The organism is Nonomuraea sp. MTCD27, assembly GCF_041950495.1.
In the GTDB taxonomy this organism is placed as follows: Bacteria; Actinomycetota; Actinomycetes; order Streptosporangiales; family Streptosporangiaceae; genus Nonomuraea.
Genome location: NZ_JBGNUW010000016.1, coordinates 169767 through 225819, shown reverse-complemented (window position 1 = coordinate 225819; position 56053 = coordinate 169767). Strand labels below are relative to the sequence as shown.

The following is a 56053-nucleotide window of genomic DNA, read 5'->3' as shown; positions in this document are numbered from 1 at the left end:
CCACCGGTGGTGCCACCGGTGGTGCCACCGGTGGGGCTCTCGGTGGTGACCTCGGCCACCCAGCGCGACGGCTCCTCCAGCAGCGCGCTCGTCTGCGCGGCGGCCTTGGTGAGCGTGACCGGGTGCTCGCGGGCGTTCATGACGGCCCAGATCAGGCCGGCCGCCAGCAGGCCCACGCCGACGATCAGCCCGAGCCTGGCCACGGCCCTGATCGGCGTGCCCGGCTCGGGATCGTCGTCGTCGGGCTGGTTCCGCCAGTACTCCTGCCACTGAGCGCCGTCCCCGCCGGCCGTCTGCTGCAGGTTCGACAGCGTGATGCCGCCGTAGCGGATGACGGCGCCGTTGCTGTGCACGCCGTTGCTCTCGCCCTTGGTGGCGGCGGTGAAGACCAGCTTGTCGCCGTACGCGCCGCCGCGGAAGGGCCGCGTCCGGCTCGGCGGCGTGAACGGGTGCCGCCCGCGCACGGCGGGCGCGGGCGGGTGCTCCTGGTCGGCGGCAGCCGCGCCCGCCGCCGACCAGGGCTTTCCCGAGGTCGCCGTCGTGGGGCCGGCGACCGGGGCGGGCGGCGTGGCGTCAGCGACCGGCGGAGGCGGCGACGAGGAGCCGCTCTCCACCAGTGTGCGTGCCTGCACAGGAAAGCCGTCAGCCCGCCAGAGTGGCCCCTCGCCGGGCAACGGCTGCGCTGATGCCAGCCGGTTGGGCAGTGTGCCGGGCAGTGCCGCGATCGGCAGGCGGCGCAGCAGCGCCCCCGCCGTCATGGTCCTCGGCGCGGCCCGGCAGGTCGCGCAGGTCTGGATGTGGCGGCCGATCCGGGCCCTGGCCCGCCGGCCGGGGGCCGCGACCCACTCCGCCATCCGCGCGGTCAAGTCGGTGCAGCCGTCGGGGGAGCGGGCGGCGATGATCGCGGCGAACCACTCCTCCAGACCGGCGGCGGCCCGGGAGACGATGGCCCGGACCTCGTCCTCGGGCAGCTCGAAGAGCACGCTGAGCTCGGGGTCCGCCAGGCCGTGCCGGACGGACAGGTCGAGCAGCTCCCGCTGCGGGCGCTCCAGGGACAGCAGCGCCTCGGGCAGCAGCTCCGACATGCGGCCGGGGCGCGACCACGAGCCGATGCTGGCGGGCTTGGCCACGACCGCCCGGTGGGCCCGGGCCACCGCGTACAACCAGGGCCGCCGCAGGGCGGGATCCACCACGCGGTCCGCGTACAGGTGCGCCGTCATCGCGGCGCCGGCCACCGCCTGCTCGGCGTCGCCGGCGGCGAGCTCGGTGCGGCAGTAGTCGTAGAGGCGGGCTCCGTGCTTGTCGCACAGGTCACGAATGGCCTGGCGCGCGTCGTCGGACAGGGTTCGCCACATCCGGTGTCACCTCCTCCATTCGGTACGCGGACGCGTCTATGTCGGTCAGGCCCTCCCCGCGGAGTCGGACACGGCGGACTTGGGCAGGGTGTCGAGCAGGGACGCCTGCGCGAGGTAGGCACGGGTGGCGTCGGGGTCGCCGGCGATGGCCCGCAGGCCCGCCATGGCCGCCGCGAGCCGGGCGCTGTCGCGCTCGCGCACGCCGGCCAGCCGCGTCTCGCGGCGCGGGATGACCCGCTGCAGCACCACCGAGCGCCGCCGCCAGGCCCACGCCTCCAGCGCGGTGGGCGGGGCGAAGCCGCCGATCACGGCCGCGATCACCTGGCCGGCCTCGGCCGCGTCGTGGATGCCGGCGTTCATGTTGAGCCCGCCGACCGTGGACGTCAGGTGCGCCGCGTCGCCCACGAACAGCACCCGCCCGCACCGGTACGAGGTCAGCACCCCCCGCGACAGCCCGAACCGGTCGGCGCCCGTTACGTGGATCGGCCCGCCCGCGCCCGGCAGGGCCCGGCGGACCAGCAGGGACAGGTTCGACGGGGACAGCGGCTCGTGCGCGTCGCACGGGATCTTGAAGATGATCCGCCAGTGGTCGGGCAGGCCGAGCAGGGTGCACGACTGCTGCACGTCCCGTACGTACGTCAGCGGCGCCAGGCTCGGCAGCAGCCGGTCGAGCGGCGAGTCGGTGAACACCCGCAGCGCCTGGGTCGGATAGCCGGACCTGGGGAACGGCAGCCCCAGCGAGCCGCGTACGGTGCTGTGCGCGCCGTCGGCGGCGATCATGTACCGGGCCCGCGTCCAGGTGTGGCCGACGCGGACCCGGATTCCCGTGCCACCCTCCGCCACGCCGTCCACGTGGGTGCCGAACCGCACGTCCACGTCCGGGTAGACGTCGAGGGCGGCGAGCAGCAGCCGGGTCAGCGAAGCCTGGTCGGCGTGGATCCGGAACGGGTGCTTGGTCAGGCCGTCCAGCCGGTTCATGCCCATCTCGGCCAGCACGATCCCCGACCGGTCGCGCCACTGCACCCGGTCCACCACGCGGCCCCCGGCCACCAGCCGGGAGGCCACGCCGAGGTCGTCCAGCAGGTCCAGCGTGGCCGGGTGGAACGTGCACGCCCGCGGTTGCCGGGGCAGCTCGCTCTCCCGCTCCAGCACGGTGACCGGGATCCCGGCCCGGGCCAGCGAGAGCGCGGCGGTCAGGCCGGCCGGCCCGGCTCCCACCACGATGACGCCGTTCATGCCGTGCGCCTCCCGTGAGCCGCCATGTGACGGCGGTAGGGCACGCGGCTGAGCGTCACGTGCCGGCCGACGGCTCTGGACAGGGCCCACCAGGCCGTGCAGAGGTTCGAGGTGAGCAACATCCGGTCGTTGCCGCTGGCCAGCGGCCCGAGCACGGGCAGGGTCGGCAGCCCGGTGCCGGTGAACAGCAGCACGGCGTCCCCGGGCAGCTCCGCCAGCTCGACCTGGCTGATCAGCTCGGGCGGGGTGACCGCGTAGGAGGAGTAGCCGTCCTGGGCGCGTACCTGGACCACCTGGGTGACGTTCAGCCCGGCCGTCTTCCAGAACCGCTCGGCCAGCTCCGTGACCCAGGGCTGGTACGGGGACACCAGCACGATGTCGCTCACCCTGACGTGCTCCATCGCCTCGCGCGTGGCCAGCGTCGCCGTGGCGAACGGCACCCCGGTCACCGCCGTGAGCTCGGCGCACTGCTCGCGGTCCTCGTCGGGGCCGAGCAGGTAGCGGGGCTCGCTGCAGGCCAGGACCATCGCGTCCAGCCGCAGGCCGTCGAACGCGCCCGCCATGGCGGGCAGGGCCTCGTTGTAACTCTCCAGCCGGTCGGCCAGGGACGCCCCCGGCATCACGGGGAGGCGGGCGACGTGCATGTCGGCCCGCGAGCCGAGCAGGCGGGTCAGCTCGGGTTCCGCCGACGGGTTCGCGGGTGCCACGATCACGCCGACCCTGCCGCGGCTCACTGGGTGCCCCGGACGGTGCGCATGGGTTTCCTCCTGTGCGGGAAGGCGAAGAGGTCAGATGGCGCGGTGCCGCGGTGTCCGATGGGTCAGGGCCTGGTCGATCTCGGTGATGGCCTCGACGGACACCTGGCGGATGCGGCGCAGCCGGTGCACCGTGCGCGCCGATCCCGCCGCCGGCGGGGTGCCGCCCGGATCCTCGTCCTGGGGCGGCTGCGGCGCGCCGGGCCGTACGCCCCGCGCGTGGACTTCGTGTGGTTGGGACCTGCGCAGCTCGTCGGTGAGCATGATCGCTCCTGTTTATCGCGGGTTGCCGGATCGGATGGGGGATGGATCACGAACGTCGAAGCGGGCCGGCTCCTTCGCGGCCTCGCTCCGTACCTGGTCGAAGCCGATGCGCGGCCCGGCGAGGAGCCGGCGTGGTATTGCCGGCCCCTCTTCCGCCGCGCGTTGAGATCGAGGTCCGGTCTCACGTCCCGACGCCCCGGCGACCCGCACCAGCGCCGTGGCGGCGAGCAGAACGGCGGCCGGCGGAACGGCCACCAGCACGGAGGCGTGCCCGGGCGCCGGCCCGTCAAGGAAGGGCCGGCCGATCAGCACCGTGGCGCCCGTCACGCCGATCGCCCCCCGAGCACCGCTCCCGTGCCGATGGCGCCCAGAGCCGAACCCCCGCCGGGGCCGCGCACGGCGAACGAGGCCGCGCAGACCCGCAGGCGGGAAGAAAGCCGACCCCAGGCGCTACCCCTTGAGTTGGCCAGCACGCCAGCCGCTACCGCGCTGGCCAACAGCACCGAACCGACTAAGTCGGGCACGTGCCGCTCGGTGCCGGGGGGGTGGGGAAGCGCCGGGGCCGGCGCCAAGAGCGCTGCCATCAGTCCCGCACAGACGGCGAACGGGCCGGGCCGGCCGTACTCGGCCGACAACCACCCTCCGCCGGATGGCAGCGCCAGCATTCCTGCGCCAGCGCACACGAGCGCCAGCATTCCTGCGCCGGCGCACACGCACGCCGGCGCGATGCCCCGGGCCCTTCGGCCTGCCGGCAGCGCGCCGAGGAGCAGCGCGAGCGCGACGGGGCACATCATCGCGGTACCGATGCCCTGAGCCGGCCGCCCTCCCGGCAGCACCTGCCAGGGCGCGGCCGTGATGACCGCCGTCGCGCCCAGGCAGAGCAGGGCCAGGCCGAGCGAGAGCACGCTCCGCCGGCCGAGGAGGTCGGTCGGCCGCCCCGAGATCGCGGTCGCCGGGACCGGTACGGCCCGGTGCTCGCGTAGGGGTGTCAGCGTCATCGCGCCGTCACCGCGCTCTCGACCTCGTTGGGCACGCTGACGCAGACCATTCGCTCCGTCAGCCCCGCTCGGGGGCCCGCCGCGCGCGGCCGGGCCGGTCCCGCACCACCGGCCACCGTACGCGCGACTTTCGAGGCGAGGGCGAGATGCTCGCCGCAGCGACGGCTCACCTTGGCCTCCAGCCCGGCCACCTGCGCCAGCCTGAGCCGCATCGGCTCCAGCGACGACCAGCGTTCGAGGCCGTCGAGATCGGCCAGCCGGGCGGGCCAGCGCAGCGCGTCGGCGCAGCGAGCCTCCACCTCGTCGGGCAGGTCCTCGGCCGGGAACGCCTCATGACGCAGCCGGGTGGCGACCATGACGGCCATGAACGCCGTCTTGTCGAAGTCGGCCAGCCGACCCGTCAGGGCGGCGGCCAGCATCCTGGCGCGGTGGCTCAGGCAGACCGCACTCCACCCGAGCAACAGCAGCCGATCAGGGCCCGTCTCCGTGTGCCAACCGGCCAGCCGCAACTCGCGGGCCATCCGGTGATAGAAGCGCCAACGGTGACGGGGGCTGTCCAGCCAGACCTGGAGTCCGCCCAGCGGCAGCCCGGCGACGTGCACACCCGCGCCCGCCACCGGCCCGGCCACGCGGGCGCAGATGCGTTGTACCACCCGCTCCTGCCCCATGGGGGCCGGATCTTCCGCGAACCAGGAACCATTTCCGGGATCCATGGTCATGTCCGGCCACCTCCTTGTCCGGGGAATCTCTCCAGAATCCTTAGGCTGTTAAGCCTCAGTTACCACGCGCTCCGATAGTCCGCTTACGAGCGGGGCTATGTCAACTGACAGTTTGCGCATAAGTTGATACCTGACCGCGTGGCAGAGCTTGCCCGCATGGCAGGGGACACTGGAGCCCACGTCCCTTACGCTGGAAAAGTTCACGGGCGGTAGGAGGTGTGCCGTGGCGAACTTCGCCGAGCGGCTCGATCTCGCGCTGACCAAGCGCGGCTTCACCGGCGCGCAGGTCGCCTCCGCCCTGACGGAGGCGGGCATCCCCATCACCCGCGCCTACGTCAGCCAGTTGCGCACCGGCAAGCAGACCAACCCGACCCTCCAGGTGCTCAGGGCGCTGGCGTCCTGCCTCCAGGTGAGCGTCGGCTGGCTGGTCGGTGACGACTACCTCGAGTCCGGCTCCGTCGAGGACCTGCAGCTGCGGGCGGCCACGATCGGCCTGTCCGCCTCCGGCCTGTCGGAGGGCTCGCTGGCCGTGCTGCGCGGCGTGATGGAGCTGGCCCGCAGGGCCGAGGGGCTGCCCGAGGAGCCGGAGCCCACCTCCGACATCCCGGAGGCGGTCGCGCCGCTGAGCGGGCCGCAGCGCCGGGCGCTCGGCAAGCGGCTGCACGGCCTGCGCCTGTCCGCCCAGCTCTCCGTCGAGCAGGTGGAGACCGCGATCGGCAAGGGAGCCGCCGCGATCCCCGCCATCGAGGAGGGCCGCATCGCCCCCGCGCCCATCACCGTCGAGCGCCTGCTGACCGTCTACGGCGTCTCGGCCCCGCCCATCCGCGAATACGTGCTGGCGCTGGCGCGGGGAGAGCGCGAGGCCGCCTGGTACGACGCGCAGTCGGTGCCCGTCTGGCTGGCCACCGCCTACGCCTTGGAGCAGCGGGCCACGGTGATCCGCACCTTCCACACCCAGTTCGTCCCGCCGCTGCTGCAGACCGAGGAATACGCCAGGGCCGCCATCACCGTGGCCGGCCCCGCGACGCTCGGGCAGCAGACGGTGGAGGAGGCGCTCGCCCTCGTGCTGGCCCGCCAGGAGGCCGTGGCCCGCGACAGCGGCGTCGTGCTGTGGGCCGTGATCGACGAGAGCGTCCTGACGCGCTCGATCGTCGGCCTGCACGTCCAGCTCCGCCAGCTCGACGTGCTCATCGAGCACGCCAAGCGGCCCAACGTCTCGCTGCACGTGGTGCCGATGGAGGACCCGGCGTACGTGCCGCGCACCGGCCCGTTCACGCTGTGGCGCTTCGCCGAGGCGTTCGAGCCCGACATCGCGTGCGCCCACGGCATCGAGTCCGACGCGCTGATCACCGAGACGGCCGCGGTGGAGGCGTACCACCAGGCCTTCACCAAGTTGTCGGTGACGACGACGACGCGCGAGGAGACCTTCGAGATGTTGAATCTCCATCGCGAAAGGCTTTCGCGCTCGCTGGGTAAATGATCGGCGTTCCCGCCTGAGAGATCATTTATGCGGGCGAATGGTTACGCACATATACCCAAATCCAATAGCTTTTCCGGTTGTCTTTCGCCGTGGGGCGAGGATCATATGTTCTGGGTCATCGAGTGTGGGGTCCGAAAGGATCAGCTTTTCCCGAGATAGTGGGCGAGGGGAAAGGGGCAACACTCAATGCGTCAGCGTGCCATCCGAAACCTGGCGAAGCTGGAGATGACCCAAGCAAGAGTCACCCGGATTCTCGACGCCGCCGCGGGTGGGAAGAACAACTTCGTGGCGGACCGAGACGTCATGCGCCGCTACGACCAGGCCGCCCCCATCACGACGACCGCCGCACGGGCCGTGCTCCGATATTTGTGCCGTGTGGTCCGTCACCTGGCGACCGAGGGCGTGGACCAGTTCGTGATCGTCGGGAGTGGCGTCCCGAGCGGCCTGCCACCGGGCAGGCAGTTGCACGACGTGGCCCGTGACGCCCTGGGCGCCTCGGTGCCGCGGGTGGTCTACGTGGAGAACGACCCTATGGTGCTGGCCGGCGCGAGGGCGACCATCGAGCCCGTCACCGACCTCGTACGCGTTGTGGAGGGCGACGTGCGCGAGATCGACGACCTCCTCGACGACCGGGTCCTGCAGACGTTCCTCGACTGGGACCGGCCCATGGCCGTGTTGCTGCTGTCGGCCCACAGCCTGAACGACGACGAGTACTTCCATTACGTGATCAAGCGCATTCGGCAGGTGGTCCCGGAAAGGAGCTACCTGTCGTTACTGCAGACCACGTTCGACGCCATTCCGCCGGAGCTGCTGCCCGCCATTCACGACCTTTTGGCGATGACGCTGCCCGGTCAGGCGATTCGCACCCGGGAGGAGGTCAAGGCGTTGCTCGAAGGTCTGGTGCTGGTAGAGCCGGGGCTGGTGTGGGTTCCGGAATGGCGGCCCGACGGCCACGACATCGCCTGTGCGGAAGAGCCCGGCGCGTCGGGCAATTACGGGGCAGTGGCCCGGATTCCCTGACGGCGCGTCGACGGTTGCCGCGGGGGGTCCATCGGGACCCTCCGCAGGGATCGCAGCAGCGATCGGCTGGGACCTCAGTCCCACCAGAAGGACCAGGCGTGGCCGCCGATGAGCTGCTCGGCGTACGCCTGGAGGTCGCCCGGCCCCTGCACGACGTTGTCCGGGCAGAACGTCCAGTGTTCGGCCGCCACGTGTAACGCGTGCTCGGGATCGGCCGGCGGCGCCGCCACGCTCAGCTCCAGAGTGTTGAACCCGACGCTCACCACCCGCGCCCCGAACCGGTCCTCCCAGCTGCGCACCACCGCCGCCATCGGCACCATCCACTCGTTGTGGTGCAGCGCCCCCTGCCAGCCCATGACCGCCAGCGCGTCCGCGCTCCGGTCGGCGGCGACCAGGGCGAGCGGCATGCCCCTGGCGGCCAGCTCGCCCGCCAGCCAGTCGGCGACCGCCCCCGCGTCGGCCCGCGGCACGCCCGGGGCGGCCAGTCCGGGGCAGATCGCGCCGTACGGCTCCAGCTCGTCCAGGGCGTCCTGCGGCATCTGCGCCACCCACTCCTGCCACACCTCGGTCATGAACCCCTCGGCGGTGAAGTGGTCGATCTGGCGGGGGTCGTCCGGCACGATCTGCCCGATGCCCCAGGGCTGGGCCGACTCGTCCAGCAGGAGCGGCCACAGGCCGCTGTGCGGGTGCCACTCGCGCATCAGTTTCCAGTCCGCGCCGGAGACCGGCTCATCACTCATCCAGAACGCCGGCCGCGACGCCTCACCCTGCCTGGTGTAGCCGGGATCCGGCCAGACCACCTCACCAGGGGGGAGCTCCACGGGCAGCCTGCGCCCCCTGCCGCCGTCGGCGAACAGCCGGCACAGCTCGCGTGGCAGACGGAGATCGCTCATGCCCTACCGTTCCGATACCGAATCCTGTCTCGGAGATGGTAGTGCCGCCGGTCCCCTCAGCACCTGTGGGCTATGGACCGCTGTCGCGCGCGAGGCAGAATGGTGGGCTGTGATCCCCTTTGACGCTGTTCTGACGGACCTCGACGGCGTGCTGCGCCACTTCGACCACGCCGCGCAGGCCGACATCGAGGCCCGGTACGGCCTGCCCCTGATGAAGACGGCCTTCGACCCCGAGCTGATCACGCCTCCCACGCTCGGCCAGGTCAGCGAGGCGCAGTGGGCCGAGTCGATCGCCGTGGCGCTCGGCGGGGACGAGCGGGCCCGCCAGGCGGTGGACGAGTTCATCCGGATCCGCTTCTGGGTGGACGAGGAGGTCAGGGCGCTGCTGGCCCGGGTGCAGGAGCACGTACCGGTGATCATCGTGACCAACGCCATGGACACGCTGGAGGAGCACCTCGACCTGCTGGGGCTCACGTACTTCGCCGACGACGTGGTCAGCAGCGCCAGGGTCGGCGTGGCCAAGCCCGACCCGCGCATCTACCGGATCGCCGCGGAGCGCGCCGGGGCCGCGCCCGAGCGCTGCCTGTTCGTCGACGACCGGCTGCCGAACGTGGAGGCCGCCAGGGTGCTCGGCATGACCGGCGTGCACTACCGCACGCTCGCCGACCTGACGGCCGTCCTGGGCTGACCGGCCGGCCCGCCCGGAGATGTTGTTTCCGGCGCGGCTCGCGCCGGCCGCGCCGGAAACGCTGAGTGACCGCCGCCCCCCGCCGTTGTGGGCGAGCTGCGCTTCTCGCCAGGACAGGGGGCGGCGGCGACCGAGCGCCGGTCAGTACCCGCCGTAGGGATTCTGGGAGGGGGGCTGGGTATTGGGGGCGCTCGTCTGGTGGCCCGACGGATGGTTCGACGGGCTGCTGGACGGCGTGCCCGCGGCACCGTTCGAGCTCACCTTCGTGCCCTGCGGGGCGATGACGCCGATGAGGCCGTGCTTGGTCCCGTCGATGCCGGCGGAGAACCACAGGGAGCTCTCGCCGCCGGTGGCCGCGGTGCCGGGCTCGAGGTCCCAGAGGCCGGGCAGCACGATCGGCCTGCCGTCGGAGTTGCGCAGCGAACCGAGGTGACGGCCGCGCTTGTAGGCGTGTACGGTGCCGTCGCCGAAGTTGCCGACCAGCAGCGCGCCGGCGTACTGGCCCCAGCCCTTGGGCGCGGCGGTCAGGCCCCAGGGGGCGTTGAGCCCGACCCTGGAGATGCGGCCGGTGAGCCGCCCGTCGGCACTGAAACGGCTCACGAAGCCCTTGCCGGCGCCGAAGACGGGCTTGCCGGTGGACTGGTCGCGCAGGGCGTAGGCGACCCAGATGTTGCCGTTGGCGACCGCGACGTTGTAGGCCTTGTAGGTCGAGGGGACGGCCGGGTCCCTGAACTGCCAGCGGCGCAGGGGGATCCGCCGGAAGTCCTCGTCGAAGGCGTGGACGCGCCCGCCGGCGAAGTCGGCGGCCAGCAGGAAGGCGCCGTCCTCGGTCTCAACGAGCTCCAGCCCCTTGTAGTCGGCGCCGCGGGTGAAGGCCGCGATGATCGCGTTGGCCGGGTCGACCTCCGCGTTCCAGCCGGTGATGGCGCCGCTCGGGCTGGAGAAGATGAACGTGGCGGGCTTGCCCTTCACGGTGAAGCCGTCGCCGGGGTTGAACACCTGACCCGTCGGGGCTCCGCCCGGGATGGCCACCTCGGTCTGCTCCTTCTTGCCCGTGCCGGAGTAGACGGTGGCACTGCCGGTGCCGGTGTTCGAGACCCACAGAGTCTTGCCCATGGCCAGGCCCCACGGGTTGACGACCTTGGGGTCGGTGACCGGGGCTTTGCCCTTGACATCCGACACAAGGTTGATGACGTCGAATCGAGTCCTGGTGGTGGCGTGTGCGGGAGTGGTGAGAGTCGCTCCCAGAACGACCGCAACAGCGCAGAGTGTGATGATGCGTGGCCGCATCCGTTGCCTCCTAGTTAGCGCTTGTGACGCGAGATACGTGGAGGGTGGGAGGCGGGTTCAGTCGGGCCCGCAAATATCGGGTCGGGAGTTTTCCGCGCCTGGCGGGGGAGAGGGAGAACCATGAACGTCTTGGGCATCGACATCGGCGGCTCCGGCATCAAGGGTGCGCCGGTCGACACGAAGGCCGGTGAGCTGCTGGAAGAGCGGCTGCGCGTCCCCACGCCGCACCCGTCGGGGCCCGACGAGGTGGCCGGGGTGGTGGCCTCGATCGTCGAGCATTTCAGCTGGAACGGTCCGGTCGGGGTCACGTTCCCCGGTGTCGTGGTGAACGGCGTGGTCAGGTCGGCCGCCAACGTGGACCGCTCGTGGGTCGGCGTGGACGCCTCCCGGCTGTTCGGCGGTGCGACGGTGCTGAACGACGCCGACGCGGCGGGCCTGGCCGAGGTGCGGTTCGGACGGGGGCGCGGGCTCAAGGGGTCCGTGCTGCTGCTGACGTTCGGTACGGGCATCGGCAGCGCGCTGTTCACCGACGGGGTGCTGGTGCCCAACACCGAGCTTGGGCACCTGCAGCTGCACGGCAAGGACGCCGAGCATCGCGCCTCGGCGCGGGTCAGGGACGAGCACGGGCTCAGCTGGGAGAAGTGGGCCGAGCGGGTGGAGGAGTACCTGCGGCACGTCGAGATGCTGTTCTCGCCGTCGCTGATCCTGATCGGCGGGGGTGCGAGCAAGAAGGCCGAGAAGTTCCTGCCGTACGTCCATCTCGACACGCCCGTGGAGCCCGCCGCCCTGCAGAACGAGGCGGGCATCATCGGCGCCGCCCACGCGGCCGCCGCCGCCCGCGCGTAGCCGGCCTGGGTCATGGGTGTGCGGCCGGGTCAGCCCCGGCCGTCGGCCGACAGCGCGTCGGCCATGCTCTCCAGCTGGTCCAGGAGCACCCTGGCCTGGGCCGGGCCCAGCACGGCCGTCATGCGGCGCTCGATCGCCAGCACGTCGGCCGTGGCCGCCTCCAGGAGCCGTTCCCCGGCGGGCGTCAGCCGGGTCGGCAGCGCGCGCCCCGACGGAGCCGTCGCGGGCCGCTCCACCAGCCCGGCGTCCTCCAGGTTCCGCAGCAGCACGTTCATCGACTGCCGCGTCACGAACGCCCCGCGCGCCAGCTCCGCGTTCGACAGCCCGGGTCGCCGGCCGAGCAGGTCCAGGCACGCGAACTGCGGTGTCGTGATCCCGTGCGCGCGCAACGCGCCGTCCATGGCCGCGCGCAGGGCGGCCTGCACCCGCTTGAGCTGGTAGCCGACGGTACGGCCGAGGTCTTCTTGCTTCATGTCAGTATTCTGACATATGGTCCTCAAGTCAGATTCCTGACATATGACAAGGAGCAGCCATGACCGTCACCGGAGTCGACTTCATCGCCCTGCAGGTTCGCGACCTCGCCGGGGCCGCCGAGTTCTACGAGACGCGCCTCGGGCTCAAGCGCGCCCCTGTCGCCCCGCCGCACGCGGTCGTGTTCGCCACAGAGCCCATCCCCTTCGCCGTCCGCGAGCCGCTCCCCGGCGTGGAGCTGCCGCAGCGGCCCGGCACGGGCGTGGCGCTCTGGCTCAAGGCCGGCGACGCGCAGCAGCTGCACGACGAGCTGCGGGAGGCGGGCGTGCCGATCGTGACCCCGCCCGTCGACGGCCCCTTCGGGCGTACGTTCTCCTTCGCCGACCCCGAGGGTTACGTGATCACCATTCACGATCGCTAGACACGGCGTTATTGGGATGCGAGGAGTGGGCGTTGTCGGGCAGCATGGGCGGTTGGCTCCGGGGATGCGGGGCTCAAATATCCTGATAGCAGTATGGGAACGCCTTCGTTGTCCTCTCCACTCGCCGAGCTCCAGTCTCGCCTGCCCGACCTCATGCCGCGCGACCAGCGGCGGCTGCGGCGCAGGCTCGACGGCATGCGCCGGGTGCGCTCCCGCGACGCGCGGGACAAGATCGTCGCTGAGATCCTCGCCGACCTGGAGCGGGCCGAGCAACGACTGGCGCGGCGCCGCGAAGCCGTGCCGGTGGTGAAATATCCGGAAAACCTGCCTGTCTCCCAGCGTAAAGACGACATCCTCGAAGCCATCCGCGACCACCAGGTCGTGATCATCGCGGGCGAGACGGGCTCCGGTAAGACCACCCAGATCCCCAAGATCTGCCTGGAGCTGGGCCGGGGCGTACGCGGGCTGATCGGTCACACCCAGCCCCGCCGCATCGCCGCCCGCACGGTCGCCGAGCGCATCGCCGAGGAGCTCGGCACCGGCCTCGGCGAGGTGGTCGGCTACAAGGTCCGCTTCACCGACCAGGCGAGCGAGCGCACCCTGGTCAAGCTGATGACCGACGGCATCCTGCTGGCCGAGCTGCAGAACGACCGCATGCTCGACCAGTACGACACGCTGATCATCGACGAGGCCCACGAGCGCAGCCTCAACATCGACTTCATCCTCGGCTACCTGAAACAGCTCCTCCCCAAGCGCCCCGACCTCAAGGTGATCATCACCAGCGCCACGATCGACCCCGAGCGGTTCTCCCGCCACTTCGACGACGCGCCGATCGTCGAGGTGTCGGGGCGCACCTACCCGGTCGAGGTGCGCTACCGGCCGCTGGACGAGGACGACGACCAGACGCAGGGCATCGTGGACGCCTGCCGCGAGCTGACGGGGGAGGGCCCCGGCGACATCCTGGTGTTCCTGTCGGGCGAGCGGGAGATCCGCGACGCCGCCGACGCCCTGGCCAAGGCCGAGTTCCGCAACACCGAGATCCTCCCGCTCTACGCCCGCCTGAGCGCCGCCGAGCAGCACCGCGTCTTCCAGCGCCACACCGGCCGCCGCATCGTGCTGGCCACCAACGTCGCGGAGACCTCGCTCACGGTCCCCGGCATCAAATACGTGGTCGACCCCGGGTTCGCCCGCATCTCCCGCTACAGCCACCGCACCAAGGTGCAGCGCCTGCCGATCGAGGCCATCTCGCAGGCCAGCGCCAACCAGCGCAAGGGCCGCTCCGGGCGCACGTCCGACGGCATCTGCATCCGGCTCTACGAGGAAGAGGACTTTCTCAGCCGGCCGGAGTTCACCGACCCCGAGATCCTGCGCACCAACCTGGCCTCCGTCATCCTCCAGATGACCTCGATCGGGCTGGGCGACATCGAGGCCTTCCCGTTCGTCGAGCCGCCGGACCGCCGCCAGGTCAAGGACGGCGTCAACCTGCTGCACGAGCTGGGCGCGTTCGACGCCCAGGGCAAGCTCACCGGCGTCGGCCGCAAGCTGGCGCAGCTGCCCGTGGACCCCCGCCTGGGCCGCATGGTGCTCGAGGCCGAGAAGAACGGCTGCCTGCGCGAGGTCATGGTCATCGCCGCCGCCCTGTCCATCCAGGACCCGCGCGAGCGCCCCTCCGACAAGCAGCAGCAGGCCGACGAGAAGCACCGCCGCTTCGCCGACCCCGAGTCGGACTTCATGGCCTACCTCAACCTGTGGAACTACCTGCGCGAGAAGCAGAAGGAGCTGTCGTCCAGCGCCTTCCGGCGGTTGTGCAAGGCCGAGTTCCTCAACTACCTGCGCGTGCGGGAGTGGCAGGACATCTACAGCCAGGTCCGCCAGTCGCTCGGCGCCCAGCCCAACAGCCAGGACGCGCAGCCGTACCACGTGCACATCTCCCTGCTGGTCGGGCTGCTGTCGCACATCGGCGTCAAGGACGTCATGGACAAGCAGCGCGGCCAGGACGGCCGCAGGCCGATCCAGGAATACCTCGGGGCCCGCAACGCCCGCTTCGCCGTCTTCCCCGGCTCGGCGCTGGCCAGGAAGCAGCCGCAGTGGCTCATGTCGGCCGAGCTGGTCGAGACCTCGCGCCTGTGGGCCCGGGTCAACGCCAAGATCGAGCCCGACTGGGTCGAGCCGCTCGCGCAACACCTGGTCAAGCGCACCTACTCCGAGCCCCACTGGGAGAAGAACCAGGGCGCCGTGATCGCCCTGGAGAAGGTCACCCTCTACGGCGTGCCGCTCGTGGTCGGCCGCAAGGTCAACTACGGGCGCATCGACCCCGACCTGTCGCGCGAGCTGTTCATCAGGCACGCGCTGGTCGAGGGCGACTGGGACACCCACCACCGCTTCCTCAAGGACAACCGCCGGCTGCTCGAAGAGGTCGAGGAGCTGGAGAACCGCGCTCGCCGCCGCGACATCATGGTGGACGACGAGGCGCTCTACGACTTCTACGACCAGCGCGTACCGGCCGACGTGGTCTCGGCCCGCCACTTCGACTCGTGGTGGAAGAAGGCCGCGCAGGAGCAGCCCGACCTGCTCACGTTCTCGCCGGAGATGCTGGTCAACGAGGGCGCCGACGTCAGCACCCGTGACTACCCCGACACCTGGAAGCAGCTCGGGCAGCGGATGAAGCTGACCTACCAGTTCGAGCCCGGGGCCGACGCCGACGGCGTCACCGTCCACGTGCCGCTCCAGGTGCTCAACCAGGTCAGCTCCGACGGCTTCGACTGGCAGATCCCCGGGCTGCGTGAAGAGCTGATCACCGCGCTCATCCGGTCGCTGCCGAAGAATCTGCGCCGCAACTTCGTGCCCGCCCCCAACTACGCCAAGCAGGTCCTGGCCGGGGTCGAGCAGGGCGGGGAGCCGCTGCTGGCGGCCGTGGAGCGCGAGCTGCTGCGGCTGACCGGCGTACGCGTGCCGCGCGAGGCCTGGCAGCTCGACCAGGTGCCCGACCACCTGCGCATCACCTACCGGGTGATCGACGAGCGCAGGCGCACGGTGGCCGAGGACAAGGACCTCGACGCGCTCAAGCGCCGCCTCGCGCCGCGCCTGCGCCAGACGCTCTCCCAGGCCGGCGACGACCTGGAGCAGACGGGCCTGCACACCTGGAGCTTCGGCACGCTGCCCAAGGTGTTCGAGCAGGGCCGGATGAAGGGCTATCCGGCCCTGGTGGACGCCGGCGACTCGGTCTCCATCAAGATCTTCGAGACGCAGGCCGAGCAGCGCCGCTCCCACTGGCCGGGCGTGCGCCGCCTGCTCCTGCTCAACGTCACCAACCCGGCCAAGTCCCTGCTCGGCGGCCTGTCCAACCAGGCCAAGCTGGCCCTGTCACGCAGCCCGCACGGCGGGGCGGTGGCGCTGTTCGACGACGTGGTCAACGCGGCCGTGGACAAGCTGATGCTCGACGTCGGCGGCCCGGCCTGGGACCCGGTCGGCTTCGACCGCCTCTACCAGCACGTGCGGGCGAACCTGTACGGCACGGCGAAGGACGTGCTGGCGCGGGTGGAGCAGATCCTGAGCGTCTGGCACGAGGCCGGCGCCCGCCTCGACGCCCTGCGGCCGAGCGCGTCGACCGACGACGTCAGGGAGCAGCTGGCCAGACTCGTGTACGCGGGCTTCGTGACGGCCACGGGTCACCGGCGGCTGCCGGACATCCTGCGCTACATCCGGGCCATCGACCGCCGCCTGACGAAGCTCCCTGAGGAGCCGTGGCGGGACCAGGAGTGGATGGACCGGGTGCACAAGGTCGAGGACGACTATCACGACCTGCTGGAGAAGCTGCATCCGGCGCGGCGCGGGGACGCGGACGTGGTGGAGATCCGGTGGATGATCGAGGAGCTGCGGGTGAGCTTCTTCGCCCAGACCCTCGGCACCCCGACCCCCGTGTCGGAGAAGCGGATCGGGAAGACGATGGAGAAGCTCGCACCGTGAAGACGATCGGCCGGTGAAGACGATCGGCCCGTGAAGACGATCGGCCCGTGAAGACGATCGGCCGCCTCCGCCGGGAGCGGAGGCGGCCGATCGGTAAAGCTGATCACGCGGGAACGCTGGACACGTCCCGCTCGTAGAAGCGGTGCCCCGCCACCGCCTGCGCGAAGGCCGTCGCGATGTCGTCCCCCACGAACACCCCGACGTCGTTGGGCAACTGCGCGGCCTCCACCAGTTGCCGACCTGAGCCCACCGCGCCGATGGCCTTGTTGTGCCGGAACGCCTCCAGCAGGAAGAACCGCGCCCGCCCCATCGAGGCCAGCGCCGCCCCGTCCGCCGCCACCACGGCGTCGTAGATGACGGAGTTGGCCGCGCTCAGCTGGCGGTCCACCGGGAGGCCGCCGACCTCGCCCTCGTGCGGGGCCACGATCTCGCAGATCGCCCCCTGTCCCTCCAGGGCCTGGCGCAGGGAGGTGACGGCGGCGGCGTCGGCCCCGTCGCCCATGAGGACGGCGATCTTGCGGGTGGCGACGCTGCGCGGCTGGTCGGTCATGCTGAGCGCGGGCGAGGCGTTCGCGTGCACCGGGCCGCCCCCGGCCGGCGCCGGGAGGCCAAGCCCCCGGGCCACCTGGGCGCCCAGGTCCGGGTGGATCCTGCCCAGATGGGTGACCATGGCCTCCTTGATGTGCTTGCGCTCGACGTGCCCGAGCTCGAACAGGTACGCGGCCACGATGTGCTGCTTCTCCCAGTCCGCCATGCTGTTCCAGAACAGGGTGGCCTGGCTGTAGTGGTCCTCGAAGCTGGGGCTGCGCATCCGGATCTTGGAGCCGTCCACCTTCTCCTGGTGGTGCCGGTAGCCGTCCATGGCCGCCGGGCAGCCGCCGCTGATGGAGTTCGGGGCGTAGCTGGTGCGCGACTCGTGGATCTGGTGCTGGTGGAAGCCGTCGCGCTGGTCGTTGCGTACGGGGGCGATCGGCCGGTTGATCGGGATCTGCGGGAAGTTGGGCCCGGCCAGGCGCAGCAGCTGGGTGTCGAGGTAGGAGAAGTTCCTGGCCTGCAGCAGCGGGTCGTTGCTGAAGTCGATGCCCGGCACCAGGTTGGCCGTGTGGAAGGCCACCTGCTCGGTCTCGGCGAAGAAGTTCTGCGGGTTCCGGTTGAGCGTCATCTTGCCGATGGGCCGCAGCGGCACCTGTTCCTCAGGGATGATCTTCGTGGCGTCGAGCAGGTCGAAGTCGAAGTCGTGCTCGCGCGACTCGGGCACGAGCTGCACGCACAGCTCGTACTCGGGATAGACGCCGCGCTCGATCGCCTCCCACAGGTCACGGCGGTTGTAGTCGGGGTCGTTCCCCTGGATGCGCAGCACCTCGTCCCACACCAGCGAGTACGTCCCCAGCACCGGCCGCCAGTGCCACTTGACGAAAGTCCCCTGCCCCGCGGCGTTCACCAGCCGGAACGTGTGCACCCCGAACCCCTGCATCATCCGGTAGCTGCGCGGGATCGCCCGGTCGGACATCAGCCACATGACCATGTGCAGCGACTCCGGCTGGAGCTGGACGAAGTCCCAGAACGTGTCGTGCGCCGACTGCGCCTGCGGGATCTCGTTGTGCGGCTCCGGCTTGACGGCGTGCACGAAGTCGGGGAACTTGATGCCGTCCTGGATGAAGAAGACCGGGAAGTTGTTGCCGACGAGGTCGAAGTTGCCCTGCGTGGTGTAGAACTTCGTGGCGAAGCCGCGCACGTCGCGTACGGTGTCGGCCGAGCCGCGCGAGCCCGCCACGGTCGAGAAGCGCACGAAGGTCGGCGTCTTCACCGTGGTGTCGTTCAGGAACGCCGCGGTGGTCAGGTCGCCGAGGGGCTCGTACAGCTCGAAGACCCCGTACGCGCCGGCGCCCCTGGCGTGCACCACCCGCTCGGGGATGCGCTCGTGGTCGAAGCGGGTGATCTTCTCACGGAAGTGGAAGTCCTCCATGATCGTGGGCCCGCGTGTGCCCGCCTTGAGCGAGTTGTCGGTGTCGTCGACCGGAACGCCCTGGTCGGTGGTCATGTTGAGATCGTCGAGGGGTACACGGTGCTCGTCGAGCTGACGGTCCTTCGCGTCGCGCTCTGGTTGCATGGAAAAATCCCCCTTGCAGGTATTTGTCCGGGCTGTGGTCTAGTGCCCGGATGAATGAGGTGAAACAGGGTTTGCCGAGCAGGGGGATCGATGATCAAGACAGTGGTGCTCGACGTCGGGGAGACGCTGATCGACGAGACGCGCATCTGGAGCCGCTGGGCCGGCCGGCTGGGCGTCAGCCCCTTCGTGCTGATGGGCGCGCTCGGCGGCATGGCCGCCCTGGACCGGCCGCACGGCGACGCCTTCCGGCTCGTCCGCCCCGGCTTCGACCTCGCCGCCGAGGAGGCCGCCTGGGAGCGGGACGACCCCACCGGCCTGCGCAACCACTTCGACGCCGACGACCTCTACCCCGACGTGCGCGAGGCCCTGGCCGGCCTCCGAGCGGCCGGGTACCAGGTGATCATCGCCGGGAACCAGCCGCGGCGGGCCTTCGACGCGCTGGTCGCCATGGACCTGCCCGCCGACTCCGTGCACACCTCCGAGGGATGGGGCGTCTCCAAGCCGGATCCCGGATTCTTCGCCAAGGTCGCGGCGGTCGCCGGGCGCGAGCCGGCCGAGATCCTCTACGTGGGGGACCGGCTCGACAACGACGTGCTGCCGGCCGCCGCGGCGGGCATGCGGACCGCGCTGCTGCGCCGCGGCCCGTGGGGCTACCTGCATGCCGAGCGCCCCCAAGCAGCGGCCGCCGACGTGATCGCCGACGGCCTGCATGCTCTTCTCCCCGCCCTGGGACGGCTCATGTGAGATTTTCGTCGGGATCGATGCGGACCGCCCGCTCCTCCGCCGACAGGTCGTCGGAGTCGTCGCCCCAGTCCTCGCCGATCTCCTCGTCGTCCCGGTCCGGCTCCAGCCCCTCGTCCGGCTGGGTCAGCCGGTGCTTGGAGCGGGGTTCGCGCAGCCGTTCCGGAGCCTCGCGGCGCAGGCGCTCGTCGAGCGTGTCCCTGTGCTGCGGGTCGTCCTCGGCGACTTCATGAGTGAGGCCGAGATCGTCGGTCCACTCCTCGACCTCGATCTCCTGCTCGTCGCTCATGCCGTACCGGTTCGGAGGTGTTTCGGTCATACGCGCCCCCTACCCAGGGAACGGCCCGGAATCCTATGACTTGGCGTGCCTTAGGGCCTGCTCCAACTCTTCCTTGCCCATATGGGACCTGCCGGGAATGTCGGCCTTCTGTGCCTGCTCGTACAGCTCGGCCTTCGTGGCGCCGTCGCCCGTGCCGGACAGGGCCTGCAGCTCCTCGGCCCTGCGCTGCTTGAACGCCCGGCCGAGCTGCTCCAGCTCCTTCGCGCCGGCCGACTTCTTCAGCGAGGGCAGGATCTTGGTCTCCTCCTCCTCGACGTGGTGGGTGACGGAGGCGATGAGCTCGTCGAGCGTCTTGGTGAACTCCGCCGAGCCGGGCTCCGCGCGTACGAGGGAGTCGAGGAGGACCTCCGCCTCCTTGTGCTCCTCGACGCTGTGGTGCGCGTCGATGCCCGGATAGACGCGGTCCTCCTCGGCGCGCGCGTGCGCGATCAGGAGGGCGTGCAGCTCGGCGACGGTGGCCTTCTGATCGCCCTGCTTCTTCTTGAGCCGCTCGAAGAGGCCTTCCACGACTCTGTGGTCCTGGGTGATGAGAGTGATGACATCGGTAGCCATGGTGACGCTAGCTACCCGGACGGTCACCGTCCAATCGCTGAGCCGACGAGCGAGCGCGGGTCGGCCGCCCCCGCCAGCATTCCGTCCGGCCGCAGGTCGATGACGTGCGCGTGGCCGAACGAGCTCCCGTACGGCAGCGCCGCCACCCGGTGCCCGAGCGCCGTCAGGCCGTCGGCCCAGCCGCCGCCCTCCTCCAGGTCGAGGACCGCGTCGTCGGGCGCCTCCCAGGTGTCGAACCCGGTGCCGCCGGTGCCCAGCCGCCAGCGCGGCGCGGAGATCGCCTGCCCGGGCTCCTCACCGTGCCGCAGCAGCCTGGTGATGACCTGCAGCAGGATCTGGGGCTGCGCGTCGCCGCCCATCGTGCCCACCACGGACCTGAGCGTGCCGTCGGGGCGGGTGATGAGCGCCGGGGTCAGGGTGTGGGGCGGGCGCCGCCCGGGGCCGTACTCGGCGGGGTGGCCGGGCTTGAGTGAGAAGCCGATGCCGCGGTTGTGGAGGTTGATCCCGGTACGCGGCTCGAACACCATGCTGCCGAACCCCGACGCGTTCGACTGGATCAGCGACACGCCCATGCCGTCGCCGTCCACCGCGCACAGGTACGTCGTGTCGCCCCGCTCGGTCTGCCCCCGCAGCCGCAACCGTGACCGGGAGTCGATCAGTGCCCGTCGCCCGGCGATCTCGGCCGGGTCGAGCAGGTCCTTGGCGTCCTCGTGCAGCACGTCGAGCCGGTCGTGCCCGGCGACCCTGGCGGCCTCGGCCAGCAGGTGGGCCCAGGCGGGATGGTGCGGGGAGGCGGGCAGGTCGAGGCCCTCGGCGATGGCGAGGGACATCAGCAGCAGGTAACCCTGCGAGTTGGGCGGCATCGACCAGACGTCGTGGCCGGACGAGCGCGCCTTGAGCGGCTCGACCCAGTCGGCGCCGGGCGCGGCCAGGTCGGCCTCGGTGTATTCGCCCGCGCCCAGCTCGATCAGGCCCTGGCCGAACTCGCCCAGATAGAAGCCGTCCCGGCCGCGCTCGGCCACGGCCTGGAGCGCGCGGGCCACGCCGGGCCTGGTCAGGCGGTCGCCCGCGGCGCGTACGGGGGCGAAGTCGGAGCCGCCCGGACGGCGGGCCGCGTTCCTGGCGCCGGCCACCATCAGCGGCGAGGCGGGGAACCCGTCGCGGGCCAGCCGGATCGCCGGCGCGAGCAGGTCGGGCATGGGCAGGCGGCCGTGCCGGGCGTGCAGCGCGAGCCAGCCGTCCACGCAGCCGGGCACCGTCACCGACCTGATGTCGTGCAGGTGGGGCATGCGCGCGTGGCCCTCGGCACGCAGCCGGGCGGGATCCGCGCCGGAACCCGCCCGGCCGGAGGCGTTGAGCGCGCTCACGCCGCCGTCGTGGACGAGGGCGAACAGGTCGCCGCCCAGGCCGCACATGTGAGGGGCGACGACGGTGAGCACGGCGTTGGCGGCGATGGCCGCGTCCGCTGCCGACCCGCCGCGGTCCAGCGTCGCCAGCCCGGCCCCCGAGGCCAGGTGGTCGACGCTGCACACCATGCCGGAGGGCGCGTATCTGGTGTTGTGCACGTCCAAGAGAGTACGCGCCCCCGCCCGGCACCCGCTCGGGCTCACCCCTGGTCGCGCAGCCGCGCCAGCGCCTCCTTGAGCTGGTGGCGCAGTGTGGCGACCTCCCGCTCCAGCTCCAGGATGCGGCGGATGGCGATCAGCGTCATGCCCTCCTCGGCCATCCGCGTGACGTGCTGGACGATGATGATGTCGCGCCGCGAGTAACGCCGCTGGCCGCCGCTCGACCGGCTCGGCCTGATGACGTCGTGCTGGTCGAGCCGCCGCAGGAAGGCATGCTGGACCTGCAGCATCTCCGCCACCTGCCCGAGCGAGTAGAGAGGCGCGTGCTCGTCGTCGAAGGGCAGGTCCGGCATCTCGCTGGTCTCCTCGTGGCTCGGGGGCGGGGGTGCCCGCCCCCGGACCGCGCGTCAGGCCTTGATGGCCTTGGTGTCGCCGCGCTGGATCGCCACCTTGCGCGGCTTGGCCCGCTCCAGGACCGGGATGCGGACGGTGAGCACGCCGTTGGCGTAGCCCGCGTCGATCTTGTCGCTGTCGAGGTGCTCCGACAGGTAGACACGCCGGGTGAACGTGCCCATGGTGCGCTCGCGGACGAACAGCCGCTCGTCCTCCGCGACCTCCTCCTCGCGCCGTGCGCTGACGCTGAGGACGCCGCGGTCGACCGTCACCTCGATGGAGTCGGGGTCGATGCCGGGCAGGTCGAACCGCAGCAGCACGTCGTCCGCGCGGCGCAGGCCGTCCATCGGCATCGCGGCGGCGCCGTTGTCGAAGGTCTGGCGGGCCAGGCGGTTGAACTGCCGCTCGAACTCCTGGACGAACGGATCGATCGAGGTCAACAACATTTTTTCCACCCTCCTCGCTAGATGCTCGGATGCAGCTAACCTCCAAGTTCAGTTGTATGTTAGCTGCTCACCCGTATGCAACCAAAGAGGGGTAAGGAAGAATTCCCGGTTAGGTCAGGCGTTCTCGAGGCGGGGCCGCACCCTGACGGCCTGCCTGATCGTCCGGCCGGACAGCCGGGCCAGCGCCACCGCCGCGAGCAGCGACGCCGCCACGCAGGCCACGCCGCCGATCTCCAGCGCGATCCGCGGGCCGAGCGTGTCGCTGAGCCGACCGAGCAGCGGCCCGCCGAGCGCGCCCGCCCCGGCGCTGACGATGGACAGGGCCGCGATCACCCGGCCGCGCATCGCCTCCGGGCTGTCGAGTTGCGCCCTGGCGGAGACGGTGGTGTCCAGGGCCACCGCGCCGGCCGCGATCGGCAGCATCATGGCCGCGAACGCCCACAGCGACGGCATCAGCCCGCTCAGGGCCTGCGCCACCCCGGTCACGAACGCCATCACCAGCAGCAGCCGGATCGTCAAGTGGGGCCGGGTGGCGGCCAGGAAACCGCCCATTACCGTGCCGACGGCGAAGACCGTGGACAGCAGGCCGTACCCGCCGGCGCCCGACTCCAGAGGCCCGGCGCTCATGGCCGCCATGGTGACCTGGTAGTTGCGGCCGACGCTGCCCGAGACGAACCAGAGGGCGAGGACCACCAGCAGCCACGGGGTGCGCAGCACGTACCGCAGGCCGTCGAGCACGGCGCCGGGCTGCCGCTCGGCGGCGGCCAGCACGTGGAACTCCGCGCGCCGCATGCCGGCGACGGCCGCGATCACCACGAAGAAGCTGGCGGCGTTGATCACGAACAGCCCGCCGTTGCCCGTGATCGGCAGCAGCGCGCCCGCCAGGCTCATGCCCAGGATGCGGCCGGCGGAGCTGAGTATCGAGCCGAGCGCCATCGCGTTCGGCAGGTCGGCGGGCGGCACGACCTCGGCGCCGAACCGGCCGAGCGCGGGCCCGCCGAGCGCGGTGACCACCCCGCCGGCCAGCGCCACGCCGTAGATGGGCAGCACGGAACGCACGTCGGTGAACGCGATGACCGCCAGCGCGGCCGCGAGGGCGGCCTGCGCCACCTGGGCGGCGATCACGACGGGCCGGCTGGGCAGCCGGTCGGCCAGCGCCCCGCCCCACATCCCCAGCAGCAGCGTCGGCAGCGCCTGCATGACGAGGCTCAGCCCGACGCTGGTCGCCGACCCGGTCAGCGTGAGGATGAGCCAGTTGACGCCCAGCACCTGCATCCAGGTGCCGGTGACGGAAACGATGTCAGCTCCCGCCCAGAGCCGGTAATTGTGATGACGCAGGGCTCTGAACGTGGAGGAGGAGGGAGACAAAACGGGTCCTTGCCTTGGGGATGCACCGGGGGAGCAAACACCCTTTTCCCGGGACCGGATTCCGGTCTGGCCGGAATGTGAGGCAAGACACGTTTGAAAGTGGATTAGACGAGTTCCAGGGGCTGGTCGCGGCTGACCAGGGCCGCGTAGTGGCCGCCGCGGGCCATCAGCTCGTCGTGGGTGCCGCGCTCGACGACCCGTCCGTGGTCGAGCACGACGATCTGGTCCGCGTCGCGGACGGTGGACAGGCGGTGGGCGATCGTGATCGTCGTACGGCCCCGCGCCAGCGCGTCCAGCGCCTCCTGCACGGCCCGCTCCGTCTGCGTGTCGAGGGCGCTGGTGGCCTCGTCGAGGATCAGCACCGGCGGGTCGCGCAGCAGCGTGCGGGCGATGGCCAGGCGCTGCTTCTCGCCCCCGGAGAAGCGGTAGCCGCGCTCGCCCACCACGGTGTCGTAGCCGTCGGGCAGCGAGGCGATGTGGTCGTGGATGCGCGCGGCCCGCGCCGCCGCCTCCAGCTCCTCGTCGGTGGCCGACGGGCGGGCGAAGCGCAGGTTGTCCGCGATCGAGGCGTGGAACAGGTACGTCTCCTGCGACACCACGCCCACCGCGTCGCTCAGCGTCTCGAACGTCAGCTCCCGCACGTCCACCCCGTCGATCGTGATCCGCCCGCCGGTGACGTCGTAGAGCCGGGGCAGCAGGTAGCTCAGCGTGGTCTTGCCCGAGCCCGTCTCGCCCACGATGGCCAGGCTGGTGCCCGCCGGCACGGTGATGTCCACGCCGGTGAGCGTGGGGGCGTCGCCGTACGAGAAGTCGACCTCCTCGAAGCGGACCTCGCCGCGCACGTCCTCCAGCGCCCGCCGGCCGGGGTGGAGGTCCACCGGCAGGTCCAGGTACTCGAAGATCCGCCCGAACAGCGCCAGCGAGGTCTGCACCTCGACCCCGAGCCGCAGCAGCGAGACCGCCGGCCGGAACAGGCCCGCCTGCAACGTCGTGAACGCCACCAGCGTGCCCACGGAGACGGACCCGGTGTGGCCGACGGCCCAGTAGATCATCGCGGGCATCGCGGCCATGACGAGCTGGATGGACGACTGCCGCCAGCGCCCGGCCATGCTGGTGCGCACGCCGAGCTCGGCCAGCTCGTCGGAGGCCCGGCCGAAGCGCTCGGTCAGCTCGGCCGAGCGGCCCATCGTACGGCCCAGCAGGATCCCGCTGATCGACAGCGACTCCTGCACCATGGACGCGATGCTCGCCAGCTTGCGCTGCCGCTCGGAGGTGATGCGCTTGCGCTCGGAGCCGACCTTGCGGCTGATCCACACGAAGACCGGCAGCAGCACGAGCGAGACCACCGTCAGCCGCCAGTCGAGCGCGAGCATCGCGACGATGGTGGCGAGCACGGTGGTGAGGTTGGAGACGATGGCGGCGGCCGTCGAGGTGACGACCGACTGCATGCCGCCGATGTCGTTGGCGATGCGCGACTGCACCTCGCCGGTCCGCGTCCTGGTGAAGAACGCCATCGACATGCGCTGCAGGTGGCCGTAGACCGCGATGCGCAGGTCGTGCATGACCCGCTGGCCCACGGTGGTGGAGACGAGCGTCTGCAGCACGTCGAACACCGTCGTCGTGACCGCCACGAGGATCATGCCCAGGGCCAGCAGCGTGAGGAGCCCGGTGTCCCGGGCCGGGATCGCCACGTCCAGCACCTCGCGCAGCAGGAAGGGCGAGGCCAGCGACACCAGCGAGGAGAGCAGGATGAGCGAGCCCACCACGGCCAGGCGGCCACGATAGGCGCCGAACAGTTTGACGATGCGCCCCAGTGGCGCGCGTGGTTCCTCCGCCAAGTGGGTCTCCTAATGAGTCCTGGGAGTAAGCCATCCGGCAGACTCCGTGGTGGATGGTGGCCGCCGGCAGGTGAGCACTCGGGTGTCCTGGACGTCGAGTCCTGATGAAAGACCGTGCCCCTGCCGGTTGGTCGGGAGAGTTGATCGCTGATGGGATGTCGTGCCCGCCCGCATGCGGCGTGAGCACTGCTTCATTAGGTCGCAGATGCCTCTCCCACGGGCTGCTGACCAGCGGGAACGAAGACATCGACGGGAGGAACTGTGCGGCTGTTCGTGGGAGACGACTGGGCCGAGGACCACCACGATGTGGAGCTGATGGACGCCACCGGCGCGCGGCTGGCCAAGGCCCGACTGCCGGAGGGGGTGGCGGGCATGGCCCGGCTGCACGCGATGATCGCCGAGCAGCTCGGCCCGGACATTGAAGATGAGGAGGAAGCCGCCCGTCAGGTGCTGATCGGCATCGAGACCGACCGGGGCCCGTGGGTGCAGGCGTTGGTGGCGGCCGGCTACCAGGTGTTCGCGGTCAACCCGCTGCAGGCCGCCGACTACCGCAAGCGGCATAAGGTGTCGGGCGCCAAGAGCGACGCCGCCGACGCGCACGTGCTGGCCGACATGGTGCGCACCGACGCCCACCAGCTGCGTGCTGTGGCCGGCGACAGCGACCAGGCCGAGGCCATCAAGGTGGTCACCCGCGCGCACAAGACGCTGATCTGGGAGCGCACCCGGCAAACCCAGCGGCTGCGGCACGCACTGCGCGACTACTTCCCCGCCGCCCTGGCCGCCTTCGACGACCTGGATGCACCCGAAGCCCTCGACCTGCTGGCCCGGGCGGCCGATCCTGCCGCCGCCGCAAGGCTGACGATCAGCCAGATCAGCGCGGCGCTCAAGCGGGCCGGCCGCCGCGGCGACCTGGCCGCCAAGGCCGCGCCGATCCAGGCCGCCCTGCGCACCGAGCACCTGGGCCAGCCCGAGGTGGTCACCGCCGCCTACGCTGCCTCCGCCCGCGCCCTGATCGCCGTCCTTGCCACCCTGAACCAGCAGGTCGCGGCCCTGCACAAGGAGGTCGAGGCGCATTTTGGGCAGCACCCGGCCGCTGAGATCATCTGCTCCCAGCCGGGACTGGGACCGATCCTCGGTGCCCGGGTGCTCGCAGAGTTCGGCGATGACTCCCAGCGGTATGCCAGTGCCAAGGCGCGTAAGAACTACGCCGGCACCAGCCCGATCACCCGGGCCTCGGGCAAGAAGAAGGTCGTCGCGGCCCGCTACGTGCACAACGACCGGCTGATCGACGCCTTGCTCACCCAGGCGGCCACTGCCGTCCGCGTCTCGCCCGGCGCCCGCGCCTACTACGACAAGCAACGGGCCCGCGGCGCCGACTACAACGCCGCCCTGCGCCAGGTCGCCAACCGGCTCGTCGGCATCCTGCACGGCTGCCTCAAGACCGGCGCCCTCTACGACGAGGCAACCGCCTGGTCGCATCACGCCGAATCGCTTGCTGCTTGACAACTAAAGCTCCTGGGATGTCTTTCAGGGCGGGGGGTGATGCCCTTGTAACAAATGAAACAAACGTGTAACGCTGCTTGCCATGAGCAGCAGAACACGAGTCAACATGGCAGTCAACCGATGTAACAAATGAAACAGTCAGCGCGGGACCGGCCCTGTCGAGCCGCGCACGACCAGCTCGGTGCCCAGCGAGACGTGCAGCGCCTCCAGGGTGTGCCTGCTGAGCAGCCGCATCAGCAGCGTGACCGCCATCCGGCCCATCTCCTCCAGCGGCTGGCGCACCGTGGTGAGGGCGGGCGAGGCCGCCCTGCTCACGTCGATGTCGTCGAAGCCCGCCACCGACAGGTCGCCGGGCACGCCCAGCCCCCGCTCGGCCGCCGCCCGCAGCGCCCCGACCGCCATCTTGTCGTTGAACGCCACCAGCGCCGTCGGCCGCCGCGGCAGGTCCAGCAGCTCGCAGGCCGCCCGGTAGCCGTGCTCCATGCTCGGCTCCGGCACGTTGCGCAGCAGCTCGGGCGCCGGGAGCACCCCGGCGTCGGCCAGCGAGGCGGTGTAGCCGGCCAGCCTGGCCTCGCTGGGCAGCCAGCGCACCGGGCCGCCGATGATCCCCACCCGGCGGTGGCCCAGCTCCACCACGTGCGCCATCAGCTTGCGACCGCCCGCGAAGTGCGCGGCCGACACGGCCACGATGTCCTTGGGGGGCGGCGTCCTCGGGTCGATCACCACGAAGGGGAAGCCGCGGTCGCGCAGGCGTACGAGCTCGTCGCCGGGCTCCGGCGGCAGGATCAGGATCGCGCCCGCGACCCCCGGGCGGTCGGGGAGCCCGGGCAGCACCGCGCTCCCCTGGGCCGCCTCCCCGGCGCCGAGGATCATCTGCCGGCCGTGCAGCTCGATGGTCTCGCCCACCGAGGAGACGATGAGCCCGAAATAGTCGGTCAGCACGTAGGGGCAGCGCACGTAGACGGCGCCGCCCGGGGCGTCGGGCGCCGCGCGGGGCCTGGGCGCCTGGTCGCCGAGCCGGCCGACGGCGCGCAGCACCAGCTCGCGGGTGTGCGGGGCGACGTTGGACTGGCCGTTGAGCACGCGCGAGACGGTGGCGATGGACAGGCCGGTCTCGGCCGCGACGTCACGCACTGTCGCGCGCGCCCTGCCCTCCCTGGCCGCCATCGCACACTCCCCGCTCGGGCTGTGCCGCCAGGATATTCACCGGGCGAAGCCGATCTCCACCTCAACGGATTCTCACCGGACGTATTCGGTGCGTTACATTGAGTTCTCGTGCCGGAAAAGGATGAGCCCGAAGGCGGAAAGCGGACCAAGATCCTGCTATGGGCCGGTGGGATACTCACCGCCGTCATCACGGCGTGGGCGACCGACGCGCTCAGCCTGATCGTCCGGCCGGCCGACCTGCTCGGCCTCGGCAAGCCGGCGCTGCGTGCCACGGTGCTGCCCGCCACCGGCCGCAACCCGCACCTGGCCGTGCCCGCCCTGCCCGTGACGCCGCGGGACCGGGCGATCTTCCTGACCGGCCGCTTCGACGACCCCGCCTTCCTCGACCTGGCCGGGCGGCTGGGCGGCGCCTGGGTGGAGTGGATGCGCGTGCGCGTGGTGTTCGAGGCCGACCGCGCCCCCGTCCGCATCACGGACGTACGCGTGAAAGAGGTCACCGGCGACCGGCCGAACATCACCGGCGCCTTCGTCGAGTTCCCCAGCGAGACGGCGGAGCGGAACCCGCAGCTCACCGTGGACCTCGATGCTCCCCGCAAGTTCTTCACCAGCGCGGGCAAGCCCGGACCGCCCTACTTCGGCCGGCAGAGCCTGTCACTGCAACAGGGCGAGCAGACCGAGCTCGGCCTCGAGATCCGCGCCGGAGCCCGCAGCCACGCGTTCAACCTGGAGGTCGAATACGTGCCCGGCGGCGGCGACCGGGCGGAGCGCATCACGGTCACCGATCAGGCGGGACGCCCGTTCCGGGTCACCGGCGCCCCCGAGCGCCACACCGGCTACGGCACGGTCTACCTCAACACCGGCGCGGGGCTGCGGGCCGCCACCGGCCGGGCGGCCTGCGAGTTCTTCGAGCCGGACCGGGCATGCGGCTCCGGGCGCTGATCGCCGGCGCGCTCGTCCTCGCCTGCGCCGCCGGCAGCCGGGCGGCCGGGCCGGAGCGGGCGGGGCTCACCGCCGCCTGGAGCGTCGAGCTGGGGCCGCTGGGCGACGAGGGCATCGACCTCCACGTGCCCACGGCGACGATCCGCGGGCGTCACCTGCTGGCCGTACGATCCGCCCGGCCGCGCTCCGTCCGCGTCCACGACGCCGGGACGGGGCGGCTGGTGAGCACCTTCCCGCTGGCCGAGCCTCCGCTCGGCGCCACGATGGACGTGCGGTTCGTCGGGGAGTCCCTCGCCGTGCGCGTCGACGAGGGGACCGGGCAGCGCATCAGCCTGCACGACCCGCTCACCGGCACAACGACGTGGTCACGCGCGCTCCCGTACGCCAGGGCCTCGGCCCTGACGCCCACCGGCATCGCCTGGGCCGCGCACGACGGCCTGCGCGGGATCGACCCGGCGACCGGCCGCGACACGTGGACCCTGCCGTGGCCGCCGGGCTGTGCCCCACCTGATCTGATCGGTGCCGGCCTTCCCGTCCTCGCCGCGGACTGCCGCGGCAAGGGGGTTCTGCGCGGCGTGGACCCGCGCACCGGACAGGTGGCCTGGGCCCATGAGGTCCCCGGCGCGCCCGAGCAGATCCTCAACACCGAGGTCTCGTCCACGGGGCTGATCACCGCCTCGATCGACGGGCTCCTCACCGTCCTCGACTCCCGCGGCCGGCTCGTCGCGCGGGTGCCGGACACCTTCCCGCAGGTCGCCAGGACGACGGCGGTGCACGCCGGCGCGCTCACGCTGGTCGTCCACAGCGTGGCCGGCGCCCGGCTGATCACCGCGCTGCGCGACGGGCGGGTCGCCTGGCGGACTTCGCTGAGGCCGCGCACGGGAGCGGAGAGCCTCGAGGACCACCTGCCCGGCGCCGGCCATCTGACGGCCCGCCACGCGGTGGGAGAGCTTTTCAGCGGGCTCGAACCCGGCCTGGTCGAGGTCATCTCCCTGGCCGACGGGACACGGGCCGTGCTGCGCCTGCCGGTCGCCCAGCGGGCCGCGTCCGTCGTCGGCTCCACCGCGCGCGACGTGCTCGTGTACGAGATCCATCCCGGTGGTGGCCGCCTGACCGCCTACACCTTCCACGGGCGGACCGGGCTGCCGCCGTCGTTGCCCGTGCCGCCCGGGAGCTGGCCCGACGCGTGCGCGCTCCTCGGCCCGGCGGCGCCGCCCGGGTACCTCCCGGTCCCGGGCACCGGCGGGCATCTGGGGCTGCGCTGGCCGCGGCCGAGCACGTGCACGTTCGTCCCGCCGGACGACGCCGGGGCCCAGGTGCGGGTGGCCATCACGTGGGTCGCCGCGACGGAGGCCGACGTCCGGCTGCTGGCCGCCACGAAGGCCGCCGCGGACCCGGCGGTGCTGCGGCTCGGCGAAGGGGCCTACCTCGGCTCGGAACCCGACCGCGCCGACCGGCGTACGTACGCGTGGGCGACGGGCGGCCGGATCCTGGCCGCCGTCCAGGCCGTCGGCGACCCGGCCCTGACCCGGCGCACGGCCCTGGCGGTCGCCGCCCGCCTCCGCACCGCTGGCCCGGCACACAGTCCTGGCGGTCGCCGGCCGCCTGCGCAGCGCTGACGCGACGCACGGCCCTGGAAGTGCGGGCACCCCCAGGGCCGGTGACACGACGTATGCCCCCTGGGTGCGGCGCCGGAGCGAACCTCGGGGTCAGTCGGTGGAGGCGGGGCGGCGGCCGCGGGCCGCGGGCTTCTTGCGGCCCGCCACCAGCGTGTCGCCCGGCGCGGGCGACGGCTCCTCGTTGCTCTTGGGCTCCCCCGCCGGTCCGCGGGGCCGCGGGTGCGGCGCCGTGTCGTCCGACTCCGAGACCTCGGGTCCGTCCTCCGGGGCCGGGTCCGCGGCCGTGGTGCGCGCGAGCGGATCGGGCCGGTCCGGATCTCGGAACGAGGCGATGACCCGGTCGGCCTCCGTGTCGGCGGCGAACTCGTCGGCCGCCTCCGACTCCCTCCGCCGGATCACGACCATGTGGTCCACCGACACGCGCCCCGCGCCGACCACGGCGAGCAGGAGGGAGGCGGCTCCGAGGAGGATCAGCTCGTTCATGGTGATGGGATTGAGCGGAGGGGCCACCAGGAAGACCGCCAGTGCCTCGGCGAAGAGGATCAGCCCCGTGGCGGAGACCACGAGCCCGGCGATGAGCAGCGCGCCGCCGATCAGCTCGGCGAGCATGGTGACCGTGGCCCAGGCACGGGGTGCGGGGGCACCCTGCTGGAGGAAGTTCGCCCCGGTGACTTTCAGACCGTCTTCCAGCTTGGTCCAGCCGTTGGCGAAAAAGATACCGCCCACACCGATGCGGGCGACTAAAGCGGCAAGATCACGAAGGACCTGTTTCACGGTACTTGACTGCCCTAATCGGGACATGGCACACCTCAATCACGGCTGAGCAGCACGGCCACCGCGACGGCGGTCAGGCTGAGCAGGACGACGCTCACGACCACGGTCGTGTGCAGGGCGTTGACGAAGGCCCACCGGGCGGCGTCGAGCAGCGCGCCGCCCGCGTTGCCGCCGATCTCGTCCGCGACGTGGGCGGCCGAGGCCAGCGACTGCCTGGCCTCGTCCATGCCGCCCTCGGACACCCCGGGCACGGCGGGCAGCCCCGGCGCGTAGACGATCGCGGTGATCGTGCCGAGCACGGCCACGCCGAGCCCGGCGCCCAGCTCGTACGCGGTCTCCTCGATGGCCGCGGCCCCGCCCGCCTGTGACTCGGAGGCCGACGCCATGATCGTGTCGGAGGCGGCCAGCAGCGCCACCTGCACCCCGAACCCGATGCCGATGAAGCACACCGCCAGCATCACGGGGTGGCCCTCGACCCCCCAGCTCAGGGTGGGCGTCAGGGCCAGCGCGACGAGCCCGAGCCCGCCGCTCATGGTGGCCCGCATGCCGATCCTGGGCAGGATGTGGGCGGCGGCGAGCCCGCCGAAGATGGCGGAGACGACCAGGGGCAACATCCTGAGCGCCGCGCGCACGGGGCTGTCGCCGAGGACGAGCTGCAGGTATTGGGCGAGCATGAGCTGCAGGCCCACCAGCGCGAACACGCCCAGCAGCACGCCGGCGACCCCGGTCGTGAACGCGCGGCGCCGGAACAGCCCGATCTCCAGGAACGGCTCGCGCAGGCGGGTCTGCCGCCGTACGAACGCCACGAGCAGTCCCAGCCCCGTCAGGAACACCACCGCCGCGGCCCAGAACGGCATCAGGCTGCCCGAGCCCGCCTCCTTGAGGCCGAACGCCAGCGCCAGGATGCCGAACACCGACAGCGCGGCGCTCACCACGTCCCATGTTCGGCCCTTGCGCGCGCGGGACTCGGGCAGCAGGCGTACGGCGGCGGGCAGCAGCACCAGCAGGATCGGCACGTTGATGAGGAAGACCGCGCCCCACCAGAAGCCGACGAGCACGCCGCCGATCAGCGGCCCGACCGCCGCTCCGGCCGCGGCGACGGCGCTCCAGACGCCCAGCGCGACGGCCCGCTCGCGCCTGTCGGTGAACACCTGGCGGATCAGCGACAGCGTGGCGGGCATGATCATCGCACCGCCCACGCCGAGCAGCGCCCTGGCCATGATCAGCGTCAGCGGGGTCGGGGCGAACGCGGCGCCGGCCGAGGCCACGCCGAACAGGACGAAGCCCCACAGGACCAGCCGTTTACGGCCGTACCTGTCGCCGAGCGTGCCGAACACGATCAGCAGCGGCGCGACCACCAGCGAGTAGATGTCGATGATCCAGAGCAGCTGCACCGCGGAGGGTTCGAGGGCGGCCGTGAGCGCGGGGACCGCGATGTGCAGGACGGTGGCGTCGACCGTGATCAGCAGCAGGCTCAGGCAGAGCAGCACGAGAATGGCCCAGCGGCGGTCGTGGTGCTCCCGGTCGGCAGTCCGTACGAGGGGTGCGGCCTGTGTGACGGTCATGGGCCTCCTTGCAGGCCGATCCGTTTCCCAGGGCCCGCACGTGCTGTTCATCGACAGGCGGCGGAGCCATGGGGCGGCGCTCACTCCTCCCGAGCTCAGCCGCCTGGCTCCGGCGCTCCGGCTTGCGTGGCAGCTTAGGCCATGCCACGGACTTGTCATAGCGGTATCGGGTGATCCGGGGTCACCCCCAACCTCTCTAGAGAGATACAGCCATATGTCGGTATCTATCCAACATTGCCCCGCCAGCCGATCATGGGACTCGTGGGGACCGACGCAAGTGGCACAAGAGGCAACTTTTCCGACCGGTCCTCACGCGAATGGTGTGACGAGGCCCTGACCAGGCTGAACGCCGGCCGCCCCGAGTCCGCGCTGGACGCCGCCCGCCGCGCCGCCGACCTGGAGCCGGCCGCCGAGTGGCCGCAGCGGCTGATCAGCCTCGCCCACGAGAGGCTGGGCCGCGACGCCGACGCCGTCCCCGCCGCGGAGCGGGCCGTCGACCTGGGCCGCGGCTCCTGGCCGGCCCGGCTGCGCCTGGCGGCGGTGCTGCGCCGCGTGCCCGGCCGGTGGGCCGAGGCGGTCGAGCACGCGACGCTGGCCAGGAAGTTCGCGCCGGAGGAGCCGGGCCCTGAGGTCATGCTGGGCGACCTGGCCCTGCTGCGCGGCGAGCACGCCCGTGCCGAGCGGTCCTACCGGACCGCCCTCGCCCTCGACCCCGATGATCCGCAGGCCCGGGTCAACCTCGGCCTGGCCCTGCTGCGCTGGGACCGGCCCCGGCCGCACCACGACCCGGCCTGGCCGGTCGACCCGCGCGACACGGGCCGGGCCAGGCGCGCGCTGGAGGTGTGGTCCCGGCAGGTGCGCCTCGTGGTCGCCGTGGCCACGGTCGCGGTCGCCGCGTGCGCGCTCTTCCTCGACTGGGGCGTCCAGGCGCAGATCGGCGGCTTCGCCGTGCTCGTGCTGCTGGTGCCGCTCACGGTCAGGCAGGCGCGGCGGGTCGGCGTCTGGGCGTACGCGCGGGCGATGCTCTGCAGGGACCCCTGGCTCGGGGTGTCGGTCGCCTCGGCGGCGCTGGCGGTGGCCGCGTACGCCGCCTGGCTGCTCCTGGGGGCGGTGCCGGCGCTGCCGTCCTCGCTGGATCCGGTCTGGGCCGGGCTGGCGGGCATCGTGGTGCTGGGCTGGCCGGCGCTGGCGGCCGTGCGCGCGCTGGCGGAGACGTGGCGCGGGCGCCCGCTGCTGGCGCTGGCCGAGACGGTGCGCGCGACCGAGCGGACGGCCAGGCGGAACGCCGGGGTGACGCTCTGGATCGTGCTCGGCAGGACCTGGTCGGTGCTGGTGGCGCTGGCGGGCGGGGCACTGGTGCTGGAGCCGAGGGCGGCGCTGGCGGCGCTCGCGGTGCCGTACCCGATGGTGCGCGGCTACCTGCGCGCCCGGCGGGGCGGCGACCGGTGGCTGGCCACCGCGACCGGGCTCGTCGTGCTGGCCGCAGCCGCCTGCGCGACGGGCGGGCTGCTGGGCTCGGTGTGGGCGTGGCGGACCGGGCTGGGCGCGCTGGGGGCGGCGGCGGTCGTGTTCGCGGCGCGGGCCGTGCGCTCGTGGTGGCGGGGCGGTCCGGGACCGTGGCGCGCCTCCCTGCTCATGTGCGACCTGCCCATGGGGGCCCAGCCGTCGGTGACGCTGGACTCGGAGGTACGCCAGACCTTCTCCTACGCCCGCAGCATCGTCCTGTCCTACGGCGACGCCCTCGGCCCCCGGGTCGCCGGGGCGGTGGCCTCCGTGACCTCCTCGGGCGAGCTGCGCCTGATCGCCGAGACGGAGGCGTGGGAGGCCATCGAGGAGGACCCCAGGGTGGCGGTGTTCGCCACCGACCCGCTGCAGCGGCGGTTCTGGGTCGAGGTGCGCGGGATCGCCCTGGCCGACTCGGACGTCCTGCGCGTCACGCCCAAGCAGGTGCTGGTGGGAGAGTTCCCGGGACGTCACCAGCGCCGCTGAGTAGAATCTTGTTCTATGCGAACCCTGCGCACGCCCGAAGAGCGCTTCGCGAACCTGCCCGACTTCCCCTACGAGCCTCACTACGCAGAGATCGCCGACGGCCCGCGCATGGCCTACGTCGAGGCCGGCCCCTCCGACGGGCAGCCGGTCGTGCTGCTGCACGGCGAGCCGAGCTGGTCGTTCCTCTACCGGCACGTGCTGCCGGAGCTGGCGGCGGCGGGGCTGCGCGCGATCGCGGTGGACCTCGTCGGCTTCGGCCGCTCCGACAAGCCCGCCGACCTGGCCGACCACACCTACGCCAGGCACGTCGAGTGGACCCGCGCCCTGTTGCTCGACGCCCTCGGCCTCGACGGCATGACGATCGTGGGCCAGGACTGGGGCGGCCTGATCGGGCTGCGGATCGCCGCCGAGCACCCCGGGAGCGTCGCCAGGATCGTGGCCGCCAACACGGGCTTGCCGACGGGTGACATTCCCATGCCTGACGTGTGGCACCGGTTCAGGGACGCGGTGCTCAAGGCGCCGGTGCTGGACATCGCCCGGCTCATCCAGGCGGGCTGCCGGAGCGAGCTGCCGGAGGAGGTACGGGCGGCCTACGACGCGCCGTTCCCCGACGAGTCGTACAAGGCGGGACCGCGTGCCATGCCCGGCCTCGTGCCGATCACGCCGGCCGATCCCGCCGCGCCCGCCAACCGCGCTGCCTGGCAGATCCTCACCACACTGGACCGGCCGTTCCTGGTGGCGTTCTCCGACAGCGATCCGATCACGGGGGGCATGGCGCCCATTCTGCTCAAAACGATGCGCGGTGCGGCTGGCCTGCACCATCCCGTGATCAAGGGCGCCGGGCACTTCCTCCAAGAGGACGCGGGGGCGGAACTCGGGCGTCAGATAGCCCTTTTCGTGACCTCCACCTAGCGTGTCAGGTCCGCCCAATAGTCGGTCCGGTGCGGTATAACCGGGGGCGGACCGGGGAGGCGTGATGCGTGAGTCCGACAGCGCCGCTGACAGGGGCCAGGCCTTGGGGCGGGCCGCGGCGCGGGATCTGTTCGAGAAGGTTCGGCTGCGTTATTTCCAGATTCCCCCGGCCGCGCGCCGGGTGCTCTACGTGGTCGTCCTGGTGGCCGCCATGGGGGTGGGCGCGGCGCTCGGGTGGGACCTGCTCAAGACCTTCCCCCTGGTGCTCCTGCTGCTCGCGTTCGTCGCGCTGACCATGCGCTTCCCGCGCGCCGCCGCCACCGCGCTGGTGGTCGCGGGCTGGATCGTCCTGGCGCTGGTGGCGTTCTCCGGGCTGTTCCCCGCGGGCGCCGCGACCGTGCACGCGATGGTCGCGCTGGCCCTGCCGGTCGCCGCCGCGGCCCACCTGATCCGCTGGGTGACCCCGTGGATGAGCACGCTGATGGCGCTCGTCCCCGCCGGCCTGCTCGCCGCCGCGCTCTCGCCCGTCTCCGACGGCACCGCGGTCTGGGTCGCCTACGCCGCCGCCGCGGCCGTCCTCGTCCACCGGTTCGTGCTCGCCCGCAAGGCCAAGGCGGAGAGCGTGGCCGCCCAGGAGCAGCAGGTCCGCGTCAGGGCCCGCGAGGGCAGGCCCGAGGCGCCGCACGACAAGACCGGCGCGCCGCCGCAGATCTCCGTCGAGGAGGCGCTCGGCGAGCTGGAGAGCATGATCGGGCTGGCGCCGGTCAAGGAGCAGGTGCGCTCGATCGCCGCCTCCATAGAGGCCTCCAGGCTGCGCGCCGAGGCCGGCTACACCGCCGGGCGGCCCACCAGGCACTTCGTCTTCGTCGGCCCGCCCGGCACCGGCAAGACCAGCGTCGCCCGCGCGCTGGCCAAGATCTTCTACGCGTTCGGCCTGCTGGAGACCCCCTACGTGGTCGAGGCGCAGCGGGCCGACCTGGTGGGCGAGTTCCTGGGCGCGACCGCGATCAAGACCAACGAGCTGGTGGACCGGGCGCTGGGCGGCGTGCTGTTCATCGACGAGGCGTACGGGCTGGTCAACTCCTCCGACGGGCAGCCCGACCGGTTCGGCGCCGAGGCCGTGCAGACCCTGCTCAAGCGGGCCGAGGACGACCGCGACCGGGTGATCATCATCCTGGCCGGCTACGAGCAGGAGATGGGCTCGTTCCTGTCCAGCAATCCGGGCCTGGCCAGCAGGTTCGCCACCCGGGTGCGCTTCCCCGGCTACTCCCCCGCCGAGCTGGTCGAGGTCACCGAGCTGCTGCAGCGGCGCAGGGGCGACACGATGGGCCCCGAGACCCGCCGGGTGCTGCTCGGCCTGTACGACGACGTGCACCGGCGCGGGCTGATCGACGAGCTGGGCAACGCCAGGTTCGCCCGCAGCCTGGTCGAGGCCGCGGCGCAGGCCCGCGACGTACGCGTGGTGGGCGCCGGCGGCACCCCGACCACGCAGGACCTGGTGACCACCACGACGCCCGACGTGACCAAGGCGTTCCAGGAGCTGACCGCCCGCTTCCGCGGCTACGTCGCCACCCCCACGCTGGAGGAGGCGCTGGCCGACCTCGACAGGATGGCCGGGCTGGCCCCGGTCAAGCGGCAGGTGCACGCGATCGCGGCCCAGCTCCAGGTGGCCAGGATGCGGCAGGAGCGCGGGCTGCCCACGCCGCAGCAGATGCGCCACTTCGTGTTCGCCGGCCCGCCCGGCACCGGCAAGACCACGGTCGCCCGGGTCCTGAGCCGCATCTTCGCCGCGCTCGGCCTGCTGGCCCGGCCCGACGTGGTCGAGGCGCACCGGGCCGACCTGGTGGGCCAGCACCTCGGCGCGACCGCGATCAAGACCAACGAGCTGGTCGACCGGGCGCTGGGCGGCGTGCTGTTCATCGACGAGGCCTACAGCCTGGTCAACCCCGGCTACCAGGGCGGCGACGCGTTCGGGGCCGAGGCCGTGCAGACCCTGCTCAAGCGGGCCGAGGACGACCGCGACCGGCTCGTCATCGTGCTGGCCGGCTACGAGCGCGAGATGGACGCCTTCCTGGCCACCAACCCGGGCCTGGCCAGCCGGTTCAACCAGCGGGTGGCCTTCCCCAGCTACTCGCCGGCCGAGCTGTCGCAGATCGCGGTGCTGCTGGCGGAGAAGTCGGGCGACTCGTTCGACGAAGAGGCGCTGAGCCGTCTCGACGAGGTGTTCGCCTGGGTGTGCGAGGAGCGGCTGATCGACGGGCTCGGCAACGGCCGCTTCGCCAGGTCCCTGTTCGAGCGGGCGGCCATGCGGCGCGACGTGCGGCTGGCCGCCCACGCCGCGCGCGGCGGATCGGCCAGCTCGGCCGACCTGACCACGATCACGAGCGAGGACGTCCGCACGGCCGTGGACGAGCTCGCCGGGCGCTGAACGGCCGCCACGCCCCCTCCCGGAACCCCACAAGGTAGGGGTCCCAGTCCATGGCATGTTGCCTCATAGTGTCCGCGCGATGTCGTAGAGTGAGCGGGTCGGTGATGGCCAAGCCCGGCACCGCTACGTGCGGGTGCGCGTCGGAGGGGGAGCGATGGCGGGGTTCCTGGCCCGCAGGCTGCTCAACTACGCCGTGCTCGTCGCCGTGGCGGCCAGCCTCGCCTACCTGCTGGCGGCCACCGCCCTGGATCCGCGCTCCAACTACGCCGACCGCACCCCCAAGCCCCCTCCGGCCGTGGTCGACGCCCAGCTCAGCGCGCTCAACCTCAACGACAAGACGCCGCTGCTGCAGCGCTACGCCACCTGGGCGGGCGGCCTGCTGCACGGCGACTTCGGCAGGACCGTCGCGGGCGCGCCGGTCAACGAGGACATCAAGCGCCGCATGGGCGTCACCTTCCGGCTGGTCGTGCTGGGCCTGCTCTTCGGCAGCCTGCTCGGGGTGCTCACCGGCGCGCTGGCGGCGGTCCGGCAGTACGGGTGGTTCGACCGGCTCTCGACCGGCCTGTCGTTCGTGGTGCTCGCGGTCCCGGTGGTGGTGCTGGCCAACATGCTCATCCTGCTGGCCTCGTGGGCCAACGAGCACCTGTTCGGCCGCCAGGTGTTCCTGGTCAGCGGCGAATACAGCGACGGCCTGACGACCGGGTTCTGGGGGCACGTGGTCGACCGGCTGCAACACCTGGTCCTGCCGACGATCTCGCTGTCCATGGGGCTGATCGCGGTCTTCAGCCGCTACCAGCGCAACATGATGCTCGACGTGCTGGGGGCCGACTTCGTCCGTACGGCCAGGGCCAAGGGGCTCAGCAGGCGCAAGGCGCTGACCCGCCACGCGCTGCGCACGGCGATGATCCCGGTGGTGACCTACTTCGCGTTCACGTTCGGGGTGCTGCTGACCGGGGCCACGTTCACGGAGAAGATCTTCGGCTGGCACGGGCTGGGCGAGCAGCTGATCAACTCGATCTTCGGCAACGACGTCAACACCGTCGCGGCCATCTCCTTCCTGGCCGCCATCGCCGTGTTGTGCGCCTCGCTGGCCGCCGACCTGCTGCACGCCGCGCTCGACCCGAGGGTGCGGGCCCGATGACGCTGTCCGACGAGGAGCGGGCGGAAGAGCTCACCGACGGCGTTCTGACCAGGGCGCCGTCGAGGGCGCGGGTGGTCACCGGGCGGTTCTTCCGCTCCGCGCAGGGCCGGATCGGTTTCGCGGTGCTCGCGCTGATGTTCCTGCTGGCCTTCGTGGGGCCGCTGTTCAGCCCGTGGACCTACACCGACAAAGACTTCACCGCGTTCATGCAGCCGCCCTCGCCGCGCCACTGGTTCGGAACGCTCCAAACGGGCTCCGACGTCTTCGCGGTGACGCTGCGCGGCATGCAGAAGTCGCTGGTCGTGGGGTTGCTGGCGGCGCTGGTGTCCACGGCGCTGGCGGCCGTGGTGGGGGCGTTCGCCGGCTATTTCCCGGGGTGGACCGACCGGGCGCTGAGCTGGGTGACCGACCTGCTGCTCGTGCTGCCGGCGTTCCTGATCCTGGCGATCCTGTCGCCGCTGTTCGGGTCGGGGCAGTGGTGGCTGTTCGTGATCATGCTGGCGCTGTTCCTGTGGATGGTGACCTCGAAGATCGTGCGCGGGATGGCGATCTCGGTGAAGGAGCGGGAGTTCGTGCAGGCCGCCCGCTACATGGGCGTGCCGCCGGTGCGCATCATCTTCCGCCACGTGATCCCCAACCTGTCGTCGCTGCTGATCGTGGACGCCACCCTCAACGTGAGCAGCGCCATCCTCACCGAGACCTCGCTGTCCTACTTCGGGTTCGGCATCCAGCCGCCCGACGTGTCGTTCGGGACGCTCATCGCCGACGGCTCCAAGACCGCGGTCTACGCGCCGTGGACGTTCTGGTTCGTGGCGGGGCTGCTGGTGATCACCGTGCTGGCGGTCAACCTCGTCGGCGACGCGCTGCGCGACGCGTTCGACCCGTCCTCGGCGAGGGGGGCGCGATGACCCCGGTCCTCGAGGTCAACGACCTCAACGTGTCGTTCGGCGACGTGCGCGCCGTGCGGGGGGTGAGCTATTCCGTACGCCCGGGCGAGGTGCTCGGCATCGTGGGCGAGTCGGGCTCGGGCAAGTCGGTCACCTCGGCCGCCGTCATGGGGCTGCTGCCGCCGGGGGCGCGGGTCACCGGCTCCGTGCGCCTGCACGGCCAGGAGCTGATCGGCGCGCCGGAGCGCAGGCTCAACGCCGTCCGCGGCAAGTCCATGTCGATGGTCTTCCAGGACCCGCTGTCCGCGCTCACCCCGGTCTACCGGGTGGGCGACCAGATCGCCGAGGCCGTGCGCGTGCACCAGCGGGTCAGCAAGGAGACGGCCCTGGTCAAGGCGATCGAGCTGCTGGAGCTCGTCGGCATCCCGCATCCGGCCGAGCGGGCGCTGGCCTTCCCGCACGAGTTCTCCGGCGGCATGCGGCAGCGGGTGGTGATCGCGATGGCCATCGCCAACGACCCCGACGTGATCATCTGCGACGAGCCGACCACGGCGCTCGACGTCACCATCCAGGCACAGGTGCTGGAGGTGCTGAAGCGGGCGCAGGCCAAGACCGGCGCGGCGATCATCATGATCACGCACGATCTCGGGGTGGTGGCCGGGTTCGCCGACCGGGTGCTGGTCATGTACGCCGGGCGGCCCGTCGAGGTGGGCGGCGTGGACGACATCTACTACCGGATGCGGATGCCGTACACCGTGGGCCTGCTCGGCTCGATCCCGCGCGTGGACCGCGACGGGCGGCAGCCGCTGGTGCCCATCGAGGGCAACCCGCCGTCGCCCTCGGCCCTGCCGCCCGGGTGCCCGTTCGCGCCGCGCTGCCCGATGCGGATCGACGCGTGCGACGAGCGGGAGCCGCCGCTGTTCCAGGTGGGCGAGGAGCACCGGGCGGCGTGCATCCGCTGGGAGGAGGTGGGGCCGCGTGGCCCCGGCCGGCACGCGGCCCCGGGCGACGGCACCGTGCTGCGGGTGCGCGGCGAGCGCGCCGTGCTGGAGGTGCACAACCTGGTCAAGGACTACCCGCTGCTCAAGGGGGCGGTGTTCAAACGGCGGGTCGGCACGGTACACGCGGTGGCCGGGGTCAGCTTCGACCTCCGGCAGGGCGAGACGCTGGGCCTGGTCGGCGAGTCGGGCAGCGGCAAGACCACCACGCTGACGCAGATCCTGGAGCTGACCCCGCCCCAGGAGGGCGGCGTCGTCGTGCTCGGCCACGACACCGCCCGGATGAGCCGGGCGGAGCGCACCGAGGTCAGGCGCGACATGCAGGTCGTCTTCCAGGACCCGCTGGCCTCGCTCGACCCGCGCATGACCGTCTACGACATCCTGGCCGAGCCGCTGCGCACGCACGGCCGGCGCGACCCCGGGCGGCGCATCGGCGAGCTGCTCGCCCTGGTGGGGCTGGACCCCGCGCACGCCGCCCGCTACCCGCAGGACTTCTCCGGCGGGCAGCGCCAGCGCATCGGCATCGCCAGGGCGCTCGCGCTGGAGCCCCGGCTGCTGGTGCTGGACGAGCCGGTCTCCGCGCTGGACGTGTCGATCCAGGCCGGGGTGATCAACCTGCTCGACTCGCTGCGGGCCAGGCTCGGCCTGTCCTACCTGTTCGTGGCGCACGACCTGGCCGTGGTGCGGCACATCGCCGACCGGGTGGCGGTGATGTACCTGGGCAGGATCGCCGAGATCGGCCAGGTGGACGCCGTCTACGACGCCCCGGCCCATCCGTACACGCAGGCTCTGCTGTCGGCGATCCCGCTGCCCGATCCCGTGCGCGAGCGCTCCCGCGAGCGGATCCTGCTCGAAGGCGACCTACCCAGCCCGGCCAACCCTCCGACGGGCTGCAGATTCCGCACCAGGTGCCCCAAGTTCCGCGCCGAGCTCACCGACGAGCAACGCAGGCTCTGCGTCGACGTCGAGCCCGAGGTGCGGCTGCTGGGCGACGACCAGGGGGCGGCCTGCCATTACGCAGAGAGGCGCGAAGTCGTATAGACCTCGCTCGATCCAGGAGGAATTCGCTCGATGAAAGCATCACGTCTGGTCGTGGCCGCCACGGTGGTGGGCTCGCTGGCGGGCTCGCTGCTGCTGGGGGGCTGTGGGGGCAACCAGGGCGGCCCGGAGGTCCAGGACAGCGCCGGGGACGAGCGTACGATCAAGGCCTTCGACATCAACCCGCAGCCGCGGGACAAGGTCAAGGACGGCGGGACGCTGCGCTGGGGCATCAACGAGTTCCCCTCGCAGTGGAACAGGAACCACGTCGACGGCAACCTGGCCATGGCCGCCGTGGTCAGCAACGCGCTGCTGCCCTCGCCGTTCACGTCCAACGAGAAGGCGGAGATCTCGGTGGACCACGACTACGTGGTCGACGCCAAGGTGACCGACCAGCGGCCCAAGCAGGTGGTGACGTACACGCTGAACCCGAAGGCGAAGTGGTCCGACGGGAAGCCGATCACCTGGGCCGACTACCAGGCGCAGTGGCGGGCGCTCAACGGGCGCGACTCGGCCTTCCGGATCGCCTCGTCCACGGGCTACCAGGACATCGAGAAGGTGGCGCGGGGCAAGGACGACCACGAGGTGGTGGTGACGTTCGCCAGGCCGTTCGGTGACTGGCAGGCGCTGTTCGGGCCGCTGCTGCCGGCCTCCACCAACCACGACGCCGGGGCGTTCAACACCGCGTGGCTGAACAAGATCCCGGTGACGGCGGGGCCGTTCAAGTTCGGCGGGTTCGACCAGACGGCGAAGACGATCACGCTGGTGCGGGACGACGCGTGGTGGGGCGACCGAGCCAAGCTGGACAAGATCATCTACCGGGCCTCCGAGCACGACGCGCTGATCAGCGCGTTCAGCAACGGGGAGCTCGACATCATCGACATCCAGCCGTCCGCGCCCGACTACGCGCGGGCCAAGGCCACCACGGGGGCCCAGGTGCGCCACGCGGCCGGGCCCGACTTCCGGCACTTCACCTTCAACGGCTCCAGCGAGCTGCTCCGGGACCGCAGCGTGCGCCAGGCCATCCAGCTCGGCATCAACCGCCAGGCCATCGCCCAGTCGGACCTGCAGGGGCTGGACTGGCCGATCGCGCTGCTGAACAACCACTTCTTCATGAACACCCAGGAGGGCTACCAGGACAACGCCGGAGAGCTCGGTGCGTACAACCCGGGCAAGGCCCGGCAACTGCTGGACGCCGCCGGCTGGAAGCTGAGCGGGTCCGTCAGGCAGAAGAACGGCAAGCCCCTCGACCTGCGGTTCGTGGTGCCCTCCGGGGTGCAGATCAGCAAGGCGGAGGGGGAGCTGGCGCAGACCATGCTCGGCCAGATCGGGGTCAAGCTCACCATCAAGGCCGTGCCCAGCGACGACTTCTTCACCAAATACGTGATCCCCGGGAACTTCGACATCACGCCGTTCGCCTACATCGGGACGCCGTTCCCGGTCTCCAGCAGCTACGGCATCTACGCGAACGCGACCAACGGCCAGAACTGGAACGCGAACTTCGGGCGCACCGGATCGGCGGCCATCGACCAGGCCATGAGCCGGGCCGCGCAGAGCCTGGAGCCGGTGCGGGCCCGCTCGGCGACCAACGCGGCCGACAAGCTGATCTGGCAGGAGGTGAACGTGCTCCCGCTCTACCAGCGGCCGCAGATGGTGGCCGTGCGGCAGACGCTGGCGAACGTGGGGGCCCGGGGCTTCTACGACCTCCAGTACGAGGACATCGGCTTCACGGGCTGAAGTGTCGGCGGCCCGGTGTACTACTGGACGCATGACGACGAGGTTGACCTGGACCCAGATCCTCGCCTGGCGCCTGCGCCGGCAGTTCGTGAGCGGGGCCGGCGCGGAGAACGCCGTGGCCGTCGCCCGGCGGCTGTGCGGCGTGCAGAGCCAGGTCACCTCGTCGGCCCGGCTGGCGGTGGCGGTCAGGAGCGCCAGGCCCGATCCCGAGGAGATCGACAAGGCGCTGTGGAGCGAGCGCACGCTGGTCAAGACCTGGATCATGCGCGGCACCCTGCACCTGGTGCCCGCCGACCAGCTCGCCGACTACTGCGCGGCGCTGAGCACGCTGCGCTTCTGGGAGAAGGGCTCCTGGCAGCGCGGCCACGGCGTCACCGCCGGTGAGATCGAGGCGATCATCGACGCCGTGCCCCGCGCGCTGGGCGAGCGGGCGCTGACCCGGGAAGAGCTGGTCGACGCCGTGGTGGAGGTGACCGGGGACGCCCATCTCCGGCAGGCGCTCACGTCCGGCTGGGGCGCCCTGCTCAAGCCGCTGAGCCGGCTGGGCGAGCTGTGCTACGCGCCGCCGCTCGACGGCCGGGTGGCCTTCACCGCCCCGCGCGCCTGGGTGCCCGGCTGGCCGGCCGGGTTGCCGCCGCACGAGGAGGCGGGGCCGCGCCTGGTCCGTGCCTTCCTGGGCGCGCACGGCCCGGCCACGCCGGAGATGTTCGACACCTGGCTGTTCGGCGGCGTGGCCAGGAAGGCCGTGCTGAAGGGCTGGTTCCGCGACCTGGCGCCGGAGCTGACGGAGGTCGAGACGGACGACGGCATGACGCTGACGGCGCTGACCGAGCACCTCGACGACGTCGCCGGCACCGCGCCGTCGGCCGAGGTGCACCTGCTGCCGGGCTTCGACCAGTTCGTCCTGGCCGCGCCCCGCGGGCTCGCCCCGCTGCTCCCGCCGGAGCTCAGGCCCAAGGTCAGCAGGCAGGCAGGGTGGATCTCCCCCGTGGTCGTCCACGAGGGGCGGGTCGCCGGGGTGTGGGAGGCCAAGGGCGGTGACATCACCCTCGACCTCGCCGCCCCGGTGCCGCAGGGCCCGCTCGACGAGGCGGTGGCGCGGATGCGCGCCCTGCTCGCCGGCTAGCGGGTGCCTACGCCGAAGTGCCGGCCATCACACGGTCGACGATGCCCTTGTTGCCCTCCTCGCGGGCGCAGTGGGCGCAGCAGTACCAGTGCTCGCCCGACTGCACCCCATGTCCGATGACCTTGGTGCCGCAGTGCTCGCAGATGGGCGCCATCGCCTCGATCGCGCACTGGAAGCAGTCGAAGGTGTGCACCGCTCCCTGCGCGTGCACCTCGAACGCCATGTCGTAGTCGTTACCGCAGGTCTCGCAGACAGCCATGGTGATCCCCTTTGCAGTCGATCCGCCGGGGGGATACCCGGTTCCGGGGTCTCTTTTCCCCAAGAAACCACCATATTCAGGCCGCCTGCCTCCGTCACGGGCGCTCGACGGCGAAGCGGGCCAGCAGGGGCAGGCCCAGGAGCCCCAGCGCGCCCAGGGCGGCAGGCAGGCCGAGCCACCCGCTCAGCCCGGCCACGAGCAGCGGGCTCACCACGAACCCGGTGTAGGAGATGGTCGACACCCCCCACACCATCGTCCCGCTCGCGTCGTCGGCCGCGGCCCGGCTGAGCAGGGCGGGCACCAGCGGGCCGAGGGCCAGCCCGGTGACCGCGAACCCGGCCAGCGAGAGCGGCACGCCGCCGCCCAGCCCCGCCAGGGCGATCCCGGCGCCGCCGCCGAGGCCGGCCACCAGGTACAACGCCCTGAGCGGCGTCCGGGGCAGCGCCTGCACGATCAGCCGGCCGGCCGTCAGCGCAGCCATGTAGACCGAGGGCGCGGCGCTGGCGACCAGCGGGGTGGCGTCCCGGTGCTCCTCCAGCAGCAGCACCGACCACTGCTCGACCGAGTTCTCGATGACCAGGACGCAGGCGGCCAGCGCCCCCAGCACCACCGCCGAACCCCACAGGCGCCGGCCGGAACCGGCGGCAGGGGTGTCGGGCAGGCCGTGGCCCAGGGGCAGCGCCAGCAGGGTCAGCGACGTGGCGGCCACGATCAGGGCGACGATCAGGAGCACGGCGGCGACGTCGAGGCCGTACGAGCGGGCCAGGCCGGTGAGCGGCGCCGCCGCGATGACCGTGACCGGGAAGGCGGCGTGCACGGGCTGGAAGAGGCGCCGGCCGCTCTCGCGCTCGGCGCGGCCGGTGGCCAGGTTCAGCGCGACGTCGAGGGCGCCGCTGGTGGCGCCGACCAGCAGCAGCGCCAGCGCGAGCTGCCAGGCGGAGTCGGCCAGCCCGATGGCGGCCACGCTGAGCGCGAACAGGCCCATCGTGACCATCAGCGCGGCGCGTTCCCGCCCGCGGGCCAGCCGACCGGCCAGCGCCATCGCGGGCAGCGCCCCCACCGGCACGGCGCTCAGGGCCAGCCCGAGGTCCCCCGCCGACAGGCCCAGCTCCAGCTTGACGGCGGGAAGCAGGGCCGACCACGACCCCCAGAACACGGCCCACGCCGCACAGACCGCGATCAGCGGCATCTACCGGCCCCCCTCGGAATTCGGTCAGGCCATAGTAAGGATCTTCCTCCGGGCTCGGCCGCGCACATCCGGGTAGGGGGTGCTCGTCGAATCTCTTTCGCCGGAGTTGTCACAGAGGACGGGCCGTCGCGGTCTATAGGGGCGTACGACGAATGTGTGCGCGCTCGTAGAAATGCATTGAGCGAGCCGGCCGGCCCGGATTAGGTTGGCGCGCATGGCGGGCGGCAAGCCCCGTCGGCACGCCGCAGACCGGCGCGGCGCGGGATCTTGAGAAGGAGAAGGGAACGCGCTTCGGAAGGGGAGATCATGAAACGCGTCAGAGTCACGAAGTCGGCCGCCAAGCGGCGCACCCGGCTGACCACGGAGCTGGACCTGCGGTCACCAGCAGGTCGCAGACTTCCCTATTGACTTACTCCTTACACCAAACTTACGGGGGTATCTGTAGATAACATAGGTAACAGAAATATCACGGGGGGCTCACGATGAAGAGGCTTGTGGTGGTGCCACCACACGTTGCCAGGCACAAGATCCGCGACATCCGCTCGGCCGGGCACCGCAAGCCTCCCGCCGATCCCAAGGTGATCGACCTCCGCGCCTACACCGGCCGGAACATCATCCGCTTCCCCGGCGGCCCCACCCCCGCCGCCTGAGGTCAGCCGTACAGGCGCTTGGCGTACGCCTCGCCGTAGTAGTTCTCGAGCTCCTCGAGGCTCTCCTCCACCTTCTGCACGTCCTTGACCAGCCTCGCGTGCGACGGCAGGGCGTCGGACCCCCAGCTCTCCGGCTTCCACAGCGCCGAGCGCATGAACGCCTTGGCGCAGTGGAAGAAGATCTGCTCGATCTCGACGACCAGCGCGAGGTGCGGGCGGTGGCCCTTGACGATCAGCTCGTCGAAGAACGGGGCCTCGCGGACCAGCCGGGCCCGGCCGTTGACGCGCAGGGTCTCGTTGCGCCCGGGGATCAGAAAGATCAACCCCACATGCGGATTTTTCAGGATATTGAGGAATCCGTCCGCCCGGCGGTTCCCCGGACGATCCGGGATCGCGATCGTCACGTCGTCGATCACGTGGACGAAGCCGGCCGGGTCGCCCTTGGGCGAGACGTCGCAGTTGCCCGCCTCGTCCGAGGTGGCGATCAGACAGAAGGGCGAGGCCGCCAGCCACTCGAGGTCGCGCTCGTGCAGGCGTACCCGCTCCTTGGTCGCCGCCCGCGGCATGACCTCGCCGAGGAGTTCGCGCAGCTCGGCCTCCGACTCGATCTCCGACCAGCTCATGTGATCTCCCTTCGGGGTTTCATCAAATTTTGTCAGGAATCGGGGCCAACATCCGGTGGGGCGTCCGAAGGGCGAGACTCACCTGGTCCTGCCGCGTGTCGGCGCTGAGCCCCGGGCCGGGGCGGACCTCGACCTCCTCGATCGGGACGCTCCTGCCGCAGGTGCAGCAGACCGACAGCGGGTCGAGCCGGGTGCCGCAGGGCACGTGGTGGAAGAGGCGGCGGGGGCCGTTCGCGGCCAGGTGGCGGTCGCTCCACTGACCCAGGGCCAGCAGGGGTTGCCAGAGCTCGCGGCCGACGGGGGTCAGGAGGTATTCGTCGCGGGGCGGCGCGTCCTGGTAGCGGCGGCGCTCCAGCAGGCCCGCCTCGACGAGCGCGGCCAGCCGCTGGGACAGGACGGCCCTGGGGATGTCGAGGTGGGCCTGGAAGTCGCCGAAGCGGCGCACGCCGTACATGGCGTCGCGGATGACCAGCAGCGTCCACCGCTCGCCGATCACTTCCAGGGCACTGGCCAGCGCACAGTCCTGGCCGTCGTAGTTCTTGCCGAGCGCCATGGGACCCATGTTAGTTCATTCACCGAACCGTGCTAGCGTGCGCGGCATGAGTTCAATGACCGAACCGATGACGTCGCGGCGCGGGCCGACGCTCGCCGTGGCGTCGTGGGCGCCGCTGCTCGTGCTCACCAACTTCACGCTGCCGATGGTGACGCTGCCGCAGACCGCGCGATCGCTGGGCGCCGGGCCGACCGGGCCGGTGTGGATCCTGGGCTCGATCGCGCTCGGGCTGTCGTCGATGTTGCTGGTCGCGGGCGGGCTGGCCGACGACTACGGGCGCCGGCGGGTGCTGGTCGCGGGCACGGGCGTGCTGGCCGCCGCCAGCGTGGTGGCCGCGGTGAGCCCGACCGTGCCGGTGTTCGTGCTGGCCCGGCTGGTGCAGGGCGCGGCGAGCGCGGCGATGCTGGCGGCGAGCCTGGGCATCGTGGGACATGCCTTCCCCACCGGGGCGGAGCGGGTGCGGGCCACCGGGCGGTACGGGGCCATGATCGGGCTGGGCACCGCGGTGGGGCCGCTGGTGTCCGGGCTGCCGGCCGCGGTGACGAGCTGGCGGGCGGCGTACTGGCTGATGGCGGCCGGCGCGCTGGTGCTGGCGATCATGTCGGCCCGGGTGCTGGAGGAGTCGCGCTCCGAGGTGCCGCGCAGGCTGGACGTGCCGGGGGTGGTGCTGCTCAGCCTGGGCGTTGCGGCGCTGGTCGCGGGGGTGACGGAGGGGCGTGCCGGGTGGGGCCGGCCGGTCGTGCTCGAGGCGTTCGCGCTGGCCGTGGTGCTGCTGGCGGCGTTCGTGGCGGTCGAGCGGCGGCGGCCGGAGCCGCTGCTGGACCTGGAGCTGTTCGGGCGGCCGGCGTTCCTGGTGGCGACCGGTGGGGCGCTGGTCGTGGGGGCGGCGGTGGTCGGGCTGCTCAGCTACCTGCCGACCGTGCTGCAGACGGCCCACGGGCTGGCGCCGCTGGACACGGCGCTGCTGTTCTGCGTCTGGTCGGGGCTGTCGTTCGTGGCCTCGCTGCTGACCCGGCACGTACGCCTCGGCACGGCCGCGCGGCTGGCCCTGGGCCTGGGGCTGAGCGCGGCCGGGTTCGCCGCGCTGCTGGGCGCGGGCTCCTCGTTGTCCCTGCCGCTGATCGCCGGCGGGCTGGCGGTGAGCGGGGTGGGATCGGGACTGATCAACTCCTCGATCACGCACCTCGCGATCGAGAGCGTGCCGGCGCACCGGGTCGGCATGGGCTCGGGGGCGAACAACACCGCCAGGTACGTCGGCTCCTCGCTGGGCGCCGCCGGGATGGCGGCACTCGTGGGGGCCTTCGGCCTGGCCCAGGGCACGGCGGTCGCGGTGGCGGCCTGCGTCGTACTCACGGGCGGCACGGCGCTGGCCGTGCTGGCCGTCCGGAAATGACCATGATGGAGTGGAGACCATGACCGGATCGCGGATGGCCGACCTCGACGGCCTGCGCATGCACTACCTGATCGACGGCGCGGGCCCGCTGCTCGTCCTGCTGCACGGATGGCCGCAGACCTCCCACTGCTGGCGGCACCTCATCCCCGCGCTGGCTGAGCACTTCACCGTGGTGGCGCCCGACCTGCGCGGCTACGGCCACACCGACAAGCCGGCCACCGGCTACGACAAGCGCACGATGGCGGCCGACGTCCGCGCCCTGGCGCGCTCGCTCGGCCACGACCGGGTCCTGCTCGCCGGGCACGACCGGGGTGCCAGGGTCGCCCACCGGTACGCGCTCGACCACCCCGGCGAGGTGGACCGCCTGGTGGTCATGGACATCATCCCGACCAGGGAGATGTGGCGCAGGTACGACATGACGACCGGGCTGGCGGCCGGCACCTGGCACTGGACGTTCCACCTGCAGCCCGACCTGCCGGAGCGGCTCGCGGGCCAGGACGTGCGCGGCTACCTGGGCTACTTCTTCGACAAGTGGACGGTTCAGCGGTCGCGGCTGGAGGTCGACGAGTACGTGCGGGCCTTCGAGCGGCCGGGGGCGCTGCGGGCGGGGTTCGAGGACTACCGGGCCTCGTTCCCGTACGACGCCGAGCACGACGACGCCGACTGGGAGGCGGGCCGGCGACTGGAGCTGCCGGTGCTGGCGCTGTGGGGCTCGGCCGGGCTGCCCAGCAGGGTGCCGGTGCTCGACATCTGGCGCGATTACGCACTTGACGTGCGGGGAGCCGAAATTCCCGACTGCGGGCATTTCCTGGCCGAGGAGCAACCGGACGCCGTGCTCGCGCACCTGCGGGACTTCCTGCTGCCGAGGGACTGACCAGCCACCGAACGGCTACCAGCGGCGGGCGTGCGCCATCACGCCGAGGAGCGCGTCGCGCTCCAGACCGAACCTGCGCGGCTCCACGGCGTGCCGCTCTGCCCGCAGGTGCAGCAGGGTCAGCTCGGTCGCCGCCTGCTGGTAGTCGCTCATGGCGCGGCCGAGCCCCGCTCCCCTGGCCCACTTGCGGGCCGTCTTGCGGGTGGACAGCGTGGTCAGCATGCGGACGTCGGCATCGGTGATCAGGCCGGTCTGCTGGTAGGCGGGCAGGTAGTAGGCCATCCGGGCGACGAGCTGGCGGCGCTCGACGACGGTCACCACGATGAGCAGGACCAGCGTGGCCATGATCACCAGGTAGGCGACGCCCAGCCAGGTGAGCGAGCCCGTGGTGGCGGCGCCGTTCCAGAGGCCGTGCAGGAGGACCGCGCCCAGGTAGCCGAGCGGGATCGCGGCGAACCTGGCCGCCGTGCGGCGGGTCAGCGCGTACGCGACACCCAGGCCGATCATGGAGGTGTAGATGGGATGGCCGAGCGGGTCGATCAGCCCGCGCACCACGAAGAGCTGGACCGCCGCGCCGGGGCCGTCCTCGCCGAACGCGAGCAGGTAGTAGCCCACGTTCTCCACGGCGGCGAAGCCGAGGCCGGCCATGGAGGCGTACACGATGCCGTCGGTCAGGCCGTCGATCTCCGCCCGCCGGCGCAGGAGCAGCAGCAGCGCCGAGCCCTTCAGCGCCTCCTCGACCACCGGCGCCAGCACCACGGCGCCGATGTCCTCGACGGCCGCGGAGGCGTAGCCGGCCCGGACGAACAGCTGCTGGCCGAGCAGCGTCAGCGCGATGCCGGCCACGATGGCCACCCCGGCGCCCCACGCGAAGGCGAACGCGAGGTGCAGCTTCGGCTCGGGTTCGAGCCGGTCCAGCGAGAGGACGGCCGCGAGGAGCACCGGAAGGGGCGCCACGGCCAGCAGCGCGGACAGGCCGAACCCGACGGGACCGCCGGAGAACAGCATGACGGCCAGCACGATCAGGGCGAGGACGCCGGAGACGACCAGTCCGACCAGCAGGGCCTTGCTGGGGCGCGGGGCGAGCAACGGAGCAGTCATTGTGGTGCCTCTCTTCCCGTTGGCTTCGCCCACTATGCGCGCCGCGCATCTACATGCGCTTAACGGTCACTTGATTCGCGATAATACGGATCAGCCACGACGGGCTCACCGCTCGTGTACGAATACACCTCCCGGCCGGAAATGAACACCCGCAGCGCCCGGCTCATGACGTCCAGCGGGTCGCCGGACCAGATGACCACGTCACCGTCCAGTCCCGGCCGCAACGCGCCCACCCGGTCGTCGAGGCCCATGATGCGGGCCGGGTTCACGGTGATCGAGCGCAGCGCGGCGGCCGGGTCCATGCCCTCCTTGACCGCCAGCGTGGCCTGGTGCACGAGGAAGTTGATGGGCACCACGGGGTGGTCGGTGGTGATCGCCAGCTCGACGCCGGCCCGGTCGAGGATGCCCGGGTTGCGCAGGGAGCGCTGGCGCAGCTCGACCTTCGACCGGGTGGTGAACAGCGGGCCGATGATGACGGGAACGTTCCGCTCGGCCAGGGTGTCGGCCAGCAGGTGCCCCTCGGTGCCATGGTTGATCACCAGGCGGTAGCCGAACTCGCCGGCCAGCCGGAGCGCGGTGGAGATGTCGTCGGCCCGGTGGGTGTGCTGGCACCACGGCAGCTCGCCGTCCAGCACGCGGACCAGGACCTCCAGCGTGCCGTCACGGTCGAACGGCTTGCCCTCGTCCTCGGCGGCGGCCCTCCTGGCCCGGTAGTCCTGGGCCTTCATGAACGCGTCGCGGATCACCGCGGCCACGCCCTGGCGGGTGGACGGCAGCTTCTTCTGGTCGCCGTACACCCGCTTGGGGTTCTCACCGAGCGCGCTCTTGACGCTCACCGGCTCCTTGATCAGCATCTCGTCCACGGACCTGCCCCAGCACTTGATCGCGACCGTCTGGCCGCCGATCGGGTTGCCGGAGCCGGGCTTGATCACCGCGGTCGTCACCCCGCCGGACAGCGCGTCGCCGAAGGCCAGGTCGGCCGGGTTGATGGCGTCGAGAGCGCGCAGGCGGGCGCCGTTGGGGTCGGTCATCTCGTTGGTGTCCTGGCCGGCCCAGCCCTCGGCCTCCTCGTGCACGCCGAGGTGACCGTGGGCCTCCACGAAACCGGGCAGCACCCAGCCGCCCGCGGCGTCCACGACGGGGATCCCCTCGGGCACGTCCACGTCCCGGCCGACCGCGGTGATCTTCCCGTCCTGGATGAGTACGGTTCCGCCGTCGATGGGGTCGCCGTCGACCGGCACGACATATCCACTGGTAATGGCAAGATTCATGAGTTGTAACCTACCGGCGAGCGGGTAGTGGGCCTGGATGATCGCGAACCTGTACAGACGATGGCTGCTCGAGCTGTGGAACGGCGACTTCGATCTGGCACACGAGCTGGTCACCCCCGGCTTCACCGGGCACTGGCCCGGCATGGACGTGTCCGGGCCCGACGGGCTGATCGAGGCGCTCCGGCAGGGGCACGCGCCGTTCGCCGACGTCAAGGTGACCCTGGACATCGGGCCGATCGTGGACGGCGACCTGGTGTCGGCGCGGTGGACGTTCGGCGGGACGTACCGGGGCGGCATCCCCGGCGCGGAGACGGCCGAGGGCACCAGGATCGCCTTCAGCGGGCACGACATCCTGCGGGTCGAGGACGGCAGGTTCGCCGAGTACTGGGTGATCTCGGACGCTCAGACGTTCAACCGAGAGCTCGGTATAGGGTGATATTTCCTGATCCGGGCTAAAGGTGATGCATGACGGTGAACTCCGGGGCCGGAGCGGTCCCCGAACCCCGGCCGCTCGGGGACGCGGAGCTGTCGGAGCTGCTGGCCAGGCAGCGGTTCGGCGCGCTGGCGACGAACAAGGGCGACGGCCACCCGTACCTGTCCACCGTCCTGTACGCCTGGGACCCGGAGCAGCGCGTGGTGCGGATCTCGACCCTCGCCGACCTGCCCAAGGTGCGCCAGCTGCACAAGGATCCGCGTGGCGCGCTCTACGTGGCCAGCGACGACTTCTGGTCCTACGCCGTGGCCGAGGGCAAGGCGGAGCTGTCGCCGGTGACCGCCGAGCCGGGCGACGAGGTGGGCAGGGAACTGCTGGCCATGCGGCCGTCGTTCGCCGAGCCCGCCGACACCGAGGCGTTCCTGCGGCAGGTGGTGGCCGACCGGCGGCTGGTGATCAGGCTGAGGGTGTCGCGGCTGTACGGGACGCTGCTGCCAGCCGCATAGCGCGGCGCCGGTTGTAGGCCACGGTCGAGATCACGACCAGGACGAGCGCCAGGTCGATGGCCGCCGACCAGCGCATGGCCAGGACATGCTGCCCGCCCTCGGCGACGGCGAAGAAGACCGCGCCGATCACCGCCACGCCGCCCGCGCCCGCGAACTGCTGGGCCGTGCTCAGGATGCCGGAGCCGATCCCGGCCTGGTGCGGCGCGACCTCGACCAGCGCCGCGCCGATGAGCTGCGGCAGGACCAGGCCGTTGCCCGCGCCGACGAGGATCAGCGCGGCCACGACGTACGGCAGGCCCAGCCCGGCCCCGGCCACCATCATGCCCAGGCCGAGCGCCGTGACGGTGCCGCCGATCATGACGACGATCAGGCCGTACCTCCGGACCAGCCGCGTCCCCAGCAGCGAGGTGATCGAGAACATCACGCCCATCGGCGCGAACGCCAGCCCCGCCTGGAACGCCGTGAGCCCGCGCCCGGCCTGCAGCAGCAGCGTCAGCGTGAACATGAACGAGGCGAAGTACGCCATGAACGCCACGATCGAGCCGATCCCGGCCTGGTACGAGTGCACCTTGAGCAGCGCCAGGTCGAGCACCGGCTGCCCGCCGCGCGCCCCGAGCACCCGCTGCCGGCGCCAGGTCAGCGCGAACACCGGGACGCTCGCCGCCATGCAGGCCCAGGTCCAGACCGGCCAGCCCAGGCTGTTGCCCAGGCCGAGCGGCACCAGCACCAGCGCCAGCGCGGCGGCCAGGCCGGTGGCGCCCGGCAGGTCGAGCCTGGCCCGGCGGCCGGTCTCGACCTCCGGCAGCAGCCACGCGGCCAGCGGCACGACGACCAGGCCGACGGGCAGGTTGATGAGGAAGATGACCCGCCAGCCGAGCCCGAGCACGTCGGCGGTCAGCAGCAGCCCGCCGAGCACCTGGCCGGCGATCGAGCCCAGGCCGCCGGTGGCGCCGTACCAGCCGAGGGCGCGCCCCCGCTCCTCCGGCGGGAACGCGGCCGAGATCGTGGCCAGCACCTGCGGCACCATGACGGCGCCCGCCAGGCCCTGGAGCAGGCGGGCGGCGACGAGCTGGGCCGGGGTCGCGGCGATCCCGCACAGCAGCGACGCGGCCGTGAACGCGGCCACGCCCCAGACGAACATCCGCCGGTAGCCGTAGCGGTCGCCCAGCCGGCCGCCGGTGATCATGCCGGCCGCGTACGTGAAGGCGTAGCCGCCCACGATCAGCTCCAGGGCGGCGGGTCCGGCCCGCAGGTCGTGCTCGATGGAGGGCGCGGCCACGTTGACCACGAAGAAGTCGAACTGGGCCATGAACCACGCCGACAGGAGAACGGCCAGCGTTCCACCGACTTTCACGACGAACAGGCTAGAACCACCCGGCCGTCCGGGCCTCGGCCGGGCCCTCGCAACTTCCCGGGCACCGGCTTGCGCCGTCCTCGTGATCGTCGCGCTGTGCGGGATCCCCACGCAGGCCGCGAGCCGCCTTCGGCGTCGAGCAGGCCGTGGACGTCTACCTCCGGATCCCGGGTGCACCCCCGCAAGATCACTGACGACGCCTGGTCGCGCGGCAAGGGGCTGCTCGGCGCGATGACCTGGAGATGTCCGGCGACACCGGCCCTCTGACC

General features: G+C 71.9%; 51 protein-coding genes (1 of these 51 running past the window's edge). 23 read left to right on the top strand and 28 right to left on the bottom strand.

Going from position 1 to position 56053, the window contains the following annotated elements:
- The 7 genes in view from ACBJ59_RS39830 to ACBJ59_RS39800 are tightly spaced (at most 54 nt apart) and all read right to left on the bottom strand, a layout consistent with a single transcriptional unit that may run on beyond the window.
- A protein-coding gene (locus ACBJ59_RS39830; protein WP_375115307.1) for an RNA polymerase sigma factor crosses the window boundary here: on the bottom strand, positions 1 to 1355 show its 5' portion. Its footprint begins 415 nt before the window's first position; only the first 1355 of its 1770 coding nucleotides appear in the window; it begins with the start codon at positions 1353 to 1355; its stop codon lies off the left edge, out of view.
- Positions 1356 to 1400: 45 nt separating this feature from the next.
- Positions 1401 to 2591, bottom strand: coding sequence for an FAD-dependent oxidoreductase (locus ACBJ59_RS39825; RefSeq protein WP_375115306.1), 1191 nt, complete (start codon positions 2589 to 2591; stop codon positions 1401 to 1403).
- The gene (locus tag ACBJ59_RS39820) at positions 2588 to 3325 is read right to left on the bottom strand and encodes a hypothetical protein (protein WP_375115305.1); all 738 of its coding nucleotides are present in this window, start codon (positions 3323 to 3325) and stop codon (positions 2588 to 2590) included. The genes ACBJ59_RS39825 and ACBJ59_RS39820 overlap by 4 nt, the downstream gene beginning before the upstream one ends.
- A gap of 54 nt (positions 3326 to 3379) precedes the next feature.
- Positions 3380 to 3610, bottom strand: a complete 231-nt coding sequence (locus ACBJ59_RS39815; protein ID WP_375115304.1) for a hypothetical protein — start codon at positions 3608 to 3610, stop codon at positions 3380 to 3382.
- Between the two features lie 12 nt (positions 3611 to 3622).
- Positions 3623 to 3937 carry a hypothetical protein gene (locus ACBJ59_RS39810; RefSeq protein ID WP_375115303.1) on the bottom strand — a complete coding sequence of 105 codons (315 nt, stop codon included), beginning with the start codon at positions 3935 to 3937 and terminating at the stop codon, positions 3623 to 3625.
- Entirely contained in the window at positions 3934 to 4608 is a 675-nt protein-coding gene (locus ACBJ59_RS39805) for a hypothetical protein (RefSeq protein ID WP_375115302.1), read from the bottom strand. Before ACBJ59_RS39805 ends, ACBJ59_RS39810 begins: the two co-directional genes overlap by 4 nt.
- A complete protein-coding gene (locus tag ACBJ59_RS39800) occupies positions 4605 to 5327 on the bottom strand; it encodes a hypothetical protein (RefSeq protein WP_375115301.1) in 723 nt (240 codons plus the stop codon). Before ACBJ59_RS39800 ends, ACBJ59_RS39805 begins: the two co-directional genes overlap by 4 nt.
- Positions 5328 to 5550: 223 nt before the next feature.
- Here ACBJ59_RS39800 and ACBJ59_RS39795 point away from each other — a divergent pair, with 223 nt between their 5' ends.
- Both ACBJ59_RS39795 and ACBJ59_RS39790 read left to right on the top strand, forming a co-directional pair.
- Positions 5551 to 6807, top strand: a complete 1257-nt coding sequence (locus tag ACBJ59_RS39795) for a Scr1 family TA system antitoxin-like transcriptional regulator (RefSeq protein ID WP_375115300.1) — start codon at positions 5551 to 5553, stop codon at positions 6805 to 6807.
- Between the two features lie 225 nt (positions 6808 to 7032).
- Entirely contained in the window at positions 7033 to 7827 is a 795-nt protein-coding gene (locus tag ACBJ59_RS39790) for an SAM-dependent methyltransferase (protein WP_364125290.1), read from the top strand.
- A gap of 74 nt (positions 7828 to 7901) precedes the next feature.
- On the opposite strand, the gene ACBJ59_RS39785 is transcribed toward ACBJ59_RS39790, so the two are convergent.
- The gene (locus ACBJ59_RS39785; RefSeq protein ID WP_364125288.1) at positions 7902 to 8720 is read right to left on the bottom strand and encodes a DUF4253 domain-containing protein; all 819 of its coding nucleotides are present in this window, start codon (positions 8718 to 8720) and stop codon (positions 7902 to 7904) included.
- Between the two features lie 109 nt (positions 8721 to 8829).
- Between ACBJ59_RS39785 and ACBJ59_RS39780 the strand changes: the two genes are divergently transcribed.
- Complete coding sequence (locus tag ACBJ59_RS39780; protein ID WP_375115299.1) at positions 8830 to 9408, top strand: HAD family hydrolase; 579 nt, start codon at positions 8830 to 8832, stop codon at positions 9406 to 9408.
- A gap of 141 nt (positions 9409 to 9549) precedes the next feature.
- Here ACBJ59_RS39780 and ACBJ59_RS39775 read toward each other — a convergent pair whose 3' ends face one another.
- Entirely contained in the window at positions 9550 to 10590 is a 1041-nt protein-coding gene (locus ACBJ59_RS39775; protein ID WP_375115298.1) for a TIGR03118 family protein, read from the bottom strand.
- 228 nt (positions 10591 to 10818) lie between these two features.
- Between ACBJ59_RS39775 and ppgK the strand changes: the two genes are divergently transcribed.
- The gene (ppgK, locus tag ACBJ59_RS39770) at positions 10819 to 11544 is read left to right on the top strand and encodes a polyphosphate--glucose phosphotransferase (RefSeq protein WP_375115297.1); all 726 of its coding nucleotides are present in this window, start codon (positions 10819 to 10821) and stop codon (positions 11542 to 11544) included.
- A 29-nt stretch (positions 11545 to 11573) separates the two neighbouring features.
- Here the strand turns inward: ppgK and ACBJ59_RS39765 are convergent, their stop codons facing one another.
- Positions 11574 to 12017 (bottom strand): MarR family winged helix-turn-helix transcriptional regulator, encoded by a 444-nt coding sequence (locus ACBJ59_RS39765; protein WP_375115296.1) that lies wholly within the window; start codon positions 12015 to 12017, stop codon positions 11574 to 11576.
- Between the two features lie 59 nt (positions 12018 to 12076).
- On the opposite strand from ACBJ59_RS39765, the gene ACBJ59_RS39760 reads away from it, so the two are divergent.
- Together ACBJ59_RS39760 and hrpA are read left to right on the top strand one after the other, a co-directional pair.
- Positions 12077 to 12436, top strand: a complete 360-nt coding sequence (locus ACBJ59_RS39760) for a VOC family protein (protein ID WP_375115295.1) — start codon at positions 12077 to 12079, stop codon at positions 12434 to 12436.
- Positions 12437 to 12529: 93 nt separating this feature from the next.
- Positions 12530 to 16402 (top strand): ATP-dependent RNA helicase HrpA, encoded by a 3873-nt coding sequence (hrpA, locus tag ACBJ59_RS39755; RefSeq protein WP_375115294.1) that lies wholly within the window; start codon positions 12530 to 12532, stop codon positions 16400 to 16402.
- Between the two features lie 103 nt (positions 16403 to 16505).
- Here the strand turns inward: hrpA and ACBJ59_RS39750 are convergent, their stop codons facing one another.
- Positions 16506 to 18512 carry a catalase gene (locus tag ACBJ59_RS39750; RefSeq protein ID WP_375115293.1) on the bottom strand — a complete coding sequence of 669 codons (2007 nt, stop codon included), beginning with the start codon at positions 18510 to 18512 and terminating at the stop codon, positions 16506 to 16508.
- A 90-nt stretch (positions 18513 to 18602) separates the two neighbouring features.
- On the opposite strand from ACBJ59_RS39750, the gene ACBJ59_RS39745 reads away from it, so the two are divergent.
- The gene (locus ACBJ59_RS39745; RefSeq protein WP_375115292.1) at positions 18603 to 19256 is read left to right on the top strand and encodes an HAD family hydrolase; all 654 of its coding nucleotides are present in this window, start codon (positions 18603 to 18605) and stop codon (positions 19254 to 19256) included.
- On the opposite strand, the gene ACBJ59_RS39740 is transcribed toward ACBJ59_RS39745, so the two are convergent.
- From ACBJ59_RS39740 to ACBJ59_RS39710, 7 genes are all read right to left on the bottom strand, one after another.
- On the bottom strand, positions 19249 to 19572 hold the full coding sequence (locus tag ACBJ59_RS39740) for a DUF5709 domain-containing protein (RefSeq protein WP_375115291.1): 324 nt from the start codon (positions 19570 to 19572) through the stop codon (positions 19249 to 19251). The two genes, ACBJ59_RS39745 and ACBJ59_RS39740, sit on opposite strands and share 8 nt — an antisense overlap.
- A gap of 33 nt (positions 19573 to 19605) precedes the next feature.
- Entirely contained in the window at positions 19606 to 20145 is a 540-nt protein-coding gene (locus tag ACBJ59_RS39735) for a hemerythrin domain-containing protein (protein WP_375115290.1), read from the bottom strand.
- Positions 20146 to 20168: 23 nt separating this feature from the next.
- Positions 20169 to 21710 carry a gamma-glutamyltransferase family protein gene (locus ACBJ59_RS39730; protein ID WP_375115289.1) on the bottom strand — a complete coding sequence of 514 codons (1542 nt, stop codon included), beginning with the start codon at positions 21708 to 21710 and terminating at the stop codon, positions 20169 to 20171.
- Positions 21711 to 21751: 41 nt separating this feature from the next.
- Positions 21752 to 22063 (bottom strand): MerR family transcriptional regulator, encoded by a 312-nt coding sequence (locus tag ACBJ59_RS39725; protein WP_375115288.1) that lies wholly within the window; start codon positions 22061 to 22063, stop codon positions 21752 to 21754.
- 54 nt (positions 22064 to 22117) lie between these two features.
- Positions 22118 to 22549, bottom strand: coding sequence for an Hsp20/alpha crystallin family protein (locus tag ACBJ59_RS39720; RefSeq protein ID WP_375115287.1), 432 nt, complete (start codon positions 22547 to 22549; stop codon positions 22118 to 22120).
- Positions 22550 to 22663: 114 nt separating this feature from the next.
- A complete protein-coding gene (locus ACBJ59_RS39715) occupies positions 22664 to 23917 on the bottom strand; it encodes an MFS transporter (RefSeq protein ID WP_375115286.1) in 1254 nt (417 codons plus the stop codon).
- Between the two features lie 104 nt (positions 23918 to 24021).
- Positions 24022 to 25755: an ABC transporter ATP-binding protein gene (locus tag ACBJ59_RS39710; protein ID WP_375115285.1), complete on the bottom strand. Its 1734-nt coding sequence runs from the start codon at positions 25753 to 25755 to the stop codon at positions 24022 to 24024.
- A 267-nt stretch (positions 25756 to 26022) separates the two neighbouring features.
- On the opposite strand from ACBJ59_RS39710, the gene ACBJ59_RS39705 reads away from it, so the two are divergent.
- Positions 26023 to 27258, top strand: a complete 1236-nt coding sequence (locus tag ACBJ59_RS39705) for an IS110 family transposase (RefSeq protein WP_375115387.1) — start codon at positions 26023 to 26025, stop codon at positions 27256 to 27258.
- A 138-nt stretch (positions 27259 to 27396) separates the two neighbouring features.
- Here ACBJ59_RS39705 and ACBJ59_RS39700 read toward each other — a convergent pair whose 3' ends face one another.
- Positions 27397 to 28425 carry a LacI family DNA-binding transcriptional regulator gene (locus ACBJ59_RS39700; RefSeq protein ID WP_375115284.1) on the bottom strand — a complete coding sequence of 343 codons (1029 nt, stop codon included), beginning with the start codon at positions 28423 to 28425 and terminating at the stop codon, positions 27397 to 27399.
- 108 nt (positions 28426 to 28533) lie between these two features.
- Between ACBJ59_RS39700 and ACBJ59_RS39695 the strand changes: the two genes are divergently transcribed.
- Positions 28534 to 29364: a hypothetical protein gene (locus ACBJ59_RS39695; RefSeq protein WP_375115283.1), complete on the top strand. Its 831-nt coding sequence runs from the start codon at positions 28534 to 28536 to the stop codon at positions 29362 to 29364.
- Positions 29346 to 30983, top strand: coding sequence for a PQQ-binding-like beta-propeller repeat protein (locus ACBJ59_RS39690; RefSeq protein WP_375115282.1), 1638 nt, complete (start codon positions 29346 to 29348; stop codon positions 30981 to 30983). Before ACBJ59_RS39695 ends, ACBJ59_RS39690 begins: the two co-directional genes overlap by 19 nt.
- Positions 30984 to 31073: 90 nt before the next feature.
- Here the strand turns inward: ACBJ59_RS39690 and ACBJ59_RS39685 are convergent, their stop codons facing one another.
- Positions 31074 to 31784 carry a DoxX family protein gene (locus ACBJ59_RS39685; protein ID WP_375115281.1) on the bottom strand — a complete coding sequence of 237 codons (711 nt, stop codon included), beginning with the start codon at positions 31782 to 31784 and terminating at the stop codon, positions 31074 to 31076.
- Between the two features lie 8 nt (positions 31785 to 31792).
- The gene (locus tag ACBJ59_RS39680; protein WP_375115280.1) at positions 31793 to 33322 is read right to left on the bottom strand and encodes an MFS transporter; all 1530 of its coding nucleotides are present in this window, start codon (positions 33320 to 33322) and stop codon (positions 31793 to 31795) included.
- Between the two features lie 252 nt (positions 33323 to 33574).
- On the opposite strand from ACBJ59_RS39680, the gene ACBJ59_RS39675 reads away from it, so the two are divergent.
- From ACBJ59_RS39675 to ACBJ59_RS39640, 8 genes are all read left to right on the top strand, one after another.
- Entirely contained in the window at positions 33575 to 35311 is a 1737-nt protein-coding gene (locus ACBJ59_RS39675; RefSeq protein WP_375115279.1) for a tetratricopeptide repeat protein, read from the top strand.
- 15 nt (positions 35312 to 35326) lie between these two features.
- Positions 35327 to 36223, top strand: coding sequence for a haloalkane dehalogenase (locus tag ACBJ59_RS39670; protein WP_375115278.1), 897 nt, complete (start codon positions 35327 to 35329; stop codon positions 36221 to 36223).
- 64 nt (positions 36224 to 36287) lie between these two features.
- On the top strand, positions 36288 to 38651 hold the full coding sequence (locus tag ACBJ59_RS39665; protein WP_375115277.1) for an AAA family ATPase: 2364 nt from the start codon (positions 36288 to 36290) through the stop codon (positions 38649 to 38651).
- Between the two features lie 154 nt (positions 38652 to 38805).
- The gene (locus tag ACBJ59_RS39660; RefSeq protein WP_364113077.1) at positions 38806 to 39792 is read left to right on the top strand and encodes an ABC transporter permease; all 987 of its coding nucleotides are present in this window, start codon (positions 38806 to 38808) and stop codon (positions 39790 to 39792) included.
- Complete coding sequence (locus ACBJ59_RS39655; protein ID WP_364113079.1) at positions 39789 to 40700, top strand: ABC transporter permease; 912 nt, start codon at positions 39789 to 39791, stop codon at positions 40698 to 40700. The genes ACBJ59_RS39660 and ACBJ59_RS39655 overlap by 4 nt, the downstream gene beginning before the upstream one ends.
- Positions 40697 to 42718 carry a dipeptide ABC transporter ATP-binding protein gene (locus ACBJ59_RS39650; RefSeq protein ID WP_375115276.1) on the top strand — a complete coding sequence of 674 codons (2022 nt, stop codon included), beginning with the start codon at positions 40697 to 40699 and terminating at the stop codon, positions 42716 to 42718. The genes ACBJ59_RS39655 and ACBJ59_RS39650 overlap by 4 nt, the downstream gene beginning before the upstream one ends.
- Positions 42719 to 42748: 30 nt before the next feature.
- Complete coding sequence (locus ACBJ59_RS39645; RefSeq protein ID WP_375115275.1) at positions 42749 to 44452, top strand: ABC transporter family substrate-binding protein; 1704 nt, start codon at positions 42749 to 42751, stop codon at positions 44450 to 44452.
- 31 nt (positions 44453 to 44483) lie between these two features.
- Positions 44484 to 45578 carry a winged helix DNA-binding domain-containing protein gene (locus ACBJ59_RS39640; protein ID WP_375115274.1) on the top strand — a complete coding sequence of 365 codons (1095 nt, stop codon included), beginning with the start codon at positions 44484 to 44486 and terminating at the stop codon, positions 45576 to 45578.
- Positions 45579 to 45585: 7 nt separating this feature from the next.
- Here ACBJ59_RS39640 and ACBJ59_RS39635 read toward each other — a convergent pair whose 3' ends face one another.
- Both ACBJ59_RS39635 and ACBJ59_RS39630 read right to left on the bottom strand, forming a co-directional pair.
- The gene (locus tag ACBJ59_RS39635; RefSeq protein ID WP_357867527.1) at positions 45586 to 45837 is read right to left on the bottom strand and encodes a hypothetical protein; all 252 of its coding nucleotides are present in this window, start codon (positions 45835 to 45837) and stop codon (positions 45586 to 45588) included.
- Between the two features lie 94 nt (positions 45838 to 45931).
- Complete coding sequence (locus ACBJ59_RS39630) at positions 45932 to 47026, bottom strand: MFS transporter (RefSeq protein ID WP_375115273.1); 1095 nt, start codon at positions 47024 to 47026, stop codon at positions 45932 to 45934.
- Between the two features lie 482 nt (positions 47027 to 47508).
- Between ACBJ59_RS39630 and ACBJ59_RS39625 the strand changes: the two genes are divergently transcribed.
- Positions 47509 to 47676: a hypothetical protein gene (locus tag ACBJ59_RS39625; RefSeq protein ID WP_375115272.1), complete on the top strand. Its 168-nt coding sequence runs from the start codon at positions 47509 to 47511 to the stop codon at positions 47674 to 47676.
- Between the two features lie 2 nt (positions 47677 to 47678).
- Here ACBJ59_RS39625 and ACBJ59_RS39620 read toward each other — a convergent pair whose 3' ends face one another.
- Together ACBJ59_RS39620 and ACBJ59_RS39615 are read right to left on the bottom strand one after the other, a co-directional pair.
- Positions 47679 to 48299 carry a pyridoxamine 5'-phosphate oxidase family protein gene (locus tag ACBJ59_RS39620; protein ID WP_375115271.1) on the bottom strand — a complete coding sequence of 207 codons (621 nt, stop codon included), beginning with the start codon at positions 48297 to 48299 and terminating at the stop codon, positions 47679 to 47681.
- Between the two features lie 22 nt (positions 48300 to 48321).
- On the bottom strand, positions 48322 to 48852 hold the full coding sequence (locus ACBJ59_RS39615; protein ID WP_375115270.1) for a winged helix-turn-helix transcriptional regulator: 531 nt from the start codon (positions 48850 to 48852) through the stop codon (positions 48322 to 48324).
- A gap of 46 nt (positions 48853 to 48898) precedes the next feature.
- On the opposite strand from ACBJ59_RS39615, the gene ACBJ59_RS39610 reads away from it, so the two are divergent.
- On the top strand, positions 48899 to 50245 hold the full coding sequence (locus ACBJ59_RS39610; RefSeq protein WP_375115269.1) for an MFS transporter: 1347 nt from the start codon (positions 48899 to 48901) through the stop codon (positions 50243 to 50245).
- A gap of 19 nt (positions 50246 to 50264) precedes the next feature.
- Positions 50265 to 51119 (top strand): alpha/beta fold hydrolase, encoded by an 855-nt coding sequence (locus ACBJ59_RS39605; protein ID WP_375115268.1) that lies wholly within the window; start codon positions 50265 to 50267, stop codon positions 51117 to 51119.
- Positions 51120 to 51134: 15 nt separating this feature from the next.
- Here the strand turns inward: ACBJ59_RS39605 and ACBJ59_RS39600 are convergent, their stop codons facing one another.
- On the bottom strand, positions 51135 to 52220 hold the full coding sequence (locus ACBJ59_RS39600; RefSeq protein ID WP_375115267.1) for a PrsW family intramembrane metalloprotease: 1086 nt from the start codon (positions 52218 to 52220) through the stop codon (positions 51135 to 51137).
- Positions 52221 to 52279: 59 nt separating this feature from the next.
- Positions 52280 to 53491: an amidohydrolase gene (locus ACBJ59_RS39595; protein ID WP_375115266.1), complete on the bottom strand. Its 1212-nt coding sequence runs from the start codon at positions 53489 to 53491 to the stop codon at positions 52280 to 52282.
- Positions 53492 to 53528: 37 nt separating this feature from the next.
- Here ACBJ59_RS39595 and ACBJ59_RS39590 point away from each other — a divergent pair, with 37 nt between their 5' ends.
- Complete coding sequence (locus ACBJ59_RS39590; RefSeq protein WP_375115265.1) at positions 53529 to 53927, top strand: ester cyclase; 399 nt, start codon at positions 53529 to 53531, stop codon at positions 53925 to 53927.
- Positions 53928 to 53956: 29 nt separating this feature from the next.
- Positions 53957 to 54430, top strand: coding sequence for a TIGR03618 family F420-dependent PPOX class oxidoreductase (locus ACBJ59_RS39585; protein ID WP_375115264.1), 474 nt, complete (start codon positions 53957 to 53959; stop codon positions 54428 to 54430).
- Here the strand turns inward: ACBJ59_RS39585 and ACBJ59_RS39580 are convergent.
- Positions 54381 to 55784 carry an MFS transporter gene (locus tag ACBJ59_RS39580; protein WP_375115263.1) on the bottom strand — a complete coding sequence of 468 codons (1404 nt, stop codon included), beginning with the start codon at positions 55782 to 55784 and terminating at the stop codon, positions 54381 to 54383. The genes ACBJ59_RS39585 and ACBJ59_RS39580 overlap by 50 nt on opposite strands.
- Between the last annotated feature and the right edge of the window lie 269 nt (positions 55785 to 56053).

Coding starts and splice junctions, on each gene's coding strand:
- ACBJ59_RS39740 (WP_375115291.1), bottom strand. CDS start 19,572: ATGACCGAAACACCTCCGAACCGGTACGGCATGAGCGACGAGCAGGAG.
- ppgK (WP_375115297.1), top strand. CDS start 10,819: ATGAACGTCTTGGGCATCGACATCGGCGGCTCCGGCATCAAGGGTGCG.
- ACBJ59_RS39800 (WP_375115301.1), bottom strand. CDS start 5,327: ATGACCATGGATCCCGGAAATGGTTCCTGGTTCGCGGAAGATCCGGCC.
- ACBJ59_RS39735 (WP_375115290.1), bottom strand. CDS start 20,145: ATGGCTACCGATGTCATCACTCTCATCACCCAGGACCACAGAGTCGTG.
- ACBJ59_RS39615 (WP_375115270.1), bottom strand. CDS start 48,852: ATGGCGCTCGGCAAGAACTACGACGGCCAGGACTGTGCGCTGGCCAGT.
- ACBJ59_RS39660 (WP_364113077.1), top strand. CDS start 38,806: ATGGCGGGGTTCCTGGCCCGCAGGCTGCTCAACTACGCCGTGCTCGTC.
- ACBJ59_RS39685 (WP_375115281.1), bottom strand. CDS start 31,784: ATGTCCCGATTAGGGCAGTCAAGTACCGTGAAACAGGTCCTTCGTGAT.
- ACBJ59_RS39720 (WP_375115287.1), bottom strand. CDS start 22,549: ATGTTGTTGACCTCGATCGATCCGTTCGTCCAGGAGTTCGAGCGGCAG.
- ACBJ59_RS39785 (WP_364125288.1), bottom strand. CDS start 8,720: ATGAGCGATCTCCGTCTGCCACGCGAGCTGTGCCGGCTGTTCGCCGAC.
- ACBJ59_RS39790 (WP_364125290.1), top strand. CDS start 7,033: ATGACCCAAGCAAGAGTCACCCGGATTCTCGACGCCGCCGCGGGTGGG.
- ACBJ59_RS39585 (WP_375115264.1), top strand. CDS start 53,957: ATGACGGTGAACTCCGGGGCCGGAGCGGTCCCCGAACCCCGGCCGCTC.
- ACBJ59_RS39665 (WP_375115277.1), top strand. CDS start 36,288: ATGCGTGAGTCCGACAGCGCCGCTGACAGGGGCCAGGCCTTGGGGCGG.
- ACBJ59_RS39760 (WP_375115295.1), top strand. CDS start 12,077: ATGACCGTCACCGGAGTCGACTTCATCGCCCTGCAGGTTCGCGACCTC.
- ACBJ59_RS39620 (WP_375115271.1), bottom strand. CDS start 48,299: ATGAGCTGGTCGGAGATCGAGTCGGAGGCCGAGCTGCGCGAACTCCTC.
- ACBJ59_RS39590 (WP_375115265.1), top strand. CDS start 53,529: ATGATCGCGAACCTGTACAGACGATGGCTGCTCGAGCTGTGGAACGGC.
- ACBJ59_RS39625 (WP_375115272.1), top strand. CDS start 47,509: ATGAAGAGGCTTGTGGTGGTGCCACCACACGTTGCCAGGCACAAGATC.
- ACBJ59_RS39670 (WP_375115278.1), top strand. CDS start 35,327: ATGCGAACCCTGCGCACGCCCGAAGAGCGCTTCGCGAACCTGCCCGAC.
- ACBJ59_RS39745 (WP_375115292.1), top strand. CDS start 18,603: ATGATCAAGACAGTGGTGCTCGACGTCGGGGAGACGCTGATCGACGAG.
- ACBJ59_RS39680 (WP_375115280.1), bottom strand. CDS start 33,322: ATGACCGTCACACAGGCCGCACCCCTCGTACGGACTGCCGACCGGGAG.
- ACBJ59_RS39650 (WP_375115276.1), top strand. CDS start 40,697: ATGACCCCGGTCCTCGAGGTCAACGACCTCAACGTGTCGTTCGGCGAC.
- ACBJ59_RS39635 (WP_357867527.1), bottom strand. CDS start 45,837: ATGGCTGTCTGCGAGACCTGCGGTAACGACTACGACATGGCGTTCGAG.
- hrpA (WP_375115294.1), top strand. CDS start 12,530: ATGGGAACGCCTTCGTTGTCCTCTCCACTCGCCGAGCTCCAGTCTCGC.
- ACBJ59_RS39645 (WP_375115275.1), top strand. CDS start 42,749: ATGAAAGCATCACGTCTGGTCGTGGCCGCCACGGTGGTGGGCTCGCTG.
- ACBJ59_RS39690 (WP_375115282.1), top strand. CDS start 29,346: ATGCGGCTCCGGGCGCTGATCGCCGGCGCGCTCGTCCTCGCCTGCGCC.
- ACBJ59_RS39675 (WP_375115279.1), top strand. CDS start 33,575: ATGGGACTCGTGGGGACCGACGCAAGTGGCACAAGAGGCAACTTTTCC.
- ACBJ59_RS39765 (WP_375115296.1), bottom strand. CDS start 12,017: ATGAAGCAAGAAGACCTCGGCCGTACCGTCGGCTACCAGCTCAAGCGG.
- ACBJ59_RS39700 (WP_375115284.1), bottom strand. CDS start 28,425: ATGGCGGCCAGGGAGGGCAGGGCGCGCGCGACAGTGCGTGACGTCGCG.
- ACBJ59_RS39655 (WP_364113079.1), top strand. CDS start 39,789: ATGACGCTGTCCGACGAGGAGCGGGCGGAAGAGCTCACCGACGGCGTT.
- ACBJ59_RS39750 (WP_375115293.1), bottom strand. CDS start 18,512: ATGCAACCAGAGCGCGACGCGAAGGACCGTCAGCTCGACGAGCACCGT.
- ACBJ59_RS39825 (WP_375115306.1), bottom strand. CDS start 2,591: ATGAACGGCGTCATCGTGGTGGGAGCCGGGCCGGCCGGCCTGACCGCC.
- ACBJ59_RS39815 (WP_375115304.1), bottom strand. CDS start 3,610: ATGCTCACCGACGAGCTGCGCAGGTCCCAACCACACGAAGTCCACGCG.
- ACBJ59_RS39605 (WP_375115268.1), top strand. CDS start 50,265: ATGACCGGATCGCGGATGGCCGACCTCGACGGCCTGCGCATGCACTAC.
- ACBJ59_RS39805 (WP_375115302.1), bottom strand. CDS start 4,608: ATGACGCTGACACCCCTACGCGAGCACCGGGCCGTACCGGTCCCGGCG.
- ACBJ59_RS39610 (WP_375115269.1), top strand. CDS start 48,899: ATGAGTTCAATGACCGAACCGATGACGTCGCGGCGCGGGCCGACGCTC.
- ACBJ59_RS39600 (WP_375115267.1), bottom strand. CDS start 52,220: ATGACTGCTCCGTTGCTCGCCCCGCGCCCCAGCAAGGCCCTGCTGGTC.
- ACBJ59_RS39725 (WP_375115288.1), bottom strand. CDS start 22,063: ATGCCGGACCTGCCCTTCGACGACGAGCACGCGCCTCTCTACTCGCTC.
- ACBJ59_RS39640 (WP_375115274.1), top strand. CDS start 44,484: ATGACGACGAGGTTGACCTGGACCCAGATCCTCGCCTGGCGCCTGCGC.
- ACBJ59_RS39630 (WP_375115273.1), bottom strand. CDS start 47,026: ATGCCGCTGATCGCGGTCTGTGCGGCGTGGGCCGTGTTCTGGGGGTCG.
- ACBJ59_RS39595 (WP_375115266.1), bottom strand. CDS start 53,491: ATGAATCTTGCCATTACCAGTGGATATGTCGTGCCGGTCGACGGCGAC.